Origin of the sequence: Arsukibacterium sp. UBA3155 (assembly GCA_002364615.1) — a bacterium.
GTDB lineage: Bacteria > Pseudomonadota > Gammaproteobacteria > Enterobacterales > Alteromonadaceae > Alishewanella.
Genome location: DEYP01000011.1, coordinates 1 through 57,671 on the forward strand (window position 1 = coordinate 1; position 57,671 = coordinate 57,671).

50 protein-coding genes (1 of these 50 running past the window's edge) are annotated in these 57,671 nt (G+C 48.9%); 11 read left to right on the forward strand and 39 right to left on the reverse strand.

The window, feature by feature from the left end:
• Positions 1 to 689: integron integrase (locus tag B2X65_RS03125; RefSeq protein ID WP_290610607.1), on the forward strand; the 689-nt coding region annotated here is incomplete at its 5' end.
• Positions 690 to 730: 41 nt separating this feature from the next.
• Here the strand turns inward: B2X65_RS03125 and prpF are convergent.
• From prpF to yceD, 19 genes are all read right to left on the reverse strand, one after another.
• Positions 731 to 1,918, reverse strand: coding sequence for a 2-methylaconitate cis-trans isomerase PrpF (gene prpF, locus B2X65_RS03130; RefSeq protein ID WP_290610608.1), 1,188 nt, complete (start codon positions 1,916 to 1,918; stop codon positions 731 to 733).
• 457 nt (positions 1,919 to 2,375) lie between these two features.
• Positions 2,376 to 4,976: a Fe/S-dependent 2-methylisocitrate dehydratase AcnD gene (gene acnD / locus B2X65_RS03135; RefSeq protein ID WP_290610609.1), complete on the reverse strand. Its 2,601-nt coding sequence runs from the start codon at positions 4,974 to 4,976 to the stop codon at positions 2,376 to 2,378.
• Between the two features lie 5 nt (positions 4,977 to 4,981).
• Positions 4,982 to 6,109 carry a bifunctional 2-methylcitrate synthase/citrate synthase gene (gene prpC, locus B2X65_RS03140; protein ID WP_290610610.1) on the reverse strand — a complete coding sequence of 376 codons (1,128 nt, stop codon included), beginning with the start codon at positions 6,107 to 6,109 and terminating at the stop codon, positions 4,982 to 4,984.
• 50 nt (positions 6,110 to 6,159) lie between these two features.
• On the reverse strand, positions 6,160 to 7,050 hold the full coding sequence (prpB, locus tag B2X65_RS03145) for a methylisocitrate lyase (RefSeq protein ID WP_290610611.1): 891 nt from the start codon (positions 7,048 to 7,050) through the stop codon (positions 6,160 to 6,162).
• 1 nt (position 7,051) lies between these two features.
• Positions 7,052 to 7,735: a GntR family transcriptional regulator gene (locus B2X65_RS03150; RefSeq protein WP_290610613.1), complete on the reverse strand. Its 684-nt coding sequence runs from the start codon at positions 7,733 to 7,735 to the stop codon at positions 7,052 to 7,054.
• A gap of 582 nt (positions 7,736 to 8,317) precedes the next feature.
• Positions 8,318 to 9,100 (reverse strand): TatD family hydrolase, encoded by a 783-nt coding sequence (locus B2X65_RS03155; RefSeq protein WP_290610614.1) that lies wholly within the window; start codon positions 9,098 to 9,100, stop codon positions 8,318 to 8,320.
• Positions 9,101 to 9,120: 20 nt separating this feature from the next.
• Positions 9,121 to 9,447: a PilZ domain-containing protein gene (locus B2X65_RS03160; RefSeq protein ID WP_290610616.1), complete on the reverse strand. Its 327-nt coding sequence runs from the start codon at positions 9,445 to 9,447 to the stop codon at positions 9,121 to 9,123.
• A complete protein-coding gene (gene holB / locus B2X65_RS03165; RefSeq protein ID WP_290610618.1) occupies positions 9,435 to 10,358 on the reverse strand; it encodes a DNA polymerase III subunit delta' in 924 nt (307 codons plus the stop codon). The genes B2X65_RS03160 and holB overlap by 13 nt, the downstream gene beginning before the upstream one ends.
• The gene (tmk, locus tag B2X65_RS03170; protein ID WP_290610620.1) at positions 10,351 to 10,995 is read right to left on the reverse strand and encodes a dTMP kinase; all 645 of its coding nucleotides are present in this window, start codon (positions 10,993 to 10,995) and stop codon (positions 10,351 to 10,353) included. Before tmk ends, holB begins: the two co-directional genes overlap by 8 nt.
• Positions 10,985 to 12,001: an endolytic transglycosylase MltG gene (gene mltG, locus B2X65_RS03175; protein WP_290610621.1), complete on the reverse strand. Its 1,017-nt coding sequence runs from the start codon at positions 11,999 to 12,001 to the stop codon at positions 10,985 to 10,987. Before mltG ends, tmk begins: the two co-directional genes overlap by 11 nt.
• Positions 11,995 to 12,789 carry an aminodeoxychorismate lyase gene (pabC, locus tag B2X65_RS03180; protein ID WP_290610622.1) on the reverse strand — a complete coding sequence of 265 codons (795 nt, stop codon included), beginning with the start codon at positions 12,787 to 12,789 and terminating at the stop codon, positions 11,995 to 11,997. Before pabC ends, mltG begins: the two co-directional genes overlap by 7 nt.
• A 97-nt stretch (positions 12,790 to 12,886) precedes the next feature.
• On the reverse strand, positions 12,887 to 14,125 hold the full coding sequence (gene fabF / locus B2X65_RS03185) for a beta-ketoacyl-ACP synthase II (RefSeq protein WP_290610623.1): 1,239 nt from the start codon (positions 14,123 to 14,125) through the stop codon (positions 12,887 to 12,889).
• Positions 14,126 to 14,205: 80 nt separating this feature from the next.
• Complete coding sequence (gene acpP / locus B2X65_RS03190; RefSeq protein WP_027670184.1) at positions 14,206 to 14,442, reverse strand: acyl carrier protein; 237 nt, start codon at positions 14,440 to 14,442, stop codon at positions 14,206 to 14,208.
• Positions 14,443 to 14,569: 127 nt separating this feature from the next.
• Entirely contained in the window at positions 14,570 to 15,316 is a 747-nt protein-coding gene (gene fabG, locus B2X65_RS03195; RefSeq protein ID WP_290610626.1) for a 3-oxoacyl-ACP reductase FabG, read from the reverse strand.
• 2 nt (positions 15,317 to 15,318) lie between these two features.
• Entirely contained in the window at positions 15,319 to 16,260 is a 942-nt protein-coding gene (gene fabD / locus B2X65_RS03200; RefSeq protein ID WP_290610627.1) for an ACP S-malonyltransferase, read from the reverse strand.
• A 47-nt stretch (positions 16,261 to 16,307) separates the two neighbouring features.
• On the reverse strand, positions 16,308 to 17,267 hold the full coding sequence (locus B2X65_RS03205) for a beta-ketoacyl-ACP synthase III (RefSeq protein WP_290610628.1): 960 nt from the start codon (positions 17,265 to 17,267) through the stop codon (positions 16,308 to 16,310).
• Between the two features lie 6 nt (positions 17,268 to 17,273).
• Complete coding sequence (plsX, locus tag B2X65_RS03210; RefSeq protein WP_290610629.1) at positions 17,274 to 18,314, reverse strand: phosphate acyltransferase PlsX; 1,041 nt, start codon at positions 18,312 to 18,314, stop codon at positions 17,274 to 17,276.
• Positions 18,315 to 18,320: 6 nt separating this feature from the next.
• On the reverse strand, positions 18,321 to 18,485 hold the full coding sequence (rpmF, locus tag B2X65_RS03215) for a 50S ribosomal protein L32 (protein WP_019675618.1): 165 nt from the start codon (positions 18,483 to 18,485) through the stop codon (positions 18,321 to 18,323).
• 15 nt (positions 18,486 to 18,500) lie between these two features.
• On the reverse strand, positions 18,501 to 19,028 hold the full coding sequence (yceD, locus tag B2X65_RS03220) for a 23S rRNA accumulation protein YceD (protein WP_290610631.1): 528 nt from the start codon (positions 19,026 to 19,028) through the stop codon (positions 18,501 to 18,503).
• A gap of 148 nt (positions 19,029 to 19,176) precedes the next feature.
• Between yceD and B2X65_RS03225 the strand changes: the two genes are divergently transcribed.
• The gene (locus B2X65_RS03225) at positions 19,177 to 19,782 is read left to right on the forward strand and encodes a Maf family protein (protein ID WP_290610632.1); all 606 of its coding nucleotides are present in this window, start codon (positions 19,177 to 19,179) and stop codon (positions 19,780 to 19,782) included.
• Between the two features lie 54 nt (positions 19,783 to 19,836).
• On the opposite strand, the gene B2X65_RS03230 is transcribed toward B2X65_RS03225, so the two are convergent.
• Together B2X65_RS03230 and rluC are read right to left on the reverse strand one after the other, a co-directional pair.
• Positions 19,837 to 20,511 carry an HAD-IA family hydrolase gene (locus B2X65_RS03230; RefSeq protein WP_290610633.1) on the reverse strand — a complete coding sequence of 225 codons (675 nt, stop codon included), beginning with the start codon at positions 20,509 to 20,511 and terminating at the stop codon, positions 19,837 to 19,839.
• Between the two features lies 1 nt (position 20,512).
• Entirely contained in the window at positions 20,513 to 21,466 is a 954-nt protein-coding gene (gene rluC, locus B2X65_RS03235) for a 23S rRNA pseudouridine(955/2504/2580) synthase RluC (RefSeq protein WP_290610635.1), read from the reverse strand.
• A gap of 482 nt (positions 21,467 to 21,948) precedes the next feature.
• On the opposite strand from rluC, the gene rne reads away from it, so the two are divergent.
• Positions 21,949 to 25,272: a ribonuclease E gene (rne, locus tag B2X65_RS03240; RefSeq protein ID WP_290610637.1), complete on the forward strand. Its 3,324-nt coding sequence runs from the start codon at positions 21,949 to 21,951 to the stop codon at positions 25,270 to 25,272.
• Positions 25,273 to 25,345: 73 nt separating this feature from the next.
• Here the strand turns inward: rne and B2X65_RS03245 are convergent, their stop codons facing one another.
• A complete protein-coding gene (locus B2X65_RS03245; protein ID WP_290610638.1) occupies positions 25,346 to 26,509 on the reverse strand; it encodes a DcaP family trimeric outer membrane transporter in 1,164 nt (387 codons plus the stop codon).
• A gap of 231 nt (positions 26,510 to 26,740) precedes the next feature.
• Between B2X65_RS03245 and acs the strand changes: the two genes are divergently transcribed.
• Together acs and B2X65_RS03255 are read left to right on the forward strand one after the other, a co-directional pair.
• A complete protein-coding gene (acs, locus tag B2X65_RS03250) occupies positions 26,741 to 28,696 on the forward strand; it encodes an acetate--CoA ligase (protein ID WP_290610639.1) in 1,956 nt (651 codons plus the stop codon).
• A 103-nt stretch (positions 28,697 to 28,799) separates the two neighbouring features.
• The gene (locus B2X65_RS03255) at positions 28,800 to 29,474 is read left to right on the forward strand and encodes a LuxR C-terminal-related transcriptional regulator (protein ID WP_290610641.1); all 675 of its coding nucleotides are present in this window, start codon (positions 28,800 to 28,802) and stop codon (positions 29,472 to 29,474) included.
• 30 nt (positions 29,475 to 29,504) lie between these two features.
• Here B2X65_RS03255 and B2X65_RS03260 read toward each other — a convergent pair whose 3' ends face one another.
• The gene (locus B2X65_RS03260) at positions 29,505 to 33,059 is read right to left on the reverse strand and encodes a PAS domain-containing hybrid sensor histidine kinase/response regulator (protein WP_290610643.1); all 3,555 of its coding nucleotides are present in this window, start codon (positions 33,057 to 33,059) and stop codon (positions 29,505 to 29,507) included.
• 156 nt (positions 33,060 to 33,215) lie between these two features.
• On the opposite strand from B2X65_RS03260, the gene B2X65_RS03265 reads away from it, so the two are divergent.
• The 5 genes from B2X65_RS03265 to B2X65_RS03285 all read left to right on the forward strand — a co-directional run bounded on the left by B2X65_RS03265 (position 33,216) and on the right by B2X65_RS03285 (position 38,439).
• The gene (locus B2X65_RS03265; RefSeq protein ID WP_290610749.1) at positions 33,216 to 33,479 is read left to right on the forward strand and encodes a DUF4212 domain-containing protein; all 264 of its coding nucleotides are present in this window, start codon (positions 33,216 to 33,218) and stop codon (positions 33,477 to 33,479) included.
• Positions 33,480 to 33,484: 5 nt separating this feature from the next.
• Positions 33,485 to 35,266, forward strand: a complete 1,782-nt coding sequence (locus tag B2X65_RS03270; RefSeq protein WP_290610645.1) for a sodium:solute symporter family protein — start codon at positions 33,485 to 33,487, stop codon at positions 35,264 to 35,266.
• Positions 35,267 to 35,396: 130 nt separating this feature from the next.
• Positions 35,397 to 35,924 (forward strand): hypothetical protein, encoded by a 528-nt coding sequence (locus B2X65_RS03275; RefSeq protein ID WP_290610647.1) that lies wholly within the window; start codon positions 35,397 to 35,399, stop codon positions 35,922 to 35,924.
• 23 nt (positions 35,925 to 35,947) lie between these two features.
• The gene (locus B2X65_RS03280) at positions 35,948 to 37,774 is read left to right on the forward strand and encodes a DUF294 nucleotidyltransferase-like domain-containing protein (protein ID WP_290610649.1); all 1,827 of its coding nucleotides are present in this window, start codon (positions 35,948 to 35,950) and stop codon (positions 37,772 to 37,774) included.
• A gap of 2 nt (positions 37,775 to 37,776) precedes the next feature.
• The gene (locus B2X65_RS03285) at positions 37,777 to 38,439 is read left to right on the forward strand and encodes an exonuclease domain-containing protein (protein ID WP_290610651.1); all 663 of its coding nucleotides are present in this window, start codon (positions 37,777 to 37,779) and stop codon (positions 38,437 to 38,439) included.
• Positions 38,440 to 38,478: 39 nt separating this feature from the next.
• On the opposite strand, the gene B2X65_RS03290 is transcribed toward B2X65_RS03285, so the two are convergent.
• From B2X65_RS03290 to B2X65_RS03325, 8 genes are all read right to left on the reverse strand, one after another.
• Positions 38,479 to 40,125, reverse strand: a complete 1,647-nt coding sequence (locus tag B2X65_RS03290) for a PH domain-containing protein (protein WP_290610653.1) — start codon at positions 40,123 to 40,125, stop codon at positions 38,479 to 38,481.
• Entirely contained in the window at positions 40,109 to 40,663 is a 555-nt protein-coding gene (locus tag B2X65_RS03295; protein WP_290610654.1) for a PH domain-containing protein, read from the reverse strand. The genes B2X65_RS03290 and B2X65_RS03295 overlap by 17 nt, the downstream gene beginning before the upstream one ends.
• A 4-nt stretch (positions 40,664 to 40,667) precedes the next feature.
• Positions 40,668 to 41,144 carry a DUF1456 family protein gene (locus B2X65_RS03300; protein WP_290610656.1) on the reverse strand — a complete coding sequence of 159 codons (477 nt, stop codon included), beginning with the start codon at positions 41,142 to 41,144 and terminating at the stop codon, positions 40,668 to 40,670.
• A 74-nt stretch (positions 41,145 to 41,218) separates the two neighbouring features.
• Positions 41,219 to 41,776: an elongation factor P gene (efp, locus tag B2X65_RS03305; protein ID WP_290610751.1), complete on the reverse strand. Its 558-nt coding sequence runs from the start codon at positions 41,774 to 41,776 to the stop codon at positions 41,219 to 41,221.
• Between the two features lie 16 nt (positions 41,777 to 41,792).
• Positions 41,793 to 43,001 carry an elongation factor P maturation arginine rhamnosyltransferase EarP gene (gene earP, locus B2X65_RS03310; RefSeq protein ID WP_290610657.1) on the reverse strand — a complete coding sequence of 403 codons (1,209 nt, stop codon included), beginning with the start codon at positions 42,999 to 43,001 and terminating at the stop codon, positions 41,793 to 41,795.
• A 20-nt stretch (positions 43,002 to 43,021) separates the two neighbouring features.
• Positions 43,022 to 43,390 carry a hypothetical protein gene (locus B2X65_RS03315; protein ID WP_290610658.1) on the reverse strand — a complete coding sequence of 123 codons (369 nt, stop codon included), beginning with the start codon at positions 43,388 to 43,390 and terminating at the stop codon, positions 43,022 to 43,024.
• Positions 43,384 to 43,917, reverse strand: coding sequence for a hypothetical protein (locus B2X65_RS03320; protein WP_290610659.1), 534 nt, complete (start codon positions 43,915 to 43,917; stop codon positions 43,384 to 43,386). The genes B2X65_RS03315 and B2X65_RS03320 overlap by 7 nt, the downstream gene beginning before the upstream one ends.
• A 19-nt stretch (positions 43,918 to 43,936) precedes the next feature.
• On the reverse strand, positions 43,937 to 44,560 hold the full coding sequence (locus tag B2X65_RS03325) for a LysE family translocator (RefSeq protein ID WP_290610661.1): 624 nt from the start codon (positions 44,558 to 44,560) through the stop codon (positions 43,937 to 43,939).
• Between the two features lie 234 nt (positions 44,561 to 44,794).
• Here B2X65_RS03325 and B2X65_RS03330 point away from each other — a divergent pair, with 234 nt between their 5' ends.
• Complete coding sequence (locus tag B2X65_RS03330; RefSeq protein WP_097109843.1) at positions 44,795 to 44,989, forward strand: DUF3185 family protein; 195 nt, start codon at positions 44,795 to 44,797, stop codon at positions 44,987 to 44,989.
• Between the two features lie 88 nt (positions 44,990 to 45,077).
• Here B2X65_RS03330 and glnS read toward each other — a convergent pair whose 3' ends face one another.
• The 8 genes from glnS to B2X65_RS03370 form a co-directional block, all read right to left on the reverse strand.
• The gene (glnS, locus tag B2X65_RS03335) at positions 45,078 to 46,742 is read right to left on the reverse strand and encodes a glutamine--tRNA ligase (protein ID WP_290610662.1); all 1,665 of its coding nucleotides are present in this window, start codon (positions 46,740 to 46,742) and stop codon (positions 45,078 to 45,080) included.
• A gap of 131 nt (positions 46,743 to 46,873) precedes the next feature.
• A complete protein-coding gene (locus B2X65_RS03340) occupies positions 46,874 to 48,502 on the reverse strand; it encodes a tryptophan halogenase family protein (RefSeq protein WP_290610664.1) in 1,629 nt (542 codons plus the stop codon).
• A 32-nt stretch (positions 48,503 to 48,534) separates the two neighbouring features.
• Positions 48,535 to 49,323: a hypothetical protein gene (locus B2X65_RS03345; protein WP_290610665.1), complete on the reverse strand. Its 789-nt coding sequence runs from the start codon at positions 49,321 to 49,323 to the stop codon at positions 48,535 to 48,537.
• Positions 49,324 to 49,466: 143 nt separating this feature from the next.
• On the reverse strand, positions 49,467 to 52,415 hold the full coding sequence (locus B2X65_RS03350; RefSeq protein ID WP_290610666.1) for a TonB-dependent receptor domain-containing protein: 2,949 nt from the start codon (positions 52,413 to 52,415) through the stop codon (positions 49,467 to 49,469).
• Positions 52,416 to 52,631: 216 nt separating this feature from the next.
• Positions 52,632 to 53,504, reverse strand: a complete 873-nt coding sequence (sucD, locus tag B2X65_RS03355; RefSeq protein WP_290610667.1) for a succinate--CoA ligase subunit alpha — start codon at positions 53,502 to 53,504, stop codon at positions 52,632 to 52,634.
• A 10-nt stretch (positions 53,505 to 53,514) separates the two neighbouring features.
• Positions 53,515 to 54,681: an ADP-forming succinate--CoA ligase subunit beta gene (gene sucC / locus B2X65_RS03360; protein ID WP_290610668.1), complete on the reverse strand. Its 1,167-nt coding sequence runs from the start codon at positions 54,679 to 54,681 to the stop codon at positions 53,515 to 53,517.
• A gap of 147 nt (positions 54,682 to 54,828) precedes the next feature.
• Positions 54,829 to 56,079 (reverse strand): 2-oxoglutarate dehydrogenase complex dihydrolipoyllysine-residue succinyltransferase, encoded by a 1,251-nt coding sequence (gene odhB, locus B2X65_RS03365; RefSeq protein WP_290610669.1) that lies wholly within the window; start codon positions 56,077 to 56,079, stop codon positions 54,829 to 54,831.
• Between the two features lie 66 nt (positions 56,080 to 56,145).
• On the reverse strand, positions 56,146 to 57,671 hold the 3' portion of the coding sequence (locus B2X65_RS03370) for a 2-oxoglutarate dehydrogenase E1 component (protein WP_290610671.1). 1,285 nt of this gene lie beyond the right edge of the window; 1,526 of the gene's 2,811 nt are visible here — the last part of the coding sequence; the start codon falls outside the window, past its right edge — the gene reads right to left on this strand; the stop codon is at positions 56,146 to 56,148.

The window sequence follows — 57,671 nt, forward strand, 5'->3', positions numbered from 1 at the left end:
GCCAATTTTACTTGACCACTACAAAGTTACCCATTGTATTAACCAGAACCGAAATACAGCAACTTCTATTAGTAATAGATCCTAAATATAAACTGATTGCCCAACTTTTGTATGGTAGCGGTTTACGTCTGATGGAAGCGGTTCGATTGCGGGTGCAAGACATTGATTTTGACTATCTGTCAGTAATGGTGTGGCAGGGAAAAGGTAATAAGAACCGTCGGGTGACGCTCGCAGCAGAGCTGATTCCTGACTTACATATACAAATTCATCACGTTGAACAGTACTTTCAGGCTGACTTCTATAACCCACACTATGCCGGCGTATGGTTGCCATATGCTCTCGCCCGAAAATACCCGGCAGCGCCTAAAGAAATGGGCTGGCAGTATTTATTTCCATCCGGCAAGTTAAGTGTTGATCCAGAATCTAAACTGCTGCGGCGTCATCATATAGATGAAACAACTGTCCGGCGAGCAGTTAAATTGGCGGCTCGACAGGCTAAAATTAAGAAAAATGTAACTTGCCATACTTTGCGCCATAGTTTTGCCACGCATTTACTGGAAGCAGGTGCCGATATTCGCACGGTTCAAGAGCAACTTGGCCATACCGACGTTAAAACTACTCAGATTTATACGCATGTTTTAAAACAAGGTGCCAGTGGCGTGAGAAACCCGTTATCGCAGTTGCTATAAAAAAGGGCGCCGCAGCGCCCTATTCATGAGTTAATCTCTGATTAGAAGCAATCACCTGGCACTCTCACGGTGCCTTCCATTAACACCCGCGCGCTGCGGCTCATAATGGCTTTGGTTACGGTCCACTCGCCATCAATTTTTTCAGCAGCAGCACCAACTTTTAACGTGCCCGACGGGTGGCCAAAGCGCACTGCTTCGCGAGCAGTACCACCTGCCGCCAGGTTAACTAACGTACCGGGAATAGCAGCAGCAGTGCCAATGGCCACCGCGGCAGTGCCCATCATGGCGTGGTGCAATTTACCCATGGATAACGCCCGAACCAGCAGGTCGATATCTGTCGCCCCCACTTCTTTACCACTTGACGATACATACTGCTGAGGTGGCGCAACAAAGGCGACTTTAGGCGTGTGCTGACGTACCGTAGCTTGCTCTACTTCGTTAATTAAGCCCATTTTCAGTGCACCGTAGGCGCGAATGGTTTCAAAACGTTGTAAGGCTGCCGCATCACTGTTAATAGCATCCTGTAATTCAGTGCCGGTGTAGCCAATATCTGCCGCATTAACAAAGATGGTTGGAATGCCGGCATTTATCAGAGTGGCTTTAATGCTGCCAATACCGGGGACCTCCAGCTCGTCGACCACGTTACCGGTGGGGAACATGGCACCACCCCCCTCGCCTGCGTCTGCCGCCGGATTTACAAATTCAATTTCTACTTCTGCCGCGGCAAAGGTAACACCGTCCAGCACAAAGTCGCCGGTTTCCTGCACTTCGCCATTAGTAACAGGCACGTGGGCAATAATGGTTTTACCAATATTGCCCTGCCAGATCCGCACGGTACAAATACCATTTTGTGGAATGCGATCTTTGGCAACCAGGCCGTTGCTAATAGCAAATGAGCCCACCGCAGCACTTAAATTACCGCAGTTACCACTCCAGTCGATAAAGGGTTTATCGATTGCTATCTGGCCGAAAATATAATGCACATCGTGATCGGCCTTACTGCTCTTACTTAAAATAACCGCTTTGCTGGTGCTAGATGTGGCGCCGCCCATACCATCGGTATGTTTGCCGTAAGGATCGGGACTGCCGATAACCCGCAACAATAGTTTGTCGCGGGCTGAGCCCGGCTTCTGCGCCGCTTCTGGTAAATCGTCGAGTTTAAAAAATACACCTTTACTGGTGCCGCCACGCATGTAGGTGGCTGGAATTTTAATTTGTGGTCTGGTCATAGTTGTTACCCCAAAAATAAATCAAAAAATTTGTGTGGAGTACGAGCCGACAATCTCTTTCTGCACTATTAGTTAATCTGTTAAGTCCGAGCCGACAACCCTATTTTGCTTGCCGCAGCAACTCCCGAACGCTTGCGCGTTCGTTCAGACACTCTGCGGCAACAAAACAGGCCATCGACTCTCCCTTGTCAAATTCGAAGTTTGCATCTCTCGACATTGTTGCTGTTACAAGTAGATATCAGCTCAACTTCACGGCAAAGATTAGAACCTCTGAAATGTTGTCACAGAGTGTCTGAGTCCTGCCGCAGGCAAAGGACGACAAATTCGTCAGGAACGAATTTGAACAGCCTTCGGCTGGCCTCTGGCGCAGGACAGGAAAGTCCTGCGTACTTGCTGTGACAAGCAGTTCAGAGCGTTGTAATCGCAGCCATTACTGCATACTTTTTTGAAACGCCAGTTAAACTGCACCTTGCAAAAAGTCCTGCGCGAAGCGCTGCAACACACCGCCTGCTTCATATATCGACAGCTCTTCTGCGGTATCCAGCCTACACGTCATCGGCACTTCAAGCGTTTCGCCGTTTTTACGGTGAATAACCAAAGTGAGCTCGGCCCGGGGCTTGCGCTCACCCTTAACATCGTAGGTTTCAGTGCCATCCAGGCCCAGCGTTTGCCGGGTGGTGCCGGGTTTAAACTCCAGCGGCAATACGCCCATACCAATTAAATTAGTACGGTGAATGCGCTCGAAGCCCTCAGCAGCAATCGCTTCAACGCCCGCCAACCGAACGCCTTTGGCCGCCCAATCGCGTGACGATCCCTGACCATAATCGGCACCGGCCACGATAATTAGCGGTTGCTTGCGCTTCATGTACGTTTCAATGGCTTCCCACATCCGTACCACGTTACCTTCAGGCTCTAACCGGGTTAACGAGCCTTGTTTTACCTTGCCATCGACCACTGCCATTTCATTTATCAGCTTCGGGTTAGCGAAGGTGGCCCGCTGCGCGGTTAAGTGATCCCCGCGGTGGGTGGCATAAGAGTTAAAGTCTTCTTCCGGTAAGCCCATTTTATGCAGGTATTCACCCGCTGCACTGTCCAGCATAATGGCGTTAGACGGCGATAAATGGTCGGTAGTAATGTTATCACCAAGTACCGCTAAAGGCCGCATACCGGTTAAGCTGCGCTCGCCGGCAATGGCACCCTCGCCTTCGGTTTCCCAGTATGGTGGCCGGCGAATGTAGGTGCTTTGTGGCCGCCAGTCGTACAACGGGCTTATTTGCTCACCGAAATCGACTGCGACATTAAACATTGGCTCATATACCCGTCTGAATTGCTCAGGTTTAACGCTTTTAGCCACCATGGCGTCGATTTCTGCATCATCCGGCCAGATATCTTTTAAGGTAATGCCATTACCTTTGTCGTCATAACCCAGAATATCTTTCTCGATATCAAACCGAATAGTACCAGCAATGGCATAGGCCACCACTAATGCCGGTGAGGCTAAAAACGCCTGCTTGGCATAAGGGTGAATGCGCCCATCGAAGTTACGGTTACCCGATAGCACGGCGGTGGCGTATAAATCACGCTCAATCACTTCCTGCTGAATAACCGGGTCGAGCGCGCCGCTCATACCGTTACAGGTTGTACAGGCAAAGCCAACGATACCAAAACCCAGTTGCTCCAGTTCAGGCAAAAGCGCCCCTTCTTCCAGATACAACTGCACCGCTTTAGACCCGGGCGCCAGTGAGGTTTTCACCCATGGTTTGCGCGTTAAGCCTTTGGCATTGGCGTTACGGGCTAACAAACCGGCAGCAATAACATTGCGCGGGTTTGAGGTGTTGGTACAGCTGGTAATGGCGGCGATAATAACCGCGCCATCGGGCATTTTGCCCTCTTCCAACTCGTATTTACCGGCAATTCCCCGCGCTGCTAAATCACTGGTTGCCAGGCGCGCATGCGGGTTAGATGGCCCGGCCATGGTGCGGCCAACGCTGGATAAATCGAACTTAAGCACCCGCTCGTATTGCGCAGTCTCTAAACTATCTGCCCATAAACCGGCAGTTTTGGCGTAGGTTTCAACCAGCTGTACTTGTTTGGCGTCACGGCCGGTTAAGGTTAAATAATCCAGCGTTTGCTGGTCGATGTAAAACATCGCCGCAGTAGCGCCGTATTCTGGTGTCATGTTAGAGATGGTCGCCCGATCGCCTAAACTTAAGCTGTTAGCACCCTCGCCATAAAACTCCAGATAACTGGATACCACTTTTTGCTTGCGCAAAAACTCGGTGAGTGCCAGCACAATATCGGTTGCCATAATGCCGGGTTGGGCTTTGCCGGTAAGCTCTACGCCAATAATATCTGGCAGGCGCATCCAGCTGGCACGCCCGAGCATCACGCTTTCAGCTTCTAAACCACCCACCCCAATGGCAATAACACCCAATGCATCAACATGCGGGGTATGGCTGTCGGTTCCCACTAAGGTATCAGGGAAGGCGACACCGTCGAGGGCGTGCACTACCGGCGACATCCGCTCTAAGTTAATCTGGTGCATAATGCCGTTACCCGGCGGTATTACATCAACATTTTTAAAGGCTTTTTTAGTCCAGTTAATAAAGTGAAACCGATCGTCGTTGCGCCGATCTTCAATACTGCGGTTTTTTTCAAACGCGTCTTTCTCAAAACCAGCATGCTCTACCGCTAAGGAGTGGTCGACAATAAGCTGGGTTGGTACCACCGGGTTTACCTTGGCCGGATCGCCGCCTTGCTCGGCAATTGCATCGCGCAGGCCTGCTAAATCTACCAAAGCAGTCTGGCCTAAAATATCGTGGCAGACGACTCGCGCCGGATACCACGGGAAATCCAGATCGTTTTTGCGATAAATAAACTGCTTTAACGAGTCCGTTAACATCGCAGGATCGCAGCGGCGTACCAGGTTTTCGGCAAATACCCGCGAGGTATAGGGCAATTTGGCATAGGCGCCGGGTTCAATGGCATCTACCGCAGCCTGAGTATCAAAATACTCAAGCGTTGTGCCAGGCAATTTTTTACGAAAGTCGTTATTCATTGCTATTACCGTTCATTAATTGGTTTAACGCTGCGCGGCTCTACGCCAACATAGTCGGCACTTGGCCGGATGATGCGGTTATCCGCGCGCTGTTCCATGACGTGTGCGGCCCAGCCAGTTAAGCGGCTGCAAACAAAAATTGGTGTAAACAGCTTGGTGGGAATACCCATATAGTTGTATGCAGAGGCATGGAAAAAATCGGCATTACAAAACAGTTTTTTCTCGCGCCACATTACCGCTTCACAACGCTCAGATACGTCATATAAACGGGTATCACCATTGGCCTTGGCTAATTTTTCTGACCAGGCTTTGATCACTGCATTACGTGGATCAGACTCGGAATACACCGCATGCCCAAACCCCATAATTTTTTCTTTGCGCTGTAGCATGCCAAGCAGTTTTTGTTCGGCATCATCGGCGCTTTGCATATTTTCAATCAGTTCCATTGCGGCTTCGTTGGCGCCACCATGCAGCGGCCCCCGCAAAGAACCAATCGCGCCGGTCACACACGAATGCATATCACTAAGGGTAGAGGCACAAACCCTGGCGGTAAAGGTAGAAGCGTTAAACTCGTGCTCTGCATATAAAATCAGTGACGACTCCATCACCTGAGTGTGCAACGCCGTTGGTTTTTCGCCATGCAAGGTCCATAAAAACTGCTCTGCGGTTGAATTAGCGTCGGTTTCCACTTCAATTTTTTTGTTATGGTGACTGTAGTTGTACCAGTAGTTCACCATGCCCGGAAACACCGCCAGCATCCGATCAGTTACATCATCTTGCTCGCCAAAATTCTGCTCTGTCTCCAGATTACCCAGCATAGAGCAGCCGGTGCGCATCACGTCCATCGGGTGAGCCGATGCCGGAATGCGCTCTAGCACGTCTTTTAGTGCTTGTGGCAGCGCACGCATTTTTTTAAGCTTAGTTTTGTACTGCGCCAGCTCACTTTTATTAGGCAGCTCGCCTTTTAAAATTAAAAACGCCACTTCGTCAAACTCACAGTTTGCCGCTAAATCTTTTACATCATAACCGCGATAGGTTAGACCTGAACCGGTTTTACCCACGGTTGATAACGCCGTTTTACCGGCAACCTGGCCGCGCAAACCTGCGCCTGATAACTGTTTTGCATTTGGCATTTTCTACTCCAATTCTTTGCTAATTAATCTGTTAACGCGCTACTGCTGGCTTACTTGTTTTTGCCGTCGGTAAACAGCGCATCAAGTTTTTGCTCAAAGCTGTGATAATTTAAAAAGTCATATAATTCAGCACGGGTTTGCATGGTTTCTACCACTGCTTTCTGATCGCCATTGTCCAGAATAGACTGATAGACATTTAACGCCGCTTTATTCATAGCCCGAAACGCACTTAGCGGGTACAGCACCATAGCTACGCCAACGCTGGCTAACTCGGCTTTATTAAACAGCGGGGTCTGGCCGAACTCGGTAATATTTGCCAGTACCGGTATTTTTAATGCCTTGGTAAATGCCTGATATTGTTCCAGGGTATGCACGGCTTCTGCAAATATGGCATCCGCTCCGGCGGCCTCACAAGCCAGGGCTCGTTCCAGCGCCGCATCAATACCTTGTTGGGCTAAGGCGTCAGTGCGGGCCATGATAAAAAAGTTTTCGTCATCACGGGCATCGACACTGGCTTTAACCCGGTCGACCATTTCATTCAGACTGACAATTTCTTTATTCGGACGGTGACCGCAACGCTTTTGTGCGACCTGATCTTCTATATGAAAACCTGCTGCGCCCGCCCGGCTCATTTCCTTAACGGTGCGGGCTATGTTAAAGGCACCGCCCCACCCCGTATCGGCATCTACTAATAACGGTACACTGGTGGCTGAGGTGATCCGTCTGATGTCTTCACATACATCGTTTAACGATGTCATCCCTAAGTCTGGCAAACCAAAGGAGGCGTTGGCCACCCCTGCCCCAGAGAGGTAAATAGCCTGATGACCAGTACGCTCGGCCATCATTGCGGTATAGGCGTTAATGGTGCCGACAATTTGTAACGGTTGATTAGCAGTAATAGCCGCGCGAAACTTAGCGCCGGCAGAAAGTGTGTTAGCCATATCAGGTTCCCATTTGTTCAAGTTGTTGTTCAATGTTACGCCGCGATGCTGCAATATGGCGGCGCATTAGTAAGTCAGCCAGCTCACCGTCACGGTTGGCAATGGCATTAATAATAGCTTTATGTTCATCAAAAGCACGGGACACCCGTGGCCCGTTCATACCAAGTTGTACCCGGTACATTCTGACAAGGTAGTACAGCTCGTCACATAAAATATTAATTAAATAACTGTTTTTGCTTCCCAGGATCACCCGGTAATGAAAATCCAGATCACCGGCTTCCTGATAATAACTTTCGCCTTCCCGTACCCGCTGCGATGATAAATGCTGATCCAGCAATTGGCGCACTTCGGTTATCTCCGCGTCGGTCATGTGCTCAGCCGCCAGCTTGCACGCCAGCCCTTCCAGGTTTTCGCGTAACTGATAAAGCGCCAATAAACCGTTTGTCGACAATCTCACCACTCTGGCACCGGCATTAGGAATGCGTTCAATTAAATGACAACGCTCCAGCCGCGCCAGTGCTTCGCGCAGCGGTGCCCGGCTTAAATCAAAGCGACGGGCCAGCTCGGGTTCACTTATTTTGCTGCCAGGCGCAATATCACCCTCGACTATGGCACGCTGTATTTCCAGTAAAACCCGGTCGGCTGCAGTAACAGGTTGTCGCAAAGCAGGATGAGGTTGATGCATAAATTGTCGACACAAATAATTAATAGTGTCTTTTTAAGCTTGTTATGCGGCTATGTCAAGACGAAACGAGATAGATTGTCGACAATGTACGCCTAAAGTCGTAGAGACCACGGAGCTGTGGATTAAGGGGGAATTTAAATTGGCTGGATTCGGTTACGACTTTATAAATTATTTTTTAGACTTTATTTTCATTAAATAAATAACCTTTATGCCAAGCGCTTATAACGAAAGTCTGCACCCATTTAAGGACAAAGGCTGCCACGGTGCGATGCAGCGGCTAAAGTCGGGGGATAAGCTGGGCATAACCTGAGCACAAACGGTGGGTAACTTTGCGGACAGTAGCAAATAATCGGCAATGGCTAACAGGAAAAAGTGAATTAGCTTTACTACACTTTGCCTTACCTTATTTGCAACAGTTTTTCGATAGCGCACGGCTCATTCCCTATGAGCCATTCCCCTAGGCCCAGAACAATTCGGATTGGTTCTGGGCTTCTTTTATCTGCAATACTTGCTGCTTATCAGGCCAAACAATTCAGAAAACCCATTAAATAACAAAGACATATTTAAACGCAACAGGCGCCGTCACGCGGCCCTGTTGCATAACGTAAACAAGCGATAAAAGTTCTCGGTGGTTTGCTCAGCCAGACTATCGACACTGATCCCGCGCAACTCGCTAATTGCTTCTGCCACCGCGGTGACATAAGCTGGCTGGTTGGTTTTGCCACGAAACGGTACCGGTGCCAGATAAGGCGAGTCGGTTTCAATTAGCAGCCGGTCAAGTGGCAGCTTTTTAACCACAGAGCGAAGCTCATCCGCATTACGAAATGTCATGATGCCGGAAATAGAAATGTAAAAACCCAGGTCCAGAGCGGCTCTGGCCATCTCGTAGCTTTCAGTAAAGCAATGTAACACCCCACCGGCCTGATCGCCCTGGTGCGACTTTAATAAGGCAATGGTGTCGCTGCGGGCATCCCGGGTATGAATGATCAGCGGCTTTTTCACCTCGCGGGCAACCTCGATATGACTTACAAACGCCTGTTGCTGCGCCAGTTTTGACTCGGGCGCATAAAAGTAGTCTAGGCCGGTTTCACCGACAGCAACCACCTTAGCTGACTGACATAACGTCAGTAACTGCTCGGGGTCAACTGTCCCGGTCTGATGCAACGGATGCTCACCGCAAGATACCGATACCTGCGGATAGGCGGCTACTGTAGCGGCCATCTCAGAAAATTCTGCAAGACTGACCGACACACACAGCATATGCTCAATGCGTTGCGCCAGCGCAGCATCAATAACCTGCTCCAGGCTCATGCCAAGTTTATCCAGCTCTAACCTGTCCAGGTGACAATGTGAATCTACAAACAAAACAACCTCTTACAAAATAATTACATGGTATACGTAGGGTCGGTGCTGTTTTGCATACCGCCGATCAGCTTCTCAATTTTACCGGATAAGTTAGATTTATCATCGATAAAAGCCACGCCGATCCCGGCAGGATTAGCGCTTTGCGAACCATGTGGCGCCACCCAGGCCACCTTGCCGGTAACCACCATCGGCTCCAGTGCATCAGGCAACGTGACACTGAGTGCCAATGACTGGCCCATTTTGTATTGCCGGGCCGAGCGAACAAATAACCCACCATTTTTAAAAAAGGGCATGTAGCAGCGGTATAACTCTTTGTTATCGCTAAAGCCCAGGGTCAGCTCTTCCATTTCATCTCCTGATGTTGCAACAAGGGTTTTAATTCAGTCAGTAAGCCGGATAAGGCTAAGGCGCTATTTTGCCCTATTATCCGGGTGGCGTCACGACACCAACGCTGATAAGCCGTCAATACCGCTTGCTGGCGCAAAAAGTCTGCCGGCCGAGCCAGCCGTTGCCGCAAATAAAACCCCAGCAACCCGCTTAACTCTGCTTTGCCATCAAGCTGTTTTACCAGAGCAGTCAGCTGTAGCTTGCCACTAAAATAGTCTTCCAGCAATGCCAGCACCTCGGTAAGACTAGTGGCCTGCTCGCTTTTCAGCATGCTAAGTGCTTTTAGCGGAGCGCCCTGACAATAGTCGAGCAAAAACGGCGGCATTGGCGTGTTACTTTGCGCATTAAGCCATTGGCTCAGCGTAGCTTTGCTGCCTGCATGTAATTGCCATTGCTGGCAACGGCTGCGAATAGTAGCCGATAACTGCGGATAATTACTGCTTACCAGAATAATAAAACAACCCGCAGGGGGTTCCTCTAATGTCTTTAACAAGGCATTAGCAGCCGCTTCGGTCATCGTATCTGCCGCAGGTATAATAACTACCTTGTAACCCTGCTGCTGCGCTGCACCGTAGGTAAATTGATTAAGCTGGCGTATGGCGTCAACCCCGATATGCTGTGTTTCCGTTTGCAACACCAATAAATCTGCATGATTACCCGCCAGACGCAGCAAGCAACTTTTACAGGTATCACAAGCACCGTCAGGCTGGCGGTTTTTGCATAACAGTAAGGCGGCCAGTGCCCTGGCCAGGGCGTCTTTGCCTATACCGGCTGCCCCGGTTAGCACCAGCGCATGAGCCAGCTGCCCTTTGCTGGTCAGCGCCTGCATTTGGTTAAACTGGGGTAACAACCAGGGATACAGCTCAGTCATCTGAGTGGCCGGCAAAATGGCTTTGTAATGCCTCAGTTATCGCTTGCTGCACTTGCGCCAGCGGTTGACTGGCATCAATGGTAATAATGTCCGGTTCGGTGGCGGCTATTTGCCGGTATTTTTGCCGGGTTCTGACAAAAAAAGTCAGTTGCTCCTGCTCTATCCGGTCCAGTTCACCACGGGCCGCAGCGCGGCTTAACCCCACTGCCGGATCGATATCCAGGTACAGGGTCAGATCCGGCCGGGTATTACCTAAAACTGTACTTCGCAGATTATTAATAAGCTGCTCATCTAACTGCCGCCCCCCGCCCTGATAGGCACGGGACGACATATCATGCCGGTCTGCCAGCACCCAGTCACCGCGGCTAAGCGCCGGTCGGATAACATTGCTAAGCAGTTGCACCCGGGCCGCGTACATTAGCAGCAATTCGGTTTGTGGCGCGAGTATCTCAGTGTTATCAACCTGTTTGACCAGGGTACGAAGCTTTTCAGCCAGCGGCGTACCACCGGGTTCGCGGGTGCAGACTACGGTTAGCTGACGTTGCTGCAACCAACGGCGGATCGTTGCTATCGCGCTACTTTTACCTGCGCCTTCCAACCCCTCCACTACAATAAACCTGCCGGGCTTAGTCATCATTTTTCCCCAAAATATACTTCCTTACTGCCGCATTGTGTTGCTCCAGGGTTACTGAAAACACATGAGAGCCATCACCACGACTGACAAAATAAAAATAGTCACTGTTATCAGGTTGTGCTGCCGCCTGTAACGCGCTGGCACCGACCAGCGAAATAGGCCCTGGTGGTAAGCCATGATGACGGTAGGTATTATACGGGTGTGGATTACGCAAATCAGCATAGGTAATACGGCCACTGTAGTTAGTTAAACCATAAATTACCGTGGGATCGGTTTGCAGCCGCATATTGCGGTGTAACCGATTAACAAATACGGAACTTACCAGTGATTTTTCAGCCAGCAAACCGCTTTCTTTTTCGATTAACGACGCCATGATCAGTAACTGATAGCGATTTTGCAGCGGCAGCTCGCCCTGTCGCTGCTGCCAGGCGTCATCAAGCTGGCGCAGCAATGCTTGCTGTGCCCGTTTAACCAGTGCACTGGCCGCGCTGTTTGCCGTGTAAAAATAGGTGTCAGCAAACAACAGGCCTTCAGGATGCTGTGGGGGGGCTCCCCAGTCGGCTGGCCAGCTTATTAACTCAAGCATTTGCTCTGTGCTGTTAAGATCCTGCTGCAAATACTCTGCGCCTTGCAACCGCAGCAGCGCCTGTTGCGCCGTCTCACCCTCGATAAATGTCAAACTGAACTGAGCTACTTCGCCACTGGCAAATAAACGCAACAACGATAATAACGTGGCGCTCTTAGGGTTACGGTAGGTGCCCTGACGTAACTGAGCCAGCTCAGGCTGCCATTTTAAGTACAAGCGCAACAAGTAACAATCGTAGGGTTTCAGCTGGCCTTCTGCCAGCCATTGTTGGCACAGGCCGCGGGCACTGCTGCCCGCTTGCAGGTTAAAGTAAGGTTCAGCCAGTGCAACAGGCCGTTGCTGCAGCTGGCTAACCCCCAGGCGTAGCAACAATGCCAACGCCACTGTGGCGATTAACAACAGCAATAATAATTTTTTCAACATAACAGCTCACTACACCAGGTTTTGGCCAGCACCAGGTCAAGCGGCTGATTATTGTATGATTGCACCGGCACGCCCCCCATCAGCGCATTAGTGAGCACCATAGCATCAACGTTTTTCAGCTCACTGAGCCGCCAGTTGACTTGTTCAATGTCGGGATGGCGGCTTAGCAGGTGGCTACGCATGACACCGGCAACACCGGCCCGGCTAAGCTCTGGCGTATACCAGCGGCCGGCTCGATGCAAAAATAAGTTTGCCGCAATCGCCTCTGTGACATATCCCTGCTGATCGCAGACCAGCAAATCGTCAACACCACGGCTAATGGCTTGTTGCTTTAATAATACCTGTTCCAGACGGTTACAATGTTTCAGTCCGGCTAGCAGCGGCTGCACAGCAAGCTGCAGTTCTGCCAGTGCCAGCGTTACGCCCTGTTGCTGCCAGCGGCTGTAATCCGGCAAATTACTGATACTAATGTAGACACTGGCCGGCGCAATGCCAGCCGGGCTGTAGCCGCGCTGACCCGAGCCACGTGAGAGTTGAATTTTTAATACCGCGTTATTTGCTTGCGCTGTCGCGATAGCGTCAATAACCGCATTGCTGATAAGGTTCCAGTCTGCAATGTCAATCGCCAACTGCGCCGCAGTGTGTTGTAAGCGAGCCAGATGTAATGGCCATAGCTCTGGCACCCCGCCGGTCACCCGCACGGTACTGAAAAAGCCATCACCGTATAAAAAGCAGCGATCGTCAGGGCTGATGTCAGAGCTGGTGTTTGGACTGATAATGTTGGTCACGTAGCGATATAACAACCGGTAAATAAAGCGGAGTATGCCTTAATTTGCAGATAAAACAAAGGCTGCCGCGGCAGCCTTTGATGTCGGTAGGTTGCGGTTATATCCGTTTAAACAAGATAGAACCGTTGGTTCCACCAAAACCAAAAGAGTTGCAAAGTGCATACTCCAGCTTAGCCTGGCGGGCCGTATGCGGTACGTAATCCAGATCACAACCGTCACTGGGGTTATCCAGATTAATGGTTGGCGTGACCAACTGATCCTGTAACGACATCACGGTAATAATTGACTCAACCGAGCCGGCTGCGCCTAACAGATGGCCCATCATCGATTTTGATGAGCTGACCATCAGATTTTCCGGTTTAGCACCAAAAATAGATTTAATGGCCATGGTCTCAGCAATATCGCCTGCTGGCGTTGAGGTACCATGTGCATTGATATATTGCACCTGCTCAGGGTTAACCCCGGCATCGTTCAGGGCGTTCTTCATTGACAGCGCAGCACCGGTGCCGCTTTCTGGTGGTGAGGTCATATGATACGCATCGCCACTCATGCCAAAACCCACCAACTCGGCATAAATTTTGGCGCCACGGGCTTTAGCGTGTTCGTATTCTTCGACCACCATTACCCCGGCTCCATCACCCAGCACAAAGCCATCACGGTCTTTATCCCAGGGACGGCTGGCCTGTTCAGGGGCATCGTTACGGGTAGATAAAGCCCTTGCTGCACCAAAGCCACCCATACCCAGTGGTGTAGAAGCTTTTTCTGCACCACCGGCTATCATGGCATCGGCATCGCCGTAAGCAATCATCCGGGCTGCCTGACCAATATTGTGTACGCCAGTGGTACAGGCAGTGACAATACTGATATTCGGTCCCTGCAACCCGAGGTTGATCGACAGATGACCTGCAATCATATTAATAATGGTCGAGGGAACAAAAAACGGTGACAAACGTTTAGGGCCGCTGTTAAGCAGTTTGGTATGGTTTTCTTCAATTAATCCCAGGCCGCCAATGCCAGAACCAATAGCCGCACCAATTCGTGGGGCATTTTGCTCGGTTATTTCCAGTCCTGAGTCACGAAACGCCTGAATACCCGCCGCTACGCCATATTGAATAAATAAGTCCATTTTCTTGGCATCTTTAGCCGGAAAATAAGGCTCAATATCGAAATTTTTAACCAAACCTGCAAATTTTGTAGTGTATGCACTGGTATCGAAATGATCAATAAAACCAATACCACTCTTGGCTTGCTGCATAGCCTGCCAGCTACTGGTTACGTCATTGCCCAGTGGCGTTAACATTCCCAGGCCGGTCACTACCACACGACGTTTTGCCATCGTGTCCTCCGTCTTAGCAAATTATATCTGTCTTGAAACGAAAACGGGTAGCTAAGCTACCCGTTTTACAAGCTTTTCGCTTACTCAGCGTGGGCTTTAATGTAGTCAATCGCCGACTGAACAGTAGTGATTTTCTCAGCTTCTTCGTCAGGGATTTCAGTATCGAATTCTTCTTCCAGCGCCATTACCAGCTCAACAGTATCCAGTGAGTCAGCACCTAAATCGTCCACAAAAGACGCTTCGTTTTTCACTTCGTCTTCTTTAACGCCCAGTTGCTCGATGATAATTTTCTTAACGCGATCTTCGATGTTGCTCATCTTTTCTTCCTTTTTCTCATATAAATCGCAACAATTCGTGCAATTTTGTGTGGCGCTAGTTTATGCGTAAGCTGCAATTGTTGCAAGCATGCTTACCAGCATTTTTTGCTGGTCAAACCTGCTCTGCTTACAGCATATACATCCCGCCGTTAACGTGAATTGTTTCACCGGTAATATAGGCTGCCGGCGCTGAAACTAAAAAAGCCACTGTCGCGGCAATCTCTTCTGGCTGGCCCAGCCGATTGGCAGGCACCTGTGAAAAAATCGCTTCTTTTTGCTCGTCCGACAGCTCTTTCGTCATGTCTGTGTCAATAAAACCCGGCGAAACGGCATTAACCGTAATACCGCGTGATGCCACTTCCCGTGCCAGTGACTTGGTAAAGCCCAGCACCCCGGCTTTCGCCGCAGCATAATTCGTTTGGCCGGCGTTACCCATTGAACCCACAACCGAGCCGATAGTAACAATGCGACCATAACGCTTTTTCATCATGCTACGCAATACCGCTTTGCTTAAACGGAATACCGATGTCAGATTAGTCTGAATAATGTCAAACCACTCGTCATCTTTCATCCGCATTAATAAGTTGTCGCGGGTAATACCTGCATTATTAATCAAAATATCAATTTCGCCAAACTGGTTTTTAATTTCAGATAAACATTGTTCGATAGAGTCGGTGTCAGTCACGTTTAACACCATGCCCTGGCCTTTATCTGCCAGATAAGCTGAAATCGCAGCCGCCCCTTTTTCGGTAGTGGCGGTACCGACAACTTTTGCACCTAACGCGGCTAAGTGTTCAGCAATAGCTTTGCCAATACCCCGGCTGGCACCGGTTACCAGGGCCACTTTGCCCTCTAATGAAAGTAAATTTGTCATAATTATTCCTGTGTAAGCTGAGTTAATGCTGACTGCAGCGACGCCTGATCATACACTGAACTGGTTGTAAGATTTTTATCGATACGTTTTATCAGGCCACTTAGCACCTTACCCGCACCGAGCTCAAGCACAGCCGTAACGCCCTGACTGGCCAACCACTCAATGGTTTCGGTCCAACGTACCGGGCTGTACAGCTGACGTATCAGCGCCTCTTTTACAGCGGCACTGTCGCTAGCAATACTGACATCAACATTATTAATAACAGGTAGTTGCGGGGTGTTAAAATTCAGTGCGGCTAAATCGCTGGCCAACTTTTCTGCAGCAGGGCGCATCAGGGCGCAGTGTGACGGAACACTGACCGGTAATGGTAAAGCACGTTTCGCACCTGCAGCTTTACACAGCTCACCGGCCCGCTCTACCGCAGCTTTATGTCCCGCGATAACCACCTGGCCCGGCGAATTATAATTTACCGGTGCCACTATTTCACCCTGTGCGGCTTCGGCGCAGGCTTTCGTTATGGCCGCATCGTCCAGACCAATAATGGCAGACATACCACCAACGCCGGCCGGCACAGCCTGTTGCATATAGTGCCCACGTTGTTCAACCAGCTTTACTGCCTGGCCAAGACTTAACACGTCAGCACAAACCAGCGCCGAGTATTCACCCAGCGAATGTCCCGCCAGATAAAGCGGTGTATCACCGCCCTGCTGTTGCCATAAACGCCAGATAGCCACGGAGGCTGTTAGTAACGCGGGTTGCGTGCGATGTGTTTCATTTAAATCTGCTTCTGGACCATTAGCCACCAGTGCCCATAAGTCATAACCGAGCGCAGCAGAGGCCTCGGTGAAGGTGTCTTTAACACTGTCGTGCTGATAAAGATCGCCGAGCATACCGACACTTTGTGAACCCTGCCCGGGAAATACGATTGCAAGTTTTTGAGTCATTTTTTGTCCTGCATGTTAAAACGGTAACGATAAACCAGTAACGAAGATCAGTAACGAACCAGCGCAGATGCCCAGGCAAACCCGCCGCCAAAGGCTTCTAACAGTAAGGTCTGGCCACGTTTAATCCGGCCATCCCGAATGGCTTCATCCAGCGCAGTGGGCACCGTCGCCGCAGAGGTATTGCCATAACGATCCAGGTTTATCACAACCTGATCCATCGACATGTCCAGTTTGCGGGCCACCGCCGAGATAATTCGCAGGTTTGCCTGATGCGGTACCAGCCAGTCTATTTCTGATTTATCCATATTATTGGCAGATAGCGTTTGCTCAACCACCTGCGATAACTTGGTCACAGCCACTTTAAACACGTCATTGCCCTTCATGCTGCCCCACGAGGAATGGACTGAGCTTTCGTCACCGCGGATAGGGTTATCGACATATAATAATTCTGAATATTTGCCATCGGCGTGAATATGGGTCGACAGAATACCCGGCTGCTCTGACGCTTCGAGCAATACCGCGCCCGCCGCATCGCCAAATAAAATGACCATTGAACGGTCTTCCGGGCTGATAAGCTGCGATAAACAATCAGAACCGATGACCATAATGCGTTTCGCTATACCGGTTTTAATATACTGATCAGCGACACTTAAGCCATAGCAAAAGCCGGCACAAGCTGCGGCAATATCAAAGGCGGGAATAGCAGGAATGGCTAATTCCCGTTGAATTTCGCAGGCAGCACTGGGTAAAGCTCGCGACGCACTGGTAGTAGCACAGATAATCATATCTATGCTGTTTTTATCTACCCCTGCCGCTTCTATCGCTTTTAACGCAGCCTGCGCGCCCATGGTAGCGACAGACTCATCCGCGCCGATTATCCGCCGCTCTTTTATCCCCGTTCGCTCGATAATCCATTCATCGGTGGTTTCCACCATGGTTTCTAAATCTGAGTTGGTGCGAACTTGTGACGGGAAGTAACTCCCGGTGCCAATAATGCGTGAGTACATGCGAACCTATGCTTTATCAATTAATACGTGTTCCAGCCGATCTTTAATTTTAGCAGGCACCTGGCGTTCAACCTCGCGCACTGCTTGTCGGATGGCACTTAAAAATGCGTCTTTTGTCGCATTTCCGTGACTTTTCACTACAATTCCGCGCAATCCTATCAGACTTGCACCATTATAGTGGTCGGGGTTCACCCCCTGATAAAGACTTTTTATAAAAGGTTTAAACAGCCAGCTTAAAAATTGGGCACTAACCCGTTGCCGTAAACTGGTTTCAAAGCGGCGTAATATCAACTTGGCGACACCTTCACAGGTTTTTAAGGCCACATTACCGACAAAGCCATCACAGACAATAACATCGGCTTTTCCGGAAAAAATATCATCGCCTTCAATATAACCAATGTAGTTAATATCATTGCACTGGGTCAGTAATTGCGATGCCCGCTTAATTTGATCCGAGCCTTTAATCTCTTCTTCACCCATGTTCAGCAGCGCCACTTTCGGATGGTGGATCCCCACCACCTCTTCGGCCATGACTGCGCCCATCACCGCAAATTGAAATAAGGTATCAGCGTCACAATTCACCGTTGCACCTAAATCCAGCATATAAACCGGATTACCCTTACAACTTGGCAGGCCACTGATTAATGCCGGGCGCTCGACACCGTTTAGCATTTTAAGAACATAGTGAGCCATGGCAATCAGTGCGCCGGTATTGCCGGCACTGACGCATGCTTGTACTTCGCCCTGTTCGACTAGATCGAGCGCTCTGCGCATCGAGGATTGGCGTTTGCTGCGCAGAGCAACCGACGGCTTATCGGCCATGCCAACGTCATCGTTACTGGCAACCAGACTCAGTTGAGGGTGAGGAAAACTGTTATGAAAAGCGAGTTGTTGTTGCAACATATCAATGTCGCCACACAACACTAATTGTAACTGGGGGAATTCAGAAATCGCTGCCAGGGCGGCAGCAATAGTAGTATGGGGGCCATGATCGCCCCCCATCATATCTAAAGCAAGTTTAATCTTTAATGGCTGCACCAGGTGCATCCAGACTTACTTTACTTTACGGCCTTTGTAAAAACCATCGGCAGTAATGTGGTGACGACGGTGCGTTTCACCGGTAGTTGAGTCAACTGACAGCGTAGGGCCAGTTAACGCATCGTGTGAACGACGCATGTCACGACGTGCACGAGATTTTTTGTTTTGCTGAACAGCCATGGTATTTCTCCTAAATCACTTTTTTTTCAGTTCTTGCAGTATGGCAAAGGGGTTTGGTTTTTCTGGTTCTGGCCCTATATCTCCGAAACTCATCGCATCAGCGCTGATATTGCAATCTGCTGCATCATGCATCGGAAACAGTGGTAATGCCAGAATAAGTTCATCCTCAACCAACTGCCGTAAATTTATTTCGCCATGCTCGTTGCGAACAATAACATCGTAACGCTCTGGTATTAATGCCAGAGCCGCGTCATCATCACCTTTCACCGGGGTATAAGCAAATTCGCTGTCTAACGCCAGTGTCATGGGCTCGCCACAACGTTCACAACATACGGCAACCTGACATGCCGCCTCGCCGTGTAATACAGCCAGACCCTGCTCATCGGTACCGCATTCAATTCTTACTGCCACTTCACCTTGTTTTTCAACCAGGCTCTCTGTTAACCGGGTTAAGGTTTGCAGCAGCACTATGCCGTCAAACACCGACCGTTTCTGGGCAGCTTTAACCGGATCAAGCGTAACAGGTATTTTCACTTTTTGCATAAGGCGCGCATCATATAGAACCCAACCCCTGCTGTCAAAGGGTTAGCGCAGTTTTTTCAGCTTTTTATTAGCCGTATAAAAACCGCACTTTGAACAACATGCGAGGAGGAGGCATAATAACGTTTTATTGGCCTGCTTTGAGGGTTTTATGAATCACTCTGCGCTTCCCGCGCTGTATCTGGCATCCACCTCGGTGTATCGGCGGCAATTACTGACGAAGTTAACCCCACACTTTACCGCAGTTAAACCCCAAACCGATGAAACGCCCCTTCCTGACGAAGATGCAACGGCACTGGTTCGCCGTCTGGCCAGAGCCAAGGCGCAGGCCGTTGCCGCCACGCTCAGCGAAGGACTGGTAATTGGTTCTGATCAGGTGGCCGTATTCAATGGCCAGATAATTGGCAAGCCACATACCGTGGACAATGCCATCGCCCAGTTAAGCCAGTTCAGTGGCCACAGTGTGACGTTTTTAACCGGCCTGGCCCTGCTCAATGCGGCAACCGGTAAGTGTCAGCTTGTGGTCGAGCCGTTTGCGGTGTGTTTTCGTACCCTTAGCCAGCAGGAGATTGTGTCGTATGTTGAGCGGGAGCAACCGCTGGATTGTGCCGGAAGTTTTAAGAGTGAAGGTTTAGGTATCAGTTTATTCAGTGCGCTACGCGGCGAAGACCCTAACAGCCTGATTGGTCTGCCGCTGATAAAGCTGCTGCAACTGCTGCGCAATGAAGGTGTAAACCTATTAACTGCTGGCTACTAAGCAGCCAGCAATTGAAGCGCAGTACTATATTAATCACAACTATATATGTGAAAACTATATATGTGACAGCAATGAAGGCAAATCGTCAATTATCGCTTTGGGCTGAAACTGGCTCAACACATCAGCGCCATGCACACCATGGGTTACCCCGACTCTTGGCATCGCAATGGCCTGCGCCATTTTCATATCATGGCTGGTGTCTCCGACCATAATAGCATTGGCAGGTTTAATCCCCAGCTGCTGGCTTATTTGCAATAACATATCCGGATGCGGTTTCGACTGTGCCTCATCAGCGCAACGGCTGGTAGCAAAGTAATGGCCAAGACCGGATTCGGCAAACATTCTGTCCAGCCCTTTTCTGGCCTTGCCCGTTGCCACCGCCAGCAACACATTTTGTTCAGCCAGGGTTTTCAGCACCTGCTCAGCACCCTTAAATAACGGGGTCGGAGTAGTGTCGTAAATTGTGTAGTGATCACGGTAATGCTCAAATAGCTGAGTACGCTGCGTGGTATCCGTGTCGGGGAAAAGCACGGCAAATGCCGGGTCCAGGCTTAAACCAATAATTTGCTTAACGGCGTAACTGCTTGGCACGACTAACCCGGTTAAACCGGCAGCAGCCTGCATGGATGATACAATACGGCCAATCGAGTCCATGACGGTGCCGTCCCAGTCAAAAATGACTAAATTGACGTCTGTCATGCTACTTTCTAAGTTACTGCTCTGTACCATATTACTTTCTCGTTAATCTGCTCATGGCGCTTTCCAGCTGCACATCAAGTGGCGCTTCAATCCGCATGGTGGTTAAACTGTTCGGGTGGGTAAAACTCAGGCTTTTGGCGTGCAGAAATAAGCGGTTCAGCCCCAGTTGCTGCATCTGACTACTAAAGGCGTTGTCGCCGTATTTATCATCACAGGCAATAGGATGTCCCTTGCAGGCAGTATGGACCCGTATTTGATGGGTACGACCGGTAACCGGAAATGCCTCCACCAGGGTGCCTTCCTGATAGCGTTGTAAAATTCTGAAACGGGTTTCTGATGGTTTACCATTAACCTCGTCAACTTTAACCACACGCTCTCCTGATTGCAGAGTATTTTTACGCAGTGGATCAGTGACTTTACGCACCTTATTATCCCAGTCACCGCTGACCAGTGCCCAGTATTTTTTCTCAACGGTTTTATCGCGAAGCTGGGCATGCAAGTGCGTCAGTACCGAGCGTTTTTTAGCAATCAGTAAACATCCTGAGGTATCGCGGTCAAGCCGGTGCACCAGTTCCAGCAGTTTTGCCTGTGGCCGCAATGCACGCATCGCTTCAATGACCCCGAACTGCAAACCACTGCCGCCATGCACGGCCATGCCCGATGGCTTGTTCAACACAATCAGGTCATTGTCTTCAAATAAGATATGGCTTTCCAGTTCGCTGACCAGACTTAACTTTACGGACACTCTATCCGGCTCAGCGGCAACCGTTAACGGCGGCACCCGGACGATATCGGCCTGCTGTAGCTTATACTCAGGTTTGACGCGTTTTTTATTAACTCGTACCTCACCTTTTCGCAAAACCCGGTAAATAACACTTTTGGGCACCCCCCTAAGGCGTGCCAGCAAAAAATTGTCTATTCGCTGACCGATAAAATCATCTTCGATTTCAATCATTTGTATCGGTAATTTGATTTCATCTGCCATGTGTTTTAAATACTCTGCTAAAATTACTTTTAAGTTGCTATCCGGTGCATATTAGTGGGATAATCACCCGGCTAATTATGCCAAAATGTGGCAATTAGGGCGCTCAAAGTGACATAAGAGAAATTGTGCGGCACCGTCAGGGGATGTGATCATACCGAAATCGTGGTGAAAACCAACGTTTTTATAGCCCCGGCGTTTAAATAAGCCATTTGCCTGAGGTGATGTTGCGTAATCTGTTACCAATAACGGCAAAACACAATTTCCAGTTACCTGAGCAACAAGAATAATTTGCTATAACGCAACGCCGAACGGCGGTGTGTTTCAGATTCAAACGAAAACAGATAACTATACTGTAAATAGTGACAATTTGGTTCCCTCAGGTATCCCAGTCGGGAGATTGCATTAATTGATGCCTGATAACATCTGAACACCCAGGTGCCCAGTAAGGTTGCGTTGTGGCTGCATAACAGAGTCACCCAACAATGAAAAGAATGTTAATAAATGCCACGCAGGAAGAAGAAATCCGCGTTGCTTTGGTCGATGGCCAAAAACTGTATGACCTGGACATAGAAAGCCCGGGCCATGAACAAAAAAAAGCGAATATTTACAAAGGCAAAATTACCCGGGTTGAACCCAGTCTGGAAGCTGCATTTGTTGATTACGGTGCTGACCGCCATGGTTTTTTACCGTTAAAAGAAATTTCCCGCGAGTATTTCCCTAAAGGTTATAGCTTTGATGGCCGCCCCAATATTAAAGAGGTGGTTAAAGAAGGCCAGGAAGTTATTATTCAGATTGATAAAGAAGAACGTGGCCAGAAAGGGGCGGCGTTAACGACCTTTATTAGTCTGGCAGGTTCTTACCTGGTATTAATGCCGAACAATCCTCGGGCTGGCGGCATCTCCCGCAGAATAGAAGGTGATGAACGTCAGGATCTGAAAGACTCACTGGGTCAGTTGGAAATGCCTGATGGCATGGGATTAATTGTCCGTACTGCCGGCGTAGGTAAATCGTATGAAGAGCTGGATTACGATTTAAAAGCGCTGTTAAAGCATTGGTCAGCGATCACCGAAGAAGCCGCTAAACGCCCTTCACCATTTCTTATTCACCAGGAAAGCAACGTGGTTTTTCGCGCTATCCGCGATTATCTGCGCCGCGACGTTGGTGAGATACTAATCGACAACCCGAAAATCTTTGAAGAAGCCAAAGTTTATATTCAGCAATTCCGGCCAGACTTTGCCCATCGGGTAAAAATGTATGACGGCGAAGTACCGCTGTTTATGCATTACCAGATTGAAACCCAGATAGAAACCGCATTTCGCCGCGAAGTGCGCTTACCATCAGGTGGCTCTATTGTTATCGACGGCACCGAAGCGCTTACTGCAATTGATATCAACTCGTCAAAGGCAACTAAAGGCGGTGATATTGAAGAAACGGCATTTAATACTAATTTAGAAGCGGCAGATGAAATTGCCCGTCAGTTACGCTTGCGCGATTTAGGTGGTTTAATTGTTATCGACTTTATCGATATGACGCCGGTACGGCATCAGCGTGAAGTGGAAAACCGCTTAAAAGATGCAGTTAAGCACGACCGCGCCCGGGTACAGATTGGCCGGATCTCCCGCTTCGGCTTACTGGAAATGTCACGTCAGCGCTTACGCCCATCACTGGGTGAATCTGCCGGTCATGTTTGCCCCCGCTGTCATGGCCGCGGCACCATTCGTGGTACGGAAAGCTCTGCTCTATCCATTTTGCGTTTAATCGAAGAAGAAGCGATTAAAGACAATACCAGTCAGATCCATGCTCAGGTCCCGATATCGGTTGCTACCTATTTAATGAATGAGAAACGGGAATCAGTGCGTCGGATTGAAAAACGCAATGGTATTCAGATCTTCATTATTCCTAATGAGCATCTGGAAACACCGAACTACGAAGTATCGCGCATCCGGATTGATGAAGAGCTTGATGACGTAAGCTATAACATGGTTAAAGCACCTGAAGTTATCAGCAAGCCTTACCAACCTGCTGTTGAAGTGGTAAAAGAAAAGCCAGCAGTGTCGGCAATTAATATTGCCCAGTCAGCCCCTGCCCGCACCGCGCCTGCGCCAGCATCGGGTATTCCGGTGGCAGAGCCGAAACCTGATTTATTCAGCAAACTGAGTAAGTGGTTTAAAGGGTTAATTACCGGTAGCGAACCTAAAACCGAACACAGCAAAACACCGAGCCAGCAGCATACTGCCCGTAAAGAAGATGTCAGAACCAGCCGCAACAACCGCGATGGCGCGCGGGATGCTGGTCGGGATAATAATCGTGATTCTGGTCGTGATACCGGTCGTGATAGTAGCCGTGCTGATGGTAAAAATGACAATAATCGTCGTCGCAATAACAAGCGCCGTCGCCCTGATCAGGCTGACCGTGCTGTGGATAAAGACGAAACCGTTACTAACACTGCTGCACCGGTAAAACAGGAACGTGCCCCACGCCCTGCGCAGGAACGTACCCGTCAGCCAGACGCTCGGAAGCCACAAGCTGAACGTGCTGAAGTAACCGCAGCTGAAAACGCTGATGAGCCGAAAGAGCGCAGTGTTGCAGCAGAGCGCCGGCAACGTCGTAATGTGCGTAAATCAGTTCGGCTGAATCAACCTGCTGAAACGACAGCGGTTACCTCTGCAGCACCAGCTGAAACAGCAGTGGCAACGGAGCAAAGCACTGTAACGGCAGCAACAACGGTTGAAGATGCTAAAACAACTGCTACTGAACACCAGACTTCAGTGGTAAGTGCTACTCAAGCAGACGATGGTACTAAAGACAACGGTACTAAAGACGCAGCAACAGCAACGACGGCCAGTTCAGCTGAGCAAGCCGTAACGGCTAGTGCTGACAGCGATACAAGCACTGTCGAGCCTGCAGCACACGATACCGCTGAGCAGGAAGAAGCTGAAAGTGCTGAACCTCGCAGCCGCAATCGTCGCTCACCCCGGCATTTACGTGCTGCTGGTCAGAAACGCAAGAAAGATCAGCAGGAACTCGCTGCAGGCACGGAAGCAACCGCCGCAGAAAGCCAGGACATTGCAGCTGATACCCCGGCTGATGTTGAAGCGACTGCAGCTGTTGCAGCAACGCCAGAAGCGCCGGCAGCAGTTACAAAAGATGACGCAGCTTCCGCTGATGTTAAAGCGTCCGATGATGTTGATGCATCGGCTGCTACGCCAGCTGATGCTGTGGCACAAGCTACAACCGCAGAGGTTGCAGCAACCGGTGATAGCAAACCTAAAGCTGCGACTAAAGCCAGAGCCAAACCTGGCAGGCCACGTGGCAAACGTAAAACAGCTGAAACCACCGCAGACTCTGCGTTAGAAACAGCAGATAAAGACAACGTAGAAAACGCGCCAAAAGCACAATCTGCTGCGCCAGAGGCCAAACAGAAAGCTGACACTCCAGCACAATCTGAACTAAACCTGGCGCCAGTGGAAGCGACTGCGACAACCTCAGCCGTGGCTGCGGTTGCTACAGAACCAAAGACAGAGCCAAAAGCGGAACCTAAAGCTGCTGCGCCTAAAGCATTGGCAACTAAAGCTGCGCCAGCAAAATCTGGCAGCCGGTTTGGTAATATGGTTGTTGCCGATATGGCTAAGCCTGTTTCCAGCGCTCCTGAGTCAGCCTCGGTCAGTACTAGTGATGATGCAGCGAAGCCAGCAACTCCGGTTGCGGAGCGTCCTGCGGTCAGCAGTTCAAACCGGCCAGCCGGCTCTGCTTTTGCCAGACAGGCCGTTACTGCGCCCATGACTAAGCCAGAAAAAGCAGAATAGAAAAAGCCCCCTTAGTTGGGGGCCTTTTACTGCACACTGTTAAGAAAAACCAGCTTAATCGCTGGTTTTTTTATTAAAAATCGTACTTGGCACTAAACTGCAGACGATTCATATCGCCTTCTAAACCCGACTCTACCTCGCGGTTAGCAAATTTGTATTCAATACCGAACATCAGCTTTTTCGCTGCCTGGTAAATCAGGTTGGTGGTCCAGCTGCTGGTGGTTTTAGTCACGCCGGCGCCGGTCAACGCAATGTCGTTATCCACACTTAATATGGAATACACCAGATTACTGCGCCACTGACTATTCCAGTTGTGGCGGTAGGCAATAGCAAACGCGCTGGAATCAATCGCTTCAAGCTCGTTGCCTGCATCGAGCACACCGCCATTAGCCGTATTTAAACCGATATAACGGCCCACACCCGAACCTGTTGTCGCTGTGATCCGAATATCATTATTATTGGCCAGCATAATTTTAGCGGTCGCACTTAAACCAAATGCGGAGGTCGTGGTGTCAATAGTGGCGGTCTCATAAGCGAGTTGGCGCAATAAAGCCGATACCGACCAGTTACCCCACTCAGTTTTCTGGCCGTATTTAAACACCAGATCAGGGGTGGCATTGTCATCCGTGGTAATGCGACCGCCACCACCAAAAGGCGTTACCGTGGTTTCAGGGTTCTCGATAGCGACTTGAAAATTACCACTGGTATAACGAATTTGTGCCTGACGGGCAAACGGCATTGCATCCGTATTGCCGATAAAATCCAGGGTGTCCGGCAAAGCACTTAAGTCCATAAAGGTGGACCAGGTCTGGCCAAATAACCAGCCATCATAGGTGATAAAAGCCTGCCTTAACCGTGGCGAATAACTGTTGGTAATTCGCTCATCCCCACCTGCGGTTGCCAGAAAGTCCAGCTCAATATGGCCACCCAGTGTTTTACCATTTTCCAGCTGAGTGCTGGTTTTAAAGAAGAAACGCGACTGACGAGCATGAAAATCAAAGGTGCCACCTTCATTAGCACCACCGACCGGGGTCAGACTTGGAATGTAAAAATCGCGACCAATCCCGGTTGCTATCTGGCCATCGGAGCTGTCGGTATACATCGCATCAAGTTTAACGTAGCCACCGAAGGTAACATCGGTATCACCAATATTAAAACCATTCGCCTGCACGCTACCCGCTGACAACGCCAGGATAATGGCTGTAGTCAGGGTGCTTAGGGTGTTTCTTTGTCTCATCTGAAGTTCTCCATCTTTATTATTGTAATAACATCTGGTTTGCGTTATTTGGATTTAGACGGTACAACTTTGGGTGACAGTCTGTAACTTCGCAATTAGCCTTTAGTCGCAGTTAGCGCAATAACCAATGCTTGGCTAGACTATGGTCTAATTTCATTTACCGCCTCATTTCGTTAGAAAGTAAGTTGTTATAAATTATTGTATAAATACTGCAGATCCACAGGGGAAACTATGTCACATCCAAGCCTTTATCCGGTAAGTGCCAAGGCCAAGGCCAACACCCATATTACCGATGACATTTATCAGGAAATGTACCGTCAGTCGGTTGAGCAACCTGAGCAGTTCTGGGCTGAGCAAGGTAAACGACTGGATTGGATCACGCCCTACAGCAAGATAAAAGACACCAGTTTTGAACTCGGTAAAGTAAAAGTAAACTGGTACAGCGACGGCACCTTGAATGCCAGTTATAACTGTTTAGACCGTCACCTGGCTGACAGAGCCGATCAGGTTGCATTTTACTGGGAAGGCGACGAGCCTGGCGTACAGAAGACAGTAACCTATCAGCAACTTTACGATCAGGTGTGCGCACTGGCAAATGGCATGAAAGCGCTGGGAATTAATAAAGGTGATCGGGTAACAATATATTTGCCGATGATCCCGGAAGCGGCCATCGCGTTATTAGCCTGCGCCCGCATTGGCGCGGTACACTCGGTGGTGTTTGCGGGGTTTTCACCCGATGCGCTGGGCAGCCGGGTCATTGATTGTGATTCAAAGTTGGTCATTACTTCTGATCAGGCGCTGCGCGGTAACCGCGCGACCCATTTAAAAGATAATACCGATGCGGCACTGGCCCACCTGGGCAATGACAGCCCGGTACAGCATGTTATCGTGGTAAAACACGTCGGCAAAAATATCGATTTTCACCCCAACCGGGATGTCTGGTACCACGAGCTGGTTGCCAGCCAAAGCAAAGTTTGTGAGCCAGAGCCGATGAACGCCGAAGATCCGCTGTTTATTCTTTACACGTCAGGTTCTACCGGCAAGCCAAAGGGCGTATTACATACCACCGGCGGCTATCTGGTGTATGCAGCGATGACCCATCAGTATGTCTTTGATTATCACGACGGTGACATTTATTGGTGTGCGGCGGATGTTGGCTGGGTTACCGGCCACAGTTACATTATTTATGGTCCCTTAGCCAATGGTGCCAGCAGTGTAATGTTCGAAGGGGTGCCAACCTACCCCAGTGTGAAACGCATAGCGCAAATTGTTGATAAATATCAGGTCAATATTCTGTACACCGCCCCTACCGCAATCCGGGCGCTAATGGCCCATGGCGACAGTCCGGTTGAAGGCGCTAACTTAAGTTCGCTGAAAATTCTCGGTAGCGTCGGCGAGCCAATAAACCCGGAAGCCTGGAACTGGTATTACGAAAAAGTGGGTAGCAGTAACTGCCCTATCGTTGATACCTGGTGGCAAACCGAAACCGGCGGCATTTTAATTACACCACTACCTGGTGCAACGGCACTGAAACCGGGTTCTGCCACCCGACCGTTTTTTGGGGTAAAACCGGCAATTCTTGATAACGAAGGCAAACCACTTGACGGTGTCGGCGCAGGTAACCTGGTGATCCTGGACAGTTGGCCCGGCCAGATGCGTACCTTGTATGGCGATCATGATCGTTTTGAGCAAACCTATTTCAGTACTTATGCCGGAGTGTATTTTACCGGTGATGGCGCCAGACGGGACGAAGATGGCTACTACTGGCTCACCGGCCGGGTAGACGATGTGTTGAATATTTCCGGCCATCGGCTGGGTACCGCTGAGATTGAAAGCTGCCTGGTAGCGCATGAGGCAATAGCCGAAGCGGCGGTAGTCGGTTATCCGCACCCGATTAAAGGTCAGGGAATTTATGTGTATGTTACGCCACGGGTTGGCGTTGAACCGAGCGATGATCTGACGAAAGCCATCCGGGCCTGGGTGCGGGAAGAAATTTCTCCTATTGCCACGCCAGATCTGGTGCAATGGGCGCCAGCAGGTTTACCAAAAACCCGATCAGGCAAGATTATGCGGCGTATCCTGCGCAAAATTGCTGCCAACGAGCATGATCAGTTAGGTGATATTTCGACTCTGGCTGATCCATCAGTAGTTGAAATTTTAGTAAATAACCGTTTAAATCGATCGTAGGGCAAAATCAGCGTACACTCAACGTTGTTTCAGTTGCAGCAAAAAAGGCCGCTATTGCGGCCTTTATAATAATTACAATTCTGGATCTTACCGGAGAATTTATATGGCAAAGCTTATTGTTGCAGACGACCATCCGTTATTTCGTAATGCGCTGATTAACGCGATAAGCAGTACCTTTGTCACAAAGGCGACCATCGAGACAGACAGTTTCGACAGTACCTGCATTGCCTTAGAGCAACATCCAGATACCGATCTGCTGCTGCTGGATTTACATATGCCCGGTAATTGCGGTTTTCTGGGGTTAATTCAGTTACGTAAAAATTATCCAAGCTTACCCATTGTGGTTATTTCTGCCAGTGAAGAGTTAGATGTTATTCGCCGGGTTATTGCTTTTGGTGCCTCAGCTTATATTCCCAAGTCTGCCAACCCTGTTGATATTAGCACCGCCCTTAATGCGGTACTGGCCGGTGAGCTCTGGGTACCGGCGCATTTGCAAAAAACAGTGTTTGAACAACAAAGTGCCGGCGAAGATTTAGACTTAGCGGCTAAAGTGGCACAGCTTACCCAGCAACAATATAAAGTACTGTATTACCTGACCGAAGGCTGGCTGAATAAACAAATTGCTTATGACTTGCATATTTCAGAAGCCACGGTTAAAGCCCATATTACCGCCATTTTTCGCAAACTGGGTTGTACCAATCGCACCCAGGTTGTGATTCAGGCACAGCGGCTAACTCTGGAGCCACCGGTAGACCGGGCAATGGCGCAGCAGCACTGAGTCCACGTTCATTACCTCTGTCTGAATAGATCAGGGTGTCTGTCTGGCACGCTTGAGCATTTTAAAATGATTCAGACTGGCTCTGAGTGCCCCGGGCTTAATCGGCTTTGCCAGATACATCAATCCAGCGGCTTTTGCCTGAGCTGCTAAATCTGCCTGGGGTGATGCCGACACCAGAATTCCGCCAACCTCGCCCCAGTACGCTTTAATTTGCTGATACACCTCCAGACCATTGGCGTGCTGTCCCAGCTGATAATCTATTAACATCACATCCGGTGGCGGCGCATGGCTGGCATAATCCAGTAGCTCAGCTTCGTCATAAAAACAGCTTACCGTTGCAATTTGCCATTGCTCCAGCAATATTTTTAAAGCCGCCAGATTTGCCACATCATCATCAATGCAGACAACGGTTAACCCAGGTAAAGGTCGCTGCGCGTGCTGACCCGGCAACGGTAACAGGGTACGTTGGCGCTGTTCAGTCAGCGGCAAACTTATGCTAAACAGCGTACCCTTGCCCGGCCAGGAGCGAACGTGCAACGGGTGCCCCAATAACTTTGCCATGCGGTGGACCACACCTAACCCCAGGCCAACACCCTGCTGGCCTTTGGCTGTCGCATCGATCCGGTAAAAATCTTCAAAAATACGTTCTAAATCATGCGGCGCAATACCCGGACCGGTATCCCAAACCTGCACCACCACCTTGTCGGCCCGCTTTCTACAGCCAACTAAAATTCGCCCTTTTGCCGTGTACTTCAGTGCATTTGACAGCATATTTTGTAGAATTCGTCGCAAATATGTGGTGTCTGTTAACACATATTGCTCCGTTTTGCGCACGGTCAACCCCAGGCCTTTCTGACTGGCAATTAAACTGTATTCATCTGCCAACTGTGACAGCAACTCTTGCAAAGCCACCGGCTGCACATCCGGCTTTAACTTACCATCATCAAGCTTAGCAATTTCCAGCAAGGTTGAGATTAACTCTTCTGAAGCTTTTAACGAGTTATCAAGCTGGCTTAAAATAAGCTGTTGTTGCTCTTTCTCCCGGGCGCCACTGAGCGCCGCAGTAAACAACCTGGCTGCGTTCAGCGGTTGCAGAATATCGTGACTGGCCAGTGCCAGAAAGCGGGTTTTAGACGCGTTAGCTGCTTCAGCTTCGGCTTTAGCCTGCAGCAATTGTAATTCGGTTTCCCGGCGTCTCCCCACTTCGGCCAGCAGTTCGTGATTAATATCGGAGATGGTCTGCGTGCGCTCCTGCACCCTGTCTTCCAGGTGTTGCTTAGCTTCAGCCAAAGCCTGCACCGCTTTAACATGCTCAGAAATATCGGTAAAACTGGTAACGAAGCCACCGCCGGGAATAGGGTTACCGCGCATTTCAATCACCCGGCCATCAGGCCTGACCCGCTGGAATACATGAGCAGTGCCTTTTTGCATATGGGCAATCCGTTTTTCAACATGCTCATCCGGATTGCCGGCGCCACAAAGCCCCCGCTCAGCATTTAACCGGACAATATCTGCCACCGGCCGGCCTACCCGAACCATGCCCTCAGGGTAGCTGAACATTTCAAGGTAAGCTTTGTTCCAGGCCACCAGCTTAAGATCCCGGTCGACCACACTGACCCCCTGGCTTAAGTGCTCAAGGGTGGAGAACAATATTTTGCGTGAGAATTGAATAGCCTGAGTGGTATCGTCAAACAGGGTGACCACATCTTCGAAGCCGAGCTGGCGCCCTTCCAGTACCGCGTTTACCATAGCCGAAGCTGATGACGCGCCGATAACCCCGGATAACTCGCGTTCAACATGCTCGACCAGGCCCACACTTGGCAGATCATCCAGTTGCAGGCTGAGTTTATGCTTACGGCCAAATTCTGCCAGACACTCAATAGCCCGGTTGCTGCCGACAAACCTTTCCAGCAATATTTTTAAATCGGCATTATGAATACGGATCCGCCGTGCCGGTGTATCCTGATGATCGATGGGTAAGTTGGGTTTTACAAACGCCACAGCTTGCAAACGGTCTTGCAGATTGACATTAGTGAGCAGCGAAACAATCACATAGGCCAGAATATTAAAGCCCAGCGACAATAATACGCCATGGCTCAGGCCATCGAGGCTGATGCCAAACATGCCGGTAGGCGACAACCAGGTTACGCCGAATAACCCCTGCTGCATAATATCGCTGTTAATGACGCCGGCATTAACCAGTTGCGGTAACATCAGGGTGTAAAACCACAGCACCAGCCCAAGACTCAGGCCGGCATAAACCCCCCACGCATTGCCACGACGCCAGTACAGACCGCCCAGAACTGCCGGTGCCAGTTGAATAGCCAGGGCAAACGCCAGCAAACCGGTTTCGGCCAGTTCGTAATTGCGGGCAAATACCTGATAGTAAAAATACGATAAGCCCATCACCAGCAGGATCATCGCCCGACGCACCAGAATAATCAGTAAACTGTAGTCATGGGGTATGCTTTTGCGCCGACTGGAGTGCAGTAAGCTGGGCATTACCACGTCGTTACTGATCATGGTACTGAGCGCCAGTGTGGCGATAATGATCATGGAGGTGCCGGCGGAAAAGCCGCCAATAAAAACCAGTGCACTTAAACTGTTCCAGCCTGACTGAGCCGGGATCAGCAACACGAAACTATCAGCCTGTTGCGCCATACCAGGAAACATTTGCATGCCAGCAACGGCCAATGGCACCACCACCAGAGTAACCAGCAGCAGATAACCGGAAAACCAACGCCTGGCATGACGTAAATGATGGTGCGAGACATTTTCAACAAAGGCGACGTGGAATTGCCGGGGTAACAAAAAAACAGCAGCCATCGCCAGAATGGTTTTGGTAATAAACTCAATAACGCCTGAGGTACTATGCTGGGCCTGCTGACTGGCAGCATGTTCGGCGAAGGCTCGCAGTACATTCTGATCCTTGTCCAGAATAAACACATACACCGCAATGGCCAGGGTGAGCAACGCAAACAGTTTAACCACCGATTCAAAGGCAATGGCGACCATAACGCCGCGATTCTGTTCAGTTAAATGTAATTTTCGGGTGCCGAATAAAATAGCAAAAAAAGCCATAGCGATGGCGCTGAGTAAAGCACTGTCCTGATACCAGTGGCTTACTGTGGCGCTAAAGTCGCCTCCCAGCAGTACCTGGTAAGAACTTGCCACGGCTTTTAATTGCAGTGAAATATACGGCACCACCACAATCAGGCAAATAATGGCCGCGAACATGGCAATATTTTTGCGCTTGCCGTAACGGGCAGAGATAAAGTCGGCAATCGAAGTCACATTTTGTTTTTTTGACACATACAAAAGTTTGAATAAAAACGGCTGGCCAAAAATAAACAGCAATACAGGCCCCAGATAAATAGGAATATAATCCCAGCCTCGGGTGACCGCAGTGCCTACTGCGCCATAATAAGTCCAGGAGGTGCAATACACTGCCAGAGCCAGGCTATAAATAAGCCCGCCATACTTTCGTATAACCCGGTCATCGGCATGACGCTCGCCCCAGTTGGCAACCCAGAACAAACCCCCGACATAAATCAGCGCCAGTAAGGCGACAGTCCATGCTGTCACAGCATTCTCCTTCGTATTTTATAGCGCTACTTTGGGCTGCAATAACCCTTGCTGTCAATCTCTGGCTGCCAGGCTTCGACTAAAGTCGGGCTGGCGCCACCGGTAACTGCTGCTAGATTAACAATGCTCGATAAAAATAACTAAAGGAGAAATATGATGGCGGACCATAAAAGTAACGCCCAGGCATACTGGCAAGCGAATCTTCGCTTGATCATTATCAGCCTGGCGATATGGGCGTTGGTGTCCTATGGCTTTGGCATTTTGCTGCGGCCAATGTTAGCAGGTATCCCGGTTGGAGGCACAGACCTGGGTTTTTGGTTTGCGCAGCAGGGTTCAATTTTAACGTTTATCGTTTTGATCTTTTTCTATGCCTGGAGAATGAACAAACTCGATAAAGAATTCGGCGTGGACGAGGAGTAAGCAGGATGAGTCAATTTGCAATAAACCTGATATTTGTCGGCGGCTCCTTCGCCCTCTATATCGCAATCGCAATCTGGGCCCGTGCCGGCACCACCAAAGAGTTCTATGTCGCTGGTGGCGGCGTACACCCGGTTATGAACGGTATGGCGACCGCCGCCGACTGGATGTCAGCAGCGTCATTTATTTCAATGGCCGGCTTAATTGCCGTGGGTGGCTATGCCAATTCAACATTTTTAATGGGTTGGACCGGCGGCTATGTATTGCTGGCGATGTTACTGGCCCCTTATTTACGTAAGTTTGGCAAATTTACCGTACCCGATTTTATCGGTGATCGCTTTTACAGCACCGGAGCCCGTCTGGTTGCAGTAGCCTGTTTAATTATTGCCTCGGTTACCTATGTTATCGGCCAGATGACCGGTGCCGGTGTGGCATTTTCACGCTTCCTTGAGGTCAGCAGTGACATGGGGCTGATTATCGCCGCGGTGATTGTCTTCCTTTACGCTGTTATGGGTGGGATGAAAGGCATTACTTACACTCAGGTAGCGCAGTATGTGGTGTTAATTATTGCCTATACCATTCCTGCGGTATTTATCTCCTTGCAGCTGACCGACACCTTTTTACCGCCACTAGGTTTATTTTCTGAACACACCGAGTCAGGAATGCCACTGCTGGCGAAGCTTGATCAGGTGGTTAGTGAACTGGGTTTCAGAGACTATACTGCTGATGTAGATAACAAACTGAACATGGTGCTGTTTACCCTATCACTGATGATTGGTACCGCTGGCTTACCGCACGTTATTATCCGTTTTTTCACCGTGCCTAAAGTTGCCGATGCCCGCTGGTCTGCCGGCTGGGCCCTGGTATTTATTGCCTTGCTGTATTTAACAGCACCTGCTGTTGCTTCAATGGCACGGTTAAATCTGATGAATACCATATATCCTTCAGGTCCGACCGCCGATGCCATTCAGTACGCTGAAAGGCCAGACTGGATGAAGACCTGGGAAACTACCGGTTTAATTAAGTTTGATGATAAAAATGCGGATGGTCGTATTCAGTTGTATAACGAAACGCCCGCCTTCGCAGCAACCGCCACAGAGCGAGGCTGGAACGGCAACGAATTAGTGGTTAATAATGACATTCTGGTGCTGGCCAACCCTGAAATTGCCAACTTACCAAGCTGGGTTATCGGTTTAATTGCCGCGGGTGGTTTAGCAGCGGCACTGTCAACTGCTGCCGGTTTGCTACTGGCAATATCCTCAGCGATTAGTCATGACTTAATTAAAGGCTCTATTAAACCGGATATCAGTGAAAAAGGAGAATTACTGGCTGCGCGGATTTCCATGGGCGTGGCGATTGTGGTGGCTACCTGGCTGGGGATGAACCCGCCTGGCTTCGCAGCACAAACGGTAGCGCTTGCCTTTGGTATCGCTGCAGCGTCTATTTTCCCGGCGCTAATGATGGGGATCTTCTCTAAGCGGGTAAATAATGTCGGTGCTATTGCCGGTATGCTGGCCGGTTTAATCTCAACCTGTGTTTATATCTTTTTGTACCTGGGTTGGTTCTTTATTCCCGGCACTGCAACCTTTGAGAATATTCCACAAAACTGGTTGTTTGGCGGCACAGGCTACGGTATCTCTCCCCTGTCATTCGGCGCGGTGGGTGCCATGATAAACTTTGCGGTCGCGTTCATTGTGTCAGCCCTGACTGCACCGCCACCGGTGCGTATTCAGGAACTGGTCGAGAGCGTTCGTTTCCCGCGGGGCGCTGGTCAGGCAACAGACCATTAAGCTATATCCACTAAGCTATAGTAAATAGCCAGTGGCAACATAAGCAGCTGTTATCTGCGACATGTTAAGGTAATAGCGGGCTTTCAGTTGAAAGCCCGCCTTTTTAAAAATCTTTTAGCAGGAAGACGTTATGTTGTGGGAATTGATTGCAACCCTTGTTGCCGGTTTAGGTGCCGCAGGCATTGCCCTGGCCATCCGTTTTATTAGTCGTAAAAAAGCGCCACGCTGGCTTATCCCTGTGTTTGCCGGGCTGGGTATGCTAAGTTTTCAGGTGCAAAGTGAATATAACTGGTATTCACATCAGGCTGGTTTGTTGCCAGAGGGCTTGGAAGTAGTGCGCACCGTTGAACAACAAACATTCTGGCGTCCATGGAGCTACCTGTACCCGCAAACCTTACGCTTTATTGCCGCAGATATTGCCAATGCGGCCCCTAATCAGCGAAACGAAGCAATCTGGCTGGTCGATCTGTATTTCTTTGAACGGCGGCTTTCGGCAAAAAAAGTGGTGCAGGTTGTTCATTGTCAGCAACATGCCAGAGCAGATTTTACGACACAATTAGCCATTCCGGCCCCCGGTGAGGCCATAAGCGCTGACTGGTATCAGCTGGAGCAAAATGATCCCTTACTCCTGGCGTTATGCCAACGTCAGAAAGTGTAATGTATTTGATGGTCTGAGGTTTTATGGAAGTCGCTGAAGTTTCAAACTTTTTAGCTGAGACAACCCCATTTGACCAGCTTGATGCTGGCCAGCTGACCAGTCTGGCCAGTAATATCAGCGTTTATTACTGTCAGAATGGTGAAACGGTGCAACTGAGTACCGAGCGCTTAATGATTGTTCGTACCGGTATCTTTGCGCTGTACAGCGACCAACAGACGCTGTTAACCAAGCTGGAACAAGGTGACTTTTATGGCTATCAGTTACTGTTAACCGGGCTTAACGACAACGACAATCTGGTATGTGAAGAAGATGGCCTGGTGTACTGGTTAGCTGCAGATGCCTTTCATCAATTACGTTATCAATATAAAAATATCGACATTTTCTTTCAACGTTTATTCAGCCGGCGCTTGCACCAATATAAAGATCAGCAGCAGAACTCCCGGTTCACCCTTAAAGTCAGTGATATTGTCCAGGCCCGCAAGATTGCCATTGGCGCAGCCCAAAGCGTCCAGCAAGCTGCAGCGTTAATGACCCAAAAGCGGGTTTCCTCCTTGCTGGTGGAGCAAGACGAAAAACTGATTGGCATTATCACAGATCGCGATTTGCGCAGCCGGGTGCTGGCAGCGGGGTTAGCGGCAGACACCCCGGTTCAGCAGGTAATGACGGCCAAACCGCATACCATAGACAAACATGCCTACCTGTTTGAAGCGGTGCAACTGATGAGCCGGCATAACGTACACCACTTGCCGGTGCTGGATAAACAGCAAAGCTACTCGATGCTTACCGCCACCGATATTATTCGCTCGCAGCAAGATCATCCGGTGTATCTTATTGGCGAAATTCATCGCCAGATGAGTGTCGATGGCCTGGAACACTGTGCCAGTCAGATCAGCAGCCTTGCCATTACCATGGGTAAACAACAGGTGCCGGCGCATGAGGCCGGGCATATTATCACCACCATTACCGATGCACTGACCCAACGTTTAATTGCGCTGGCGCAGATAGAGCTTGGCCCGCCGCCCTGTGTGTTTAGCTGGCTGGCGTTTGGCTCTCAAGGCCGGATGGATCAAAGCTTAAACGCCGATCAGGACAATGCGTTATTACTGGAGAAAGAGCCGGTGGCTGAGATAGGCGTTTATTTTGCCGCTCTGGCTGACTTTGTCTGTCAGGGTTTGGCACGCTGCGGTATTATTTTATGCCCGGGCAATATTATGGCCTCTAACAGTGCGCTGCGTTTAAGCCTAAAAGGCTGGTCGGGACAATTTGCCAAATGGGTCAGCACCCCAACGCCCGAGGCGCTACTTAAATCCAGTATCTTTTTTGACTTGCGGGTTATCGAAGGCAGCAGAGGTTTATTTAATGCCCTGCAACAGGATATTCTGGCAAAAACCAGCGACAACCCGCTATTTTTATATCATTTAGCCCAAACCACGCTGCAACGCAGTGCTCCGCTCAGTTTTCTGAGAAATTTTATTCTGGAACACGACGGCAAACAAAAAAAAGGACTGGATCTGAAAAAACGCGGTATCAGTTTAATCACCGATATTGTCAGAGTGTATGCGCTGTCGGCCGGGATCAGTGAAATTAATACCCGCCAGCGGCTGGTCCAGCTGGCCAATGCTGGAGTGCTGGATAACAAAGACACCCAGAATTTATCTGATGCCTTCGATGTCCTGGCGCAACTTCGCTGGGACAAACATCAGCATGACCTGATCCAGGGCCACGATGTCAGTAATTTACTCGACCCCAATGTACTATCTGGCTTGCAGCGCCATCAGCTCAAAGACAGCCTCACGGTAATTAATGATGCCCAGTCGTCGCTTAAACAGCGTTTTTGCCGGGATTTATAACGATGCTCAGCTGGCTTGCCAATAGAACCACGCCGCTCAGTCATATTGTGCAGGAGTTTAATCAGTCGGCTGCGCCTGGTGGCGCTGTCAGAGCAGCTGATTGCCCCTTTTTAGTCATTGATTTAGAGCTGACCGGTTTAAATGCCAAACAGGATCATATTGTCAGCGTGGGCTGGGTGCCGGTTCGACAGTATGAAGTTGTACTGAATGACGCCAGGCATTATCTGGTTCACAGTCCGGTTGGTGTTGGCCAGAGTGCGATATATCACGGCCTGCATGACAAAGATTTTACCGGGGCACGGGATCTGACCGAGGTATTAACCGAGTTACTGCAGGCATATGCCGGCTATGTTTTTGTGGCGCATCACTGTCAGCTGGATTTACGTTTTCTGGAAGTTGCCTGTCAGCGGATCTTTGGCAAAGCCGCAAAATTCAGTTTTATCGACACGCTGAATATTGAGCTGTACCGGTTGCATAAACAGGGCATTGTAATGAAGCAAGACGCTTTACGCCTGCACCACTGTTTAACGCGGCATAAATTGCCACAAAGTGGCCAGCACCATGCCTTGGCAGATGCCTACAGTTGTGCCTTACTGCTGTTAAGCCAGCTTAAGCATAGCCATCCGGATATTACGCTGGCGGATTTACAACTTCAAAGCCGCTAATATGCATTGCTGTGGTCACAACACTGATGTTATGGAGACTTACATCCAGGCTTTTTTGCTACGCTGCATCTGCAACAGGCCCTGCTCCAGTAATGCCCTGCCATCAGCCTCTTTAACAAAGGGAATTTCCAGCGCGCCAGAAGCCGTGATCAGCTTAATAGTGCATAGCCCTGGCCGGCGCATCAGCCAACTTTGTTTGTACTGTACCTGCTGCAATTTATATTTGGCGAAACAGTAGTAGTCCACCCCAAAGTAACCGCGACGAAGATAATAATAAGTATCATCCTGCGCATAACCATAGCGATACCAGCGCATCACAATCAGTAGCGCCCAGAATGCCAGGGGTATTACGCTAAGTGCAGCCAGTTGCGGCTGTTGTTGCAGCCACAGCGATACCGGACCAATAATTGCTGCAGGTAGCCAGAACAAAACGACATTGCGCCAGATAAAACGCCGGCTAATGCTATTGAAGTCAATACTACTCAGTTGATTATCAGGGTAAGCATTGCTTAATAAGGCGCTCGCCTCACCCGGGGTGACTGAAGGCACCATAATTTTTTGTTCAGTGGCGAATTGTTGCTGACCATTAATTTGCTCGAAACTCAGGTTGACCCTGCCCAGCAGCATATCAAGCCAATCACGCTTCATAGCAACCCGTTGCAATCTTGATAGCCGCATGCTCACTTCATGCCGGGTAAGCAAGCCACTGCGCCGGATATAGTTGTCCTGCTTTTTATGCAGGGTATAGCCATAGAATGACAGTACCGAACCGAATACTGAAAACAACGTCAGCAGTAACATAATAAACATGGTAAGTGACAACGCGTACAAGCCAATGACCATCCAGGATTGCTGAGCAGGATCAAATAAGGCAGGTAAATCAATACCCACCTGCAATAAAAAGCCAAGTATCTGATCTGCAAGCTGGTTATAAAACGGGGCAGCCAGGCCTAAAAACAGCCAGATCCGATTATTGCTGATGCCATGAATAATTAAATCGCGCACACTGCGCTGATTCAATAGCTGTTCTGTTTCTGCAACAACGGCGGGCTTTGTGTCATCACTGTTGTCACTGTCAGCGGGTTTTGCAACGGTCGCGGTTAACTCATGAACTACCAGAATATGTTTTTTTAGTGTTTCAGCAAACGGTCGGCTCAGCGCAACCAGCCTGGCTTCCTGTTGCACCGAGCCCGCAGTGTCCAGCTGCAAACAAACATAATCTGCCGGCCGGTAGAAAATCGGTTGCTCCAGTTTAATATTCTGGATCCGGTTAAACGGCAAATTCAGATACTTTTTACTGATAACACCAGAGCGGATCTCTACCGTACCGGCCGAAAGCCGGTATTGGAAGTAATAAAACTTAAGGATGGCCGAAACGACAATAAGCAGCAATAACCCACTGAGCAGGCCAGCAGCAAAACCAGGGTTATCTTTAATCCGGTTAAACAGCAGAATAAAAGGCGGAATAAGATAAACAAACTGACCAATAAAAAACCGCAGCACAGCCACCGCAAAATACAAAATGGCAATGGGTGACACCCGCTGCCATTGTCCCTGACCGTCTGCGTGTTCCAGCTCGGATATGCCAGACACTTTTTCTGGAAGATGTTCAGACATTTCTTCAGGCATTTGTTCAGTTCTGGGTTCCGACGGGATCGCTACCCCCGGCTCATTGCTGTTGTTCATCTTGCAATGCATCCTTATGCTGCAATACGAACTGACGAATTTGCTGTGCCTGCTCTAAATGCAGCCCAGGGATCTCAAAGGTGTGCATAGCGCCACCAGCACTGAACAGTTGTAAACGAGCCAGTGCCGTTTTGCGTTCCAGCGGCCCTTGTTTAAGTTCAATATGCTGGATCCTGACAACGGGCTGCGTGATCATTTTCTGAAAAAAAATACCTGATTTATAACTAATATCATGTTCGCGCAGCGCAAACAGCTTATGTTTGTCACTCTGCCAGCAATACAGTGCCCGCAGCAAACCCAGAAAGGGAATTACCCAGAGGCCATGAAACACGGTATCGGACAAGTCGACTGGCAATGGCCACCAGGGTTGCAGGTAACAGCACAGCAGCACGAACCACAGAACGGTGAAGAACACCGCATTTACGCCCTGTCGCAGCAGCCGGTAGCGTCTGGCTACGCTCTCCAACTGCACAGCATGCAGTGGAGTCAGTTGCTCAGTGCTCAGTTGCAGATTGCTGAAGCTGTCGCCGCCTTGCATACCGTTACTCCTGCGCTTGAGTATCAGGGCGGAACTTCAGTTGCAAGCCTTTAATAAAGTTGCGCAGCACCTGGTCCTGACATACCCGGAAATGTTTATGGTCGGCCCGACGGAAAAATGCGCTTAACTCCGGCTTACTTAATCTGAAATCAGCCAGTGCCATCACGGCCATAATATCGTCGTCTTTAAAATCCAACGCAATTTTAAGCTTTCGGAAAATAATATTATTGTTCATCCGCTGCTCTGGCTCAGGCTGTGGCCCTTCTTTACGGCCACGCTTATGAACAATAAGACCATTTAAAAACCGGGCAAGATCGACATCAGCCATGGCGCCAAAGTCGCTTTCATCATCTTTACTTATCCAGCCAATCATTTGTTCACGGCTTGGGGTCTGGCCGCCAAGTGCCATAATTTCGCTCATGGTGTTGTTGTTGTATTCGAAGGCATACCGCAAGCGGCGTAACACGTCATTATTGGTCACAATGCAATCCTGTTATAGGCTATAAAACAACAAAAGGCGCAGAACGCGCCCTTTGTTATTGTTCACGTGCGAAATTACTTCGCGCGGCTACGGTATTCATCGGTACGGGTGTCAATTTCGATTTTGTCACCAATTTCGACAAACGCCGGTACCATCAATTCAAAACCGGTATCCAGTTTAGCGGGCTTCATTACTTTACCAGAGGTATCGCCTTTCGCAGCCGGTTCGGTGTAAACCACTTCACGTACCACAACGGTAGGTAAATCTACAGAAATAGCACGCTCGTTGTAGAATACCACTGAACACTCCATACCATCGGTCAGGTATTTCAGCGCTTCAGTCATGTTTTCGGCTTCAATTTCATACTGGTTGTACTCAGAATCCATAAATACATACATGGGATCAGAGAAATAAGAGTAAGTAACTTCTTTAGTTTCCAGCAGAACCTGCTCAAACTTGTCATCAGCACGGTAAACCGTTTCCATGCCCTGAGCGTTAAGCAGGTTTTTCATTTTCATTTTAACCACGGCAGAGTTACGGCCGGATTTATTAAATTCGGCTTTCAAAATTACCATCGGTTCAGTGCCAACCATAATTACCTGGCCAGCGCGCAGTTCTTGGGCTGTTTTCATCATTATTGAAATATCTTCATTGTTGGGAAAAATTGGGCGTTATTATAAATTTTTTTTTGGCAAAGTGCACGAGGTTGCTGGCAAGATCTCCATTTGCCAGCAATTGTTGGCGCCATTGCTGATTATAATCGGTAATTTCTCTGAGCAGCGGATAGAATTGCTGCCAACTGTTGGTTAAATTGCGATCAATATTCCAGTCCAGATACCACTGCTGCACCGGCGCGGCAAGGCCAGCTGGCATTTGCCGGCAGTAGTGATCAAGAAAGGCCTGCAGCTTTAGCAGATGAGCATTTTCCTGCTGCCGGTAAATTTGCCATACAAAAGGCTTACCCGCCCAGTGCGCCCGGATAATCGAGTCCTCACCCCTGACAAAATTAACATCGCAAGCTGCCAGCAATAAATCATAATCGGGCTGTGCCAGAAAAGAGAAAACCTTTATATGCAGATTATCCAATTGCACAATATCGCCAGTTAACAACCCCGGACAGTCGGGGTACTGCGCAGCAAGCGCATTAGCAAGATCGCCTTGCGGAATAACGCACAATACCTTAGCGGGATGCTGCTGCCATTGCTGTATAAGCTCAGAAATATGGGCATGGCTGTAAGCAAACATCGACACTTTTAACTGATAATCAGTATGTTTAATGGCTAGTTTTTGCCAGAATGCGGTTTGGTCCTGCTTTGATTCAATAAAAGTGGCAAGTTGCTGGGCCAGGCCCTGCTCATACAGCAGGCCGCCGGTAAGTTTGGTAAAGCCCGGGAAGAAAAAATATTTATTCACGGCCAGCGCTGCTTGTGGCGAACTCAGGCCATGACAACCTTCTACCCAGGGTTCAGCCGATAAATATTCCAGATTTATCCAAAGCGGTGCAGGTTGCTGACTTGCCATTTGCTGCTTATATGCCGCAGGAATAGTGCAGGCTAATGCTTCTATTACCACAGCGGCGGCGGGTAACTGCTGCCAGTTAACGACAGATTCTTGCGCAGCCGGCCAATAGCATACCTCGACCCCCAACACCGACTGAGTAACGCATTTGGGATTAATTTGCGGGCAAATGCGTTGAAAACTAGCTAAATCATCTACCCAGAGCTGCACTTTCAGGCCATGCTCAGCCACGAGCTGGCGACTGATGCGCCAACAAATACCAATATCACCGAAATTATCCACTACCGAGCAGAAGATACGCCATATTCCGTTATAAACGGATTGATTTGAATGTTGCAACAATCGCCCTGCCAACTGGTTTAAGAAAGTAATGGCACCATTATACCCAGTGCGATACGCAGAAACAGCCATACAATAAGCAGAAATAGCACGCTAACCAGGCAGCCAAGCAGATATCGGCCAGCATAACGCAGGCGGTTTAGCAGCCGGCTCCAGAAATCGGTGGCAGGGCCATCTGTAGCCGGCTCCGCAAACAGTAAGGTTAGCAGCATGACATTAAGCGAAAACGCGAAACAAACCGTTGCGGTCAACTGCCAGCGCTGGCTTAGTGCCACCGGCGCCAGCAACAATAAATAACCGAGCCACACCAGACTAGCCAGCGCCAGCAGTAACCATAACGGTTGTAATGGTTTAAGTTTACGGGCCAGAGCATGATAAAAATTTAGCATTGTTGCTCCTCTTGCTGACGTAGCGCAGCCGGATAAAGCGGCAGTATACCCGACTCTCCTGCCATATCGCCCACCAGCCAGATTTGCTTAAACGGGTGAGACTTAGGCATACATAATTTATCGCAGTGTGACAGCATGTCCTCCCGAGTCCATAATGGATTAGCATTGCGGATCACCAGCCAGACATTGTCGCTCTGATAATGCTTCTGTGCCTTACTGCTGATAATCCGGTTCAGGGCAGTCAGCAAGCGATGCTCTGGTGGCGTTCGCAGCAGCGCCATCAGCTCACGATGCGTTTCTGCGCTAATTGCCCTGCCCAGAATATGCATGGCTTCTACTTCGCTGCCATACAGGTGGGCAATTTCTAAATCCAGCTTAGTGTTTTCGTAGTAGCAGGACACATCGGGTCTGGCGGGTTCATTGTGCCAGATATGGCGCATCTTAATGCCAAAGCGCTGCTGATACCGGCGCATAAAAATCCGGGCGGCCTCATGCTCCAGTTTTATTTTCTCTTCAGACCCGTTCATTACCGTTACCTTAACAGCCTTAACTTGCCGCTGTGAAGTAATAGCGCCAGATTTGTGCAATAACCGGCAACACAGAAAGCAATAATATGGATCCCATAAAGATATTAAAAATTCGCTGAAACAGCGGCTTTGTTAGCACTTTGCGCAAACCGGCACCAAATACCAGCCAAACGCCAACGCATGGAAACGCCATCATTAAAAATGCCAGGGTAATCATGGCTACCTGCCACCAGTAAACGCCAGAGACTGACGTGAACGCGGCGACGGCACCTGAGGCCATCACCCAGGCCTTACCGTTAACCCATTGAAACAACGCAGCTTGCACAAAAGTAAATGGCTTACTTTTGCCAGTGGCAATAGTTTCAGGTCTGGCACTGGCAATACGCCAGGCAAGCCAGATTAAGTATAAGGTACCGGCGATTTTGATTAACTGGTGCAACTGCGGATAGCGGTCAAATATCACACCAAAGCCTAAACCGACCAAAAGCACCATCAGCGGGAAGCCAAAACAAATTCCCAGCCAGTGAGGCACGCTTTGTTTGATGCCGTAATTTACTCCGGATGACATTATCATCACATTATTAGGACCAGGAGTAATAGTGGTGGAAAATGCAAAAAAAAGTACTGCCAGAAATAACTCCATATATAGCCTCAGTTTAGCGATTCGGCGTCTGTGCTTATGATATCAGACTCAGCGCGGCAATAACCCAGTTTATCAAGGATAAGTTTGCAGGAAAAAATCGTTAAATATCAAGCTAGACCAGCCGCAACCGTAGAGGGAGAACCTTTATTTTCTGTTTTATTCACTTTAATAACATACTGATTTGCTTTCATTAAATTATTAGCTAGACTGGTGTGGATAACAAAGGAGAACGATATGAATAAAATTATTGGTTTAGCGTTATTAGTTGTGGGTGCAGTGCTGCTTTATTTCGGTTACAACGCGTATAACTCGGCGGCTTCAGAGGTCACCGAGTTTGTTACCGGTAGCCCGACCGATAACGCGGTCTGGTATCTGGTTGCCGGTGGCCTGGCTGCTATTATTGGAATTGGTGTATTACTGAAAAAATAAACATTTACTCTGGGTTGCCAACATCTCGCTCTAAATAATAAAGGCCACAATTGTGGCCTTTATTATGTCAGCAGCACTATTTTAGCGCTTATTCTTCAGCGTTACCCCAACTGTCCCGCAGACCAACAGTGCGGTTGAAAATTAACGTATTTGCAGAAGATGCACGATCAGCACAGTAGTAACCTTCCCTTTCAAACTGATACGCTTGCTCTGCCTTAGCAGTCTGCAAAGAGGGTTCCACATAACCTTGCTTAATCAATAACGATGCCGGGTTAATCACTGTCAGAAAATCTTCTTCTGCTGCCGGGTTAGCGACACTGAACAGCCGGTCATAAACCCGGAATTCAGCAGGCAGCGCATGGGTTGCCTCTACCCAGTGAATTACCCCGCGCACTTTGCGACCATCAGCCGGGTTTTCGCCCAGCGTTTCCGGTAAATAACTGCATTTTAATTCAACAATATTGCCGTCGGTGTCTTTAATCACCTCATCCGCGTGAATAACATAAGCATTGCGAAGCCGGACATCACTGTTCAATACCAGCCGCTTATACTTTTTGTTCGCCTCTTCCCTGAAATCTGCCCGATCAATATAGACCACGGCACCAAAAGGCAGTTTACGACTGCCCATGCTGTCATCTTTGGGATGGTTTGGCCCATCAAGCCACTCAATGCCATCAGCCGGGTAATTAGTGATCGTTACCTTAAGCGGGTCGAGCACCGCCATTGCCCTTGGCGCCGCCGCATCTAAATCTTCGCGGATACAGGCTTCCAGCGCGCTCATTTCAATGACATTGTCTTGTTTGGTAACACCAATACGTTTGGCAAATTCACGAATAGAGGCTGGCGTGTAACCGCGCCGGCGCAGGCCAGCTATCGTTGGCATCCGTGGGTCATCCCAACCGCTGACCACCTGTTTTTCAACCAGGGTTTGCAGTTTACGCTTACTCATTACCGCGAATTCCAGATTAAGCCTGGAAAACTCAATTTGCTGTGGGTGGCATTTGATCGAGATGTTATCCAGGATCCAATCATATAAACGGCGGTTATCCTGGAACTCCAGGGTACACAGCGAATGGGTGATCCCTTCAAGCGCATCCGAAATACAATGGGTAAAGTCGTACATTGGGTAAATGCACCACTTATCGCCGGTTTGATGGTGATGAGCAAATTTCACCCGGTAAATCACCGGGTCGCGCATACACATAAAACTGGATGCCATATCAATTTTGGCTCGCAAAGAACATTCACCCTCTTTAAAGCCGCCGGCCCGCATTTTTGCAAACAGTGCCAGGTTCTCATCTATTGAGGTGTCACGGGTTGGACTATTTTTACCGGGCTGGGTTAAGTTGCCACGATACTCACGCATCTGTTCATTGTTAAGAAAACACACATAAGCCAGGCCTTTGCTGATTAACTCAACGGCGAAATCATGCAGGGCATCAAAGTAATCTGATGAATACCGGACCTTGCCACTCCAATCGAAGCCTAACCAGTTAACGTCTTGCTGAATAGAGTTAACGAAATCGATATTCTCTTTTTCAGGGTTAGTATCGTCAAAGCGTAAATTACACTGCCCCTGATAATCTTTGGCAATACCAAAGTTTAAGCAAATAGACTTAGCATGGCCAATATGTAAAAAACCGTTGGGCTCGGGCGGAAAACGCGTTTGGACCGCGCTATGTTTGCCACTGGCCAAATCGGCATCGATAATTTGCCGGATAAAATTGCTGGGGCGATGTTCAACGTCCGCCATAATGAAAATTGTCCTTGTAAAACAAATAAAGAGAATAGTAATGGCCGGCATTATAACACCGCTATTGGCAGTAGCTATTGTATGTTTGGCAAAAAACCGACCAGGACCCACATGGTCAGCGGTCTAGCCTGCTACACCCAGCCTTTTGGTCGGCAGACAGTCGGATATTCTGGCATTGCCAATACCCGGTTTAACCAGATAGCATGCGGTGGCAGTTTTTGCCGGGCCATTTGTAAACGTTGAATAATAGCAGGATGTACGCCGGTAGCCGGCAAATCTGGGCCGTAGCGCTGCCGGCATTCGTCTTCAAGAAAGCCCATACCATATAAAATACACTCGTAGCTTTCGTGATTCCATAAACCGCCGGTATCAATCGCTGCCCGGTTATCCGCGGTTGCAGCACCACTATTTATCGTCGTGGCCATGCCGGGGTACCATTGATCCTGAAAATCATGGGCACTGGGCGGTTTAATTCGCCAGTACGCCAGCTTGGCTTTTAACCGTTCCGTGATCCGCTCTGGTTTTTGTACTTCACGCCAAAACTCGGTATCCGTGCGCTTGGTCATACAATAATGCATATTAATAAAATCAAGAATTTCATAAAAACGGTTGGCCATTAACCGGTTATACCGGCCCGCTAATACGGCCATATCCTGCTCATCATGCGGAAAATGCTCTGCCAGTAATACTGCGCCTAAATCACTCAAATATAAACCGGTAGATTCCAATGGCTCAATAAAGCCGCCCGACAAACCGATGGCTACACAGTTGCCACGCCAGTTGCCCTGACGACGGCCAACTTTAAAATCCACTACTCTGGCTTTCAGTTGTTCGGTACCTGGCCCCTGATACGCCCGCATTTCCCGCTCGGCTTGTTCAGCACTGATAAATTTGCTGGAATGGACATAGCCGACTGAACGCTGGTTCTGCATCGGGATATCCCAAATCCAACCTGCAGATAATGCTGTGGCCGTGGTATATGGTCTGACCATTCCCGGATAAAACTTATCATAAGGTAGATGCATGGTGATGGCGCGATCGCACAATAACCATTGCGAGCAATCTTCAAAACCCACGCCAAGCTGCTCTTCAATTAACTTGGCTTTAAAGCCAGTGCAATCAACAAATAAATCTGCCGTTAACCGCTGTTGTTGATCGGTTGTTACTGCAACAATCTTATCCGGGCCTTGCATTTCAACACCCGCTAAATTCGCCAGGGTATGAACGACACCACGTGCGGTAGAAAAATCGCGCAGGTAATCAGCAAATTTCTGGGCGTTCATATGGTAGGCATAGTTTAAGCGGGAGCCCATATCCCATTTACCCAGCATCAGCGGCGCCAGGCCCATTTCACATATAATGGGTTGTGCCGAGCACGTTTCCATAAAAGGTATACTGCGATCGCTTTTCAGCCAGTCACTGCCGGCGCGGTCGATAGGCTGTACCCGCATACTGGTAAACGGATGATGGTAAAAACTGTTGTCATTATGTACCCAGTTACAATATTTGATGGATTGTTTAAAGGTCGCATCGGTGGCTTTCATAAACTCCAGCTCGTCCACCCCGACTACTGCCAGCAAATGGCGCATAGAGGGTATGGTCGCTTCGCCTACCGAAATTCTTGGAATATCGGGTGATTCCAGCAATTCAATCAAGACATTCTGTTCGGTACCCTGCTTATTCAGGGCACCGTTAAGATAGGCGGCGGTCATCCAGCCAGCTGAACCACCACCGACGATCAGTACTTTACGTTGTTGCATTAGGCTTCCACCACTTATTGCTTATTATTTTTTTAATAGTAACCCAGTAGACGGCGCAACCCCGGCGCGGCATATTCAACCAATTGCTTTTGCATATCGGGCAATACCGCAGGTAACTCCACTTTTTGTCCGGCCAGGTTTTCGCGGTAGGTGCCGCTTTGTTCTTTATCGGCGCCGGCTAACACCCGCTCACGCCAATCTGCCGGTAACTCAGCTAAACCCAGTGGTTGCAATAAATCTGTAAAAAAGGCTTCGGCCTGTGGCGTATCCAGTTTTTTCAAATATGAAATAACGTCTTCGAAGCGCACTAACTTACTACCGGTTCCGAGCCAGGCCACCGCATTATGAGTATAAATTTCGTTTAAGGTTGGCGCTTTCTGGTAAATACCAAAAATCATCATATTCAGCATTTGCTCAATAGATACTTTGCCACCTTTTAAGTGATCCATAGACCCCTGAAAAGTATCAGACAGGAAAAATCGGGCACGAGCCAGTACCCAGTCATACGGATCACGCACAATAACCAGCTGCCGGACATTTTTCAGGGCAATGGCTGAGCTGTCGGAGAACAATAAATGGCCCCAGCTAAGCTGAGGCTGGACAGAACTGAACGCGGCCAGATGCTGGTGCAAAATCGGGATCTGAATAAATTGCTTATCATACTGCTGCGCTACCGGCACAAACATTCTGAAAATATTTTTCAATAAATGCGTGCCGCATTTTGGCACAGAGTTTAAAAATACCGGCTGTTGTAGCGCGGTTTGCTGATAATTAGCATTAATGCTGTTTAACGTGTCGGGTTTAGCGTGGATCGTTGGCATGTTAATCTCTTTTCTATATTTTTACTTTTAACCGCAACTCTTTCACGGGTAAAGCCAGGCTATGTTTTTAACCTGTTTTAGCTTGCTAAGTAAATAAAAATGCCGACTTTCGCCGGCATTTATTTAACTGCTAATAACTAAACTCAGAACGAGTATGACGCGTTTAAGAACAAGCGACGGCCTAACCAGTCATACTGACTGTAGAAAGCAGAGGTGCCTAAACGGCTAACCCGCGCGCTAGAACTTACTTTAGGCGGCTCTTTATCAAAGGCATTTGCCACACCAAACGTTACATCAAGCCCGGCATCGCGGAACTCTTTGGTCACTGAGAAGGCATGATAAACAACCGCATCAGCATCTACAACGATCCGTACATCTTCACCACGATAGGTCGTTGTAATGTTGTCACCATTTGATACAGCAGCTATATAGCGAGCTGTCCAATTAAACGTCCAGTCATCATAGTCTAAGGCTACCATTAGATTACCGACATCTTTTGGACTACCTATTTCACCGGTTCTGTCCAATGGCTCACTGGTAGCAAATAATTTCTGTGATGCCTCTAGCTGACGAGTATGCTGGTAGGTGGCGCTTAACTCACCCACAGGTGTATCAATCCTGTATCCTAGTTGCATATCAATACCACGATTAACCTGAGTTGAAATATTCAGGTAACCACCACGTACATCGGTGATCCGTAAATCAGTTGGGTCACGATCAAATTGGCTGCAAAGTGGTTCAGTACCAAAAGTTTCAGAAATATAACAATTACCAACAATTTGACCTGCAGTTAAACTCGTTACTTCACCAGTAATTTCAATATTGAAATAGTCAATTGACGCGCTGAAATTATCGATAAACTCAGGGATCCAGACTAAGCCAACTGTTTTTGCAACTGAGGTTTCTGCCTCCAACTGACCCGCACCACCACCAGTGGTAACAGTTGCAGAAATCGCACCACCACCAAAATCAGCCGGGATGCCATCAGCCGCACAGTTATCCGCCACTATTTCAAGGGTAGTGCCCGCTGCTACGCCGTCACCCCAGTTAATACAAGGGTCGATAGCCCGCTGACCAACAAAACTGGTCTGATTATTCAGATACAATTCATACAATGCTGGCGAGCGGAATGAAGTACCACGGGAAGCTCGCAGGCGGAAGCCCTGGCCAATCTGCCAGTTAACACCCGCTTTGTAGGTGTAATCGCTACCGTAAGATGATACGTCGGTATATCGCCCAGACAGATTAAAGTCCACTGACTCAGCAAACGGCATATCACGCAGTACTGGGATTTGTAGTTCAGTAAATACTGCCTTGGTATTGTGTTTACCTTCGGTGATGCCGGCAGAAGTCTGACCCCAGGTATTGGCGCGTAGGGTTTCTGATCCGGGGGTATCTTTAATAGAATCGCGCTGATAACTGGCACCCACTACCACACCAATTGGGCCTGCCGGTAATTCCAATAAATCACCGGTAATATAACCTTCCAGCGTTTGCTGTTTATAAACTGTATTACCTATCTGCTCGCCAAACAGGAAGTCACGTACCTCACCGGTGATATTACCCGCCAGGAATTGCGGATCTAACCAGGGAACATCCACACAAGGTACACCACGAATTGGGGTAACTTCACCAGCGCATGAACCTGAGGCAAAGTTATACGGCGATATCGCATCTTCATAAATTAACTTAGACTGATACTCACCGTCATTATGAGTATCCTGATAAGACACATCCCAGAACCAGTTGCCAAAATCACCATTTAAACCGAGTACAAAACGACGGTAATCTACCGTGATTTTCTCACCTGAATGGTCGGTAATAGCGGTAGGGCTTAACCACTGGGCACCAGTCCAACCAGCGCTTAACGGGTCACCGGCAAAAAAGTCTTCATTGTATTTATAACTCCAGAACTGACGGTATCCGTTACTGGTCGTAGTCCGGCGGTTAAGTAAAGCTTCACCATAAAGCATGACGCTATCACTTAGCTCATAATCACCCTGAGCATAGGCAGTAATTAATTCATTTTCCGGAATTAATGTTTCGCGATCTTGAAACGGATGGTCAGCGTTCGCTACCGCATCTGAAGCGCGGTCATACGCTACCGGGAACCAACCAGGAGGTGCAACCAGAAAATCCGGGTTGCTTGGATCTGTCGCAAAACCAGGAATATAGTTGGCTAAGTCACCATCGTAATCAAACTGTGCCTTGGCGCCAGCCGGCACGTTGCCGCCATCGCCCTGATAGTCATATAACCAGATATGGCCCCATAATAAATCATTACAATGAGCCTTACCGGTTCTCGGATCAATCGGGTCAACCCGCTCACCACTTACTGGATCAAAAATATAACGCTCGGCACAATTGAAGAAACTACGCTGGCCCTGTGCCAGCTCTTCCTGCATTTTATAATCGCCAACAACTCGGAATGAGCCCCGGCCAAAAGTTTTACCGTAAGTGGCGTTTAACTGATAGTTTTCACCACCGCTTTCGGTGGGTTGTGAAGTATTAAAGTTTACCGAAGCGTCATCACCTTTTTTGGTAATAATATTAATTACACCAGCAACGGCGTCAGAGCCGTACAGCGATGAAGCGCCATCTTTTAAGATTTCAATGCGGTCGATTGCGGATAATGGCAATACGTTCGGATCAAAAGAAGATACCTGACCACGGGTACCGGCAGGGCCTGCGCGGCGTCCATTTAATAAAACAAGAGTACGGTTAGCGCCTAAACCACGCAATGAAATGCTTTCTGAACCAGAGCCACCTTCAGTAACAAAAGCGGTAGATGCCGCCGCAGTGATCTGGTTTGAACCGGCTGCAATGGTAGAGTTACGTAATAATTCGCCCAAATTGCTGATACCCTGGCTGGCCGCTGCACTGGCACTGATTATTTCAATAGGCGCAGCCTGATCCAGACCGTCGGTTCGGATCCGCGAACCAACGACCTGAATCCGTTCGGTTTTCTCTTCGGCTTTTTCTGTTTCAACACTTTGGTCTTGCGCTTGCAGGCTAAACATGGATGACGCCAGCACACAGCTGACTGCCAACGACAGCGGCTTCTTCCTGATAATTGGAGCAACGTTTTTCATAAAAGCTTCCTGAATAGATTTTTATTATGTTTTAAGGCGGCGAGTGACAACACAACATTGTCAAAGTTCACCGACATCTGAATCTATACTAGTGGCTCAAAAATGAAATGCAATCAAAAATGTACGTTCACTCTAATTTTAACACCCTGTGCCGAGCTTTATTTGCATAAAAAAAACCGCCAACTGGCGGTTTTTTTTTGTTCTTTTAGCTACAGCTTACCAGCCAGTAACTTCTTTTAACGCCTGACCAATATCGGCCAAACTTTTTACCGTCTTAACACCAGCATCTTCAAGTGCAGCAAACTTTTCATCTGCAGTGCCTTTACCACCAGAGATGATAGCGCCAGCATGGCCCATCCGCTTACCGGCAGGTGCAGTAACACCAGCGATGTAAGATACTACAGGCTTAGTTACGTGCTCTTTAATATAAGCTGCTGCTTCTTCTTCTGCAGAACCGCCGATTTCACCAATCATCACGATAGCTTCGGTTTTTGGATCTTCCTGGAACAACTTCAGAATGTCGATAAAGTTAGAACCTGGAATTGGATCACCACCGATACCAACACAGGTAGACTGGCCGAAACCGTGATCAGTGGTTTGCTTAACTGCTTCATACGTCAGGGTGCCTGACCGTGAAACGATACCGACCCGGCCTGGTTTATGAATGTGGCCTGGCATAATACCAATTTTACATTCACCCGGCGTGATAACACCCGGACAGTTAGGGCCAATCAGGATTACGCCTAATTCATCACATTTTACTTTAGCATCTAACATATCAAGTGTTGGGATGCCTTCAGTAATACAGACGATTAACTGAATGCCGCTGTTTGCCGCTTCCAGAATAGAGTCTTTACAAAATGCTGCCGGTACATAAATAACAGATGCAGTAGCGCCTGTTGCATCTACGGCTTCCTGAACTGTGTTAAAAACAGGCAAACCTAAATGAGTCTGACCGCCTTTACCTGGTGTTACGCCACCAACCATCTTGGTACCGTATGCGATTGCTTGTTCAGAGTGAAAGGTACCCTGAGCACCGGTGAAACCCTGACAAATTACTTTGGTATCTTTATTAATTAATACGCTCATTCGTTACCCCTTATGCCTTAGCCGCTGCTGCAACCACTTGCTTGGCAGCACTGGTCAGGTCTGTGTCAGCGATGATATTCAGGCCGCTTTCAGACAGCACTTTAGCACCAACTTCTGCATTGTTGCCCTGCAGACGCACCACTACCGGTACTTTAACGCCAACTTCTTTCACCGCGCCAATAACACCTTCAGCAATCATATCGCAACGCACGATACCGCCGAAAATGTTAATAAATACTGCTTTAACAGCATCATCAGACAGGATAATTTTAAAGGCTTCAACAACGCGCTCTTTGGTGGCACCACCACCAACGTCCAGGAAGTTAGCCGGCTTACCACCATGCAGCTTAACGATGTCCATAGTGCCCATTGCCAGGCCTGCACCGTTAACCATACAACCGATATCACCACCTAACGCCACGTAGTTCAGTTCCCACGACGCGGCATGCGCTTCACGAGGATCTTCCTGTGAAGGATCTTGCATCGCTTTTAATTCAGGGTGACGGTACAGCGCATTGCCATCAATCACTAACTTGGCATCTAAACAGTGCAAATCACCGGCTGGGGTAATAACCAGCGGGTTAACTTCAAGCAATGCCAGGTCTTTTTCCTGGAACAGTTTCGCTAAACCCATAAAGATTTTGACGAACTGGTTAACTTGCTTGCCTTCAAGGCCCAGTTTAAACGCCAGGTCACGGCCCTGGTACGGCTGCGCGCCAACCAACGGGTCGATAGCCGCTTTTAAGATTTTTTCCGGGGTTTCATGGGCAACCGTTTCAATTTCAACGCCGCCTTCAGTAGAGGCCATAAACACGATACGACGTGAAGCGCGATCAACCACAGCGCCCAGATACAATTCCTGAGCAATATCTGTACAAGGTTCAACCAAAATACGGCTAACAGGCTGACCTTTTTCGTCTGTCTGATACGTAACCAGGTTTTTACCAAGCCACTTTTCCGCGAATGCTTTGATGTCTTCTTTGCTTTTAACCAGTTTAACGCCGCCCGCTTTACCGCGACCGCCAGCGTGAACCTGTGCTTTGACAACAAACATATCGCCGCCGATTTTATCTGCAGCTGCTACCGCTTCTTCTACCGTAGCTGCGGCGATGCCTTTAGATACAGGCAAACCATATTGGGCAAACAGTTGCTTACCCTGATACTCGTGCAAATTCATGGCTATTTTCCGTTCATTTGAATATGGAAGCTGCCCGTTATGGTGCAGCCTGATGTTTCGATCGGCGCATATTATAGTGCCAACCGGCGAAATACAAAATGCTGTTGTCCTAAAACAACAGCATTTTCTTGCACTTTTTCTGAATAATCAGATATCCAGTAAAATACGGGTTGGATCTTCCAGCAATTCTTTAATGGTTACCAGGAAACCTACCGACTCTTTACCATCGATAATCCGGTGATCGTAAGACAATGCCAGATACATCATTGGCAGAATTTCCATCTTGCCATCAACCACCATTACCCGGTCCTGAATTTTATGCATTCCCAGAATAGCCGACTGTGGCGGGTTAATAATGGGGGTCGACATTAGCGAGCCAAATACACCACCGTTAGTAATAGTAAAATTACCACCGGTTAAATCGTCCATCGCTAACTTGCCATCACGTCCTTTTAACGCTAAGTCTTTGATGGCTTTTTCAATTTCAGCCAGGTTCATTTTGTCGCAGTCACGTAATACCGGCGTTACCAGACCACGTGGCGTTGATACCGCAATACTGACATCAAAATAGTTGTGGTACACAATGTCATCGCCATCAATTGCTGCATTAACTTCAGGGAAGCGCTTCAGCGCTTCAGTCACTGCTTTAACGTAGAACGACATAAAGCCCAGACGAATACCATGGCGCTTTTCAAACACGTCCTGATATTGCTTACGCAGGTCCATTATAGGCTTCATGTTCACTTCGTTAAAGGTCGTTAACATTGCCGTGGAGTTTTTCGCTTGCAACAGACGGTTGGCAATCGTTTTCCGTAAACGAGTCATTGGTACGCGTTTCTGACTGCGATCGCCGGCAACGGCTGACGTAGTTGAACTGCTGCCTGAAGGCTTTTTGCTGCTGTCAGCAACAAATTTCTCAACATCTTCCTTGGTTACGCGGCCGTTTTTGCCTGAGCCTTTAATTTTACTGGCGTCTAAACCTTTTTCTGAAATCATCCGACGCACTGACGGGCTTAATGCATCGTCGTTGCTGTCATCTGCTTTGTCATCAGACTTTGCTTCTGATTTTGCTGATGACTGTGCATCTTTGCTGTCTGTAGCCGATTTTTTCTTGTCGCCAGCGTCGTCTTTCTTATCTGACGAATCGTCTTTTTTCTCTGCGGAGCCACCGGCTTCCATTTTACCGATCACTTCTTCTGCAGAAACGGTCGCACCGGTATCATGAATAATTTCACCCATGACGCCATCGGCCTGGGCAGCCACTTCAAGTACCACTTTGTCGGTTTCAATATCAACTAATACCTGATCGCGTGTTACGGCTTCGCCTGCTTTAACGTGCCAGGTGGCGATGGTTGCATCAGCAACAGATTCTGGAAGTACGGGTACTTTAATTTCCACTTTTTCACCTTTTACCGGTTAGTCTTTTTTCGTTTAACCAGCCCGCTAGCCGGGCCGGTCATTGTATTATTTAATGCTCAGTGCGTCGTTAACCAAAGCCTGCTGCTGCTTATTATGTACCGACAGATATCCTACAGCTGGTGACGATGATGCTTCACGCCCGGCATAGCTCAAATAGCCATCTTTAGGAATAGCAGAGCGGAAATGGTGCTGACTGCAGTACCAGGCGCCCTGATTTTGTGGTTCTTCCTGACACCAGACAAAATCGGTTACATGCTGATACTGACTAAGCACGTCCATCAACTCTTCCCGGGGGAACGGGTACAACTGCTCTACCCGAACAATGGCAACGTCAGTCTGCTCACGTTTGCGACGTTCTTCAAGCAGTTCGTAGTACACCTTGCCACTACAGAATACAACGCGTTTTACCGCGTCTGGTTTAATGTCATCAATCTCACCAATAACATTAAGGAACTTGCCTGATGCCAGCTCTTCGAGCGATGAGGTCGCCTGAGGGTGACGCAGCAGGGATTTTGGTGACATCACAATTAACGGCCGGCGCATCGGCCGAACCATTTGCCGGCGCAGCATATTAAATACCTGAGCTGGCGTGGTCGGCACACAAACCTGCATGTTGTGATCTGCACATAACTGCAGGAAGCGCTCTAACCGTGCGGATGAGTGCTCCGGGCCTTGCCCTTCATAACCGTGTGGCAATAATAAGGTTAAACCACACAAACGGCCCCATTTCTGTTCACCAGAACTTAAGAACTGATCGATAACCACCTGAGCACCGTTGGCAAAATCACCAAACTGCGCTTCCCAGATCACCATCGCCCGCGGCTCAGCTGTTGCATAGCCGTATTCGATAGCCAGTACGGCTTCTTCTGATAACGCAGAATCAAAAATCTGAAATGGTCCCTGCTCATCGCTGATTTTAGTCAACGGTGTATAAGCACTGCCATCATCCTGATTATGTAATACTGCATGACGATGAAAGAAGGTACCTCGACCGGAATCCTGGCCGACAAAGCGGATCCGGTTACCATCGGCAACTGTTGCAGCATAGGCAAGTATTTCAGCCATGCCCCAATCGATCTTCTTCTCGCCGGTTAACATTAATGCCCGGTCTTCATAAACACGGTTTACCTGGCGCTGTAACGTAACATTATCAGGTACATGGATCGCTTTTTCACCCAGCGCCACCAGCTTTTCTACTGCCATGCTGGCATCGTAGGTTGCATCCCAGTCGTGGCCCAGAAATGGCGTCCAGTCAACCGACGGCTCGCTCATTGGCTGCCACTCGTCAACCACGCAATCGCCTTTATCCAGCGCATCACGATAATCGTTAATTAACGCCTTAATATCATCTTCGGTGCAAACGCCTTCATTCACTAATTTCTTAGCGTAAATCTCGCGTGGCGTCGGATGCTTCTTAATTTTCTGATACATCAATGGCTGAGTCGCGTTTGGCTCGTCAGACTCATTGTGACCATTACGCCGATAACAAAATAAATCGATAACGACGTCACGTTTAAATGTATTACGGTAATCTACTGCTAATTGCGCCACAAATATGACAGCTTCCGGAT

What these genes read in the sequence shown, in the direction of transcription:
- prpF (WP_290610608.1), bottom strand. Translation starts at nt 1,918, where the DNA reads ATGACCAGACCACAAATTAAAATTCCAGCCACCTACATGCGTGGCGGC.
- acnD (WP_290610609.1), bottom strand. Translation starts at nt 4,976, where the DNA reads ATGAATAACGACTTTCGTAAAAAATTGCCTGGCACAACGCTTGAGTAT.
- prpC (WP_290610610.1), bottom strand. Translation starts at nt 6,109, where the DNA reads ATGCCAAATGCAAAACAGTTATCAGGCGCAGGTTTGCGCGGCCAGGTT.
- prpB (WP_290610611.1), bottom strand. Translation starts at nt 7,050, where the DNA reads ATGGCTAACACACTTTCTGCCGGCGCTAAGTTTCGCGCGGCTATTACT.
- B2X65_RS03150 (WP_290610613.1), bottom strand. Translation starts at nt 7,735, where the DNA reads ATGCATCAACCTCATCCTGCTTTGCGACAACCTGTTACTGCAGCCGAC.
- B2X65_RS03160 (WP_290610616.1), bottom strand. Translation starts at nt 9,447, where the DNA reads ATGGAAGAGCTGACCCTGGGCTTTAGCGATAACAAAGAGTTATACCGC.
- holB (WP_290610618.1), bottom strand. Translation starts at nt 10,358, where the DNA reads ATGACTGAGCTGTATCCCTGGTTGTTACCCCAGTTTAACCAAATGCAG.
- tmk (WP_290610620.1), bottom strand. Translation starts at nt 10,995, where the DNA reads ATGATGACTAAGCCCGGCAGGTTTATTGTAGTGGAGGGGTTGGAAGGC.
- mltG (WP_290610621.1), bottom strand. Translation starts at nt 12,001, where the DNA reads ATGTTGAAAAAATTATTATTGCTGTTGTTAATCGCCACAGTGGCGTTG.
- fabF (WP_290610623.1), bottom strand. Translation starts at nt 14,125, where the DNA reads ATGGCAAAACGTCGTGTGGTAGTGACCGGCCTGGGAATGTTAACGCCA.
- acpP (WP_027670184.1), bottom strand. Translation starts at nt 14,442, where the DNA reads ATGAGCAACATCGAAGATCGCGTTAAGAAAATTATCATCGAGCAACTG.
- fabG (WP_290610626.1), bottom strand. Translation starts at nt 15,316, where the DNA reads ATGACAAATTTACTTTCATTAGAGGGCAAAGTGGCCCTGGTAACCGGT.
- fabD (WP_290610627.1), bottom strand. Translation starts at nt 16,260, where the DNA reads ATGACTCAAAAACTTGCAATCGTATTTCCCGGGCAGGGTTCACAAAGT.
- B2X65_RS03205 (WP_290610628.1), bottom strand. Translation starts at nt 17,267, where the DNA reads ATGTACTCACGCATTATTGGCACCGGGAGTTACTTCCCGTCACAAGTT.
- plsX (WP_290610629.1), bottom strand. Translation starts at nt 18,314, where the DNA reads ATGCACCTGGTGCAGCCATTAAAGATTAAACTTGCTTTAGATATGATG.
- rpmF (WP_019675618.1), bottom strand. Translation starts at nt 18,485, where the DNA reads ATGGCTGTTCAGCAAAACAAAAAATCTCGTGCACGTCGTGACATGCGT.
- yceD (WP_290610631.1), bottom strand. Translation starts at nt 19,028, where the DNA reads ATGCAAAAAGTGAAAATACCTGTTACGCTTGATCCGGTTAAAGCTGCC.
- B2X65_RS03225 (WP_290610632.1), top strand. Translation starts at nt 19,177, where the DNA reads ATGAATCACTCTGCGCTTCCCGCGCTGTATCTGGCATCCACCTCGGTG.
- B2X65_RS03230 (WP_290610633.1), bottom strand. Translation starts at nt 20,511, where the DNA reads ATGGTACAGAGCAGTAACTTAGAAAGTAGCATGACAGACGTCAATTTA.
- rluC (WP_290610635.1), bottom strand. Translation starts at nt 21,466, where the DNA reads ATGGCAGATGAAATCAAATTACCGATACAAATGATTGAAATCGAAGAT.
- rne (WP_290610637.1), top strand. Translation starts at nt 21,949, where the DNA reads ATGAAAAGAATGTTAATAAATGCCACGCAGGAAGAAGAAATCCGCGTT.
- B2X65_RS03245 (WP_290610638.1), bottom strand. Translation starts at nt 26,509, where the DNA reads ATGAGACAAAGAAACACCCTAAGCACCCTGACTACAGCCATTATCCTG.
- acs (WP_290610639.1), top strand. Translation starts at nt 26,741, where the DNA reads ATGTCACATCCAAGCCTTTATCCGGTAAGTGCCAAGGCCAAGGCCAAC.
- B2X65_RS03255 (WP_290610641.1), top strand. Translation starts at nt 28,800, where the DNA reads ATGGCAAAGCTTATTGTTGCAGACGACCATCCGTTATTTCGTAATGCG.
- B2X65_RS03265 (WP_290610749.1), top strand. Translation starts at nt 33,216, where the DNA reads ATGGCGGACCATAAAAGTAACGCCCAGGCATACTGGCAAGCGAATCTT.
- B2X65_RS03270 (WP_290610645.1), top strand. Translation starts at nt 33,485, where the DNA reads ATGAGTCAATTTGCAATAAACCTGATATTTGTCGGCGGCTCCTTCGCC.
- B2X65_RS03275 (WP_290610647.1), top strand. Translation starts at nt 35,397, where the DNA reads ATGTTGTGGGAATTGATTGCAACCCTTGTTGCCGGTTTAGGTGCCGCA.
- B2X65_RS03280 (WP_290610649.1), top strand. Translation starts at nt 35,948, where the DNA reads ATGGAAGTCGCTGAAGTTTCAAACTTTTTAGCTGAGACAACCCCATTT.
- B2X65_RS03285 (WP_290610651.1), top strand. Translation starts at nt 37,777, where the DNA reads ATGCTCAGCTGGCTTGCCAATAGAACCACGCCGCTCAGTCATATTGTG.
- B2X65_RS03290 (WP_290610653.1), bottom strand. Translation starts at nt 40,125, where the DNA reads ATGAACAACAGCAATGAGCCGGGGGTAGCGATCCCGTCGGAACCCAGA.
- B2X65_RS03295 (WP_290610654.1), bottom strand. Translation starts at nt 40,663, where the DNA reads ATGCAAGGCGGCGACAGCTTCAGCAATCTGCAACTGAGCACTGAGCAA.
- efp (WP_290610751.1), bottom strand. Translation starts at nt 41,776, where the DNA reads ATGAAAACAGCCCAAGAACTGCGCGCTGGCCAGGTAATTATGGTTGGC.
- B2X65_RS03315 (WP_290610658.1), bottom strand. Translation starts at nt 43,390, where the DNA reads ATGCTAAATTTTTATCATGCTCTGGCCCGTAAACTTAAACCATTACAA.
- B2X65_RS03320 (WP_290610659.1), bottom strand. Translation starts at nt 43,917, where the DNA reads ATGAACGGGTCTGAAGAGAAAATAAAACTGGAGCATGAGGCCGCCCGG.
- B2X65_RS03325 (WP_290610661.1), bottom strand. Translation starts at nt 44,560, where the DNA reads ATGGAGTTATTTCTGGCAGTACTTTTTTTTGCATTTTCCACCACTATT.
- B2X65_RS03330 (WP_097109843.1), top strand. Translation starts at nt 44,795, where the DNA reads ATGAATAAAATTATTGGTTTAGCGTTATTAGTTGTGGGTGCAGTGCTG.
- glnS (WP_290610662.1), bottom strand. Translation starts at nt 46,742, where the DNA reads ATGGCGGACGTTGAACATCGCCCCAGCAATTTTATCCGGCAAATTATC.
- B2X65_RS03340 (WP_290610664.1), bottom strand. Translation starts at nt 48,502, where the DNA reads ATGCAACAACGTAAAGTACTGATCGTCGGTGGTGGTTCAGCTGGCTGG.
- B2X65_RS03345 (WP_290610665.1), bottom strand. Translation starts at nt 49,323, where the DNA reads ATGCCAACGATCCACGCTAAACCCGACACGTTAAACAGCATTAATGCT.
- B2X65_RS03350 (WP_290610666.1), bottom strand. Translation starts at nt 52,415, where the DNA reads ATGAAAAACGTTGCTCCAATTATCAGGAAGAAGCCGCTGTCGTTGGCA.
- sucD (WP_290610667.1), bottom strand. Translation starts at nt 53,504, where the DNA reads ATGAGCGTATTAATTAATAAAGATACCAAAGTAATTTGTCAGGGTTTC.
- sucC (WP_290610668.1), bottom strand. Translation starts at nt 54,681, where the DNA reads ATGAATTTGCACGAGTATCAGGGTAAGCAACTGTTTGCCCAATATGGT.